Annotated in this window: 48 protein-coding genes, 1 tRNA gene and 2 pseudogenes (1 of these 51 running past the window's edge); 22 read left to right on the forward strand and 29 right to left on the reverse strand. The window is 66.3% G+C overall.

What is annotated here, in order from left to right; translation table 11 throughout:
* Positions 1-95: 95 nt before the first annotated feature.
* Positions 96-356 (reverse strand): annotated as a pseudogene (locus G3N62_RS05105) (DUF4880 domain-containing protein); the annotation flags it as partial.
* Between the two features lie 3 nt (positions 357-359).
* Complete coding sequence (locus G3N62_RS05110) at positions 360-869, reverse strand: sigma-70 family RNA polymerase sigma factor (RefSeq protein WP_034186712.1); 510 nt, start codon at positions 867-869, stop codon at positions 360-362.
* A 488-nt stretch (positions 870-1,357) separates the two neighbouring features.
* Here G3N62_RS05110 and G3N62_RS05115 point away from each other — a divergent pair, with 488 nt between their 5' ends.
* Together G3N62_RS05115 and G3N62_RS05120 are read left to right on the forward strand one after the other, a co-directional pair.
* The gene (locus tag G3N62_RS05115; RefSeq protein ID WP_124669786.1) at positions 1,358-2,518 is read left to right on the forward strand and encodes a porin; all 1,161 of its coding nucleotides are present in this window, start codon (positions 1,358-1,360) and stop codon (positions 2,516-2,518) included.
* 401 nt (positions 2,519-2,919) lie between these two features.
* On the forward strand, positions 2,920-4,116 hold the full coding sequence (locus tag G3N62_RS05120) for a transglycosylase SLT domain-containing protein (RefSeq protein ID WP_124669787.1): 1,197 nt from the start codon (positions 2,920-2,922) through the stop codon (positions 4,114-4,116).
* Positions 4,117-4,162: 46 nt separating this feature from the next.
* On the opposite strand, the gene G3N62_RS05125 is transcribed toward G3N62_RS05120, so the two are convergent.
* Together G3N62_RS05125 and G3N62_RS05130 are read right to left on the reverse strand one after the other, a co-directional pair.
* Entirely contained in the window at positions 4,163-4,477 is a 315-nt protein-coding gene (locus G3N62_RS05125) for a hypothetical protein (RefSeq protein WP_124669788.1), read from the reverse strand.
* A gap of 233 nt (positions 4,478-4,710) precedes the next feature.
* Positions 4,711-5,457, reverse strand: coding sequence for a MipA/OmpV family protein (locus G3N62_RS05130; RefSeq protein WP_034186708.1), 747 nt, complete (start codon positions 5,455-5,457; stop codon positions 4,711-4,713).
* A gap of 245 nt (positions 5,458-5,702) precedes the next feature.
* On the opposite strand from G3N62_RS05130, the gene G3N62_RS05135 reads away from it, so the two are divergent.
* Entirely contained in the window at positions 5,703-6,428 is a 726-nt protein-coding gene (locus G3N62_RS05135; protein WP_059557031.1) for a response regulator, read from the forward strand.
* Complete coding sequence (locus tag G3N62_RS05140) at positions 6,429-7,808, forward strand: ATP-binding protein (RefSeq protein WP_241012853.1); 1,380 nt, start codon at positions 6,429-6,431, stop codon at positions 7,806-7,808. It abuts the gene before it with no gap.
* A gap of 56 nt (positions 7,809-7,864) precedes the next feature.
* Here the strand turns inward: G3N62_RS05140 and G3N62_RS05145 are convergent, their stop codons facing one another.
* From G3N62_RS05145 to G3N62_RS05165, 5 genes are all read right to left on the reverse strand, one after another.
* A complete protein-coding gene (locus tag G3N62_RS05145; RefSeq protein WP_034186705.1) occupies positions 7,865-8,872 on the reverse strand; it encodes an iron ABC transporter permease in 1,008 nt (335 codons plus the stop codon).
* Between the two features lie 2 nt (positions 8,873-8,874).
* On the reverse strand, positions 8,875-9,864 hold the full coding sequence (locus G3N62_RS05150) for an ABC transporter substrate-binding protein (protein ID WP_034186704.1): 990 nt from the start codon (positions 9,862-9,864) through the stop codon (positions 8,875-8,877).
* Entirely contained in the window at positions 9,861-10,646 is a 786-nt protein-coding gene (locus G3N62_RS05155; RefSeq protein ID WP_124669789.1) for an ABC transporter ATP-binding protein, read from the reverse strand. The genes G3N62_RS05150 and G3N62_RS05155 overlap by 4 nt, the downstream gene beginning before the upstream one ends.
* Positions 10,647-10,657: 11 nt before the next feature.
* The gene (locus G3N62_RS05160; RefSeq protein WP_124669868.1) at positions 10,658-12,748 is read right to left on the reverse strand and encodes a TonB-dependent receptor; all 2,091 of its coding nucleotides are present in this window, start codon (positions 12,746-12,748) and stop codon (positions 10,658-10,660) included.
* Between the two features lie 345 nt (positions 12,749-13,093).
* Positions 13,094-14,017 (reverse strand): LysR family transcriptional regulator, encoded by a 924-nt coding sequence (locus tag G3N62_RS05165; RefSeq protein WP_059557035.1) that lies wholly within the window; start codon positions 14,015-14,017, stop codon positions 13,094-13,096.
* A 118-nt stretch (positions 14,018-14,135) separates the two neighbouring features.
* Here G3N62_RS05165 and G3N62_RS05170 point away from each other — a divergent pair, with 118 nt between their 5' ends.
* From G3N62_RS05170 to G3N62_RS05180, 3 genes are read left to right on the forward strand one after another with little or no spacing between them, the layout of a single operon-like run.
* Positions 14,136-15,017, forward strand: coding sequence for an intradiol ring-cleavage dioxygenase (locus G3N62_RS05170; RefSeq protein ID WP_124669790.1), 882 nt, complete (start codon positions 14,136-14,138; stop codon positions 15,015-15,017).
* Positions 15,014-15,316: a Dabb family protein gene (locus tag G3N62_RS05175; protein WP_124669791.1), complete on the forward strand. Its 303-nt coding sequence runs from the start codon at positions 15,014-15,016 to the stop codon at positions 15,314-15,316. The genes G3N62_RS05170 and G3N62_RS05175 overlap by 4 nt, the downstream gene beginning before the upstream one ends.
* A 7-nt stretch (positions 15,317-15,323) precedes the next feature.
* Entirely contained in the window at positions 15,324-16,391 is a 1,068-nt protein-coding gene (locus G3N62_RS05180) for a maleylacetate reductase (RefSeq protein ID WP_124669792.1), read from the forward strand.
* Between the two features lie 109 nt (positions 16,392-16,500).
* Here G3N62_RS05180 and G3N62_RS05185 read toward each other — a convergent pair whose 3' ends face one another.
* A complete protein-coding gene (locus G3N62_RS05185) occupies positions 16,501-16,938 on the reverse strand; it encodes a nuclear transport factor 2 family protein (RefSeq protein WP_124669793.1) in 438 nt (145 codons plus the stop codon).
* A 47-nt stretch (positions 16,939-16,985) separates the two neighbouring features.
* Entirely contained in the window at positions 16,986-19,010 is a 2,025-nt protein-coding gene (locus tag G3N62_RS05190) for an NADPH-dependent 2,4-dienoyl-CoA reductase (protein WP_124669794.1), read from the reverse strand.
* Between the two features lie 151 nt (positions 19,011-19,161).
* On the opposite strand from G3N62_RS05190, the gene G3N62_RS05195 reads away from it, so the two are divergent.
* Positions 19,162-19,698 carry a PadR family transcriptional regulator gene (locus G3N62_RS05195; protein ID WP_049032392.1) on the forward strand — a complete coding sequence of 179 codons (537 nt, stop codon included), beginning with the start codon at positions 19,162-19,164 and terminating at the stop codon, positions 19,696-19,698.
* Positions 19,699-19,860: 162 nt separating this feature from the next.
* On the opposite strand, the gene G3N62_RS05200 is transcribed toward G3N62_RS05195, so the two are convergent.
* The 6 genes from G3N62_RS05200 to wecB form a co-directional block, all read right to left on the reverse strand.
* A complete protein-coding gene (locus G3N62_RS05200) occupies positions 19,861-20,841 on the reverse strand; it encodes an NADPH:quinone oxidoreductase family protein (RefSeq protein ID WP_034186696.1) in 981 nt (326 codons plus the stop codon).
* A 148-nt stretch (positions 20,842-20,989) separates the two neighbouring features.
* Positions 20,990-22,819, reverse strand: coding sequence for an acyl-CoA dehydrogenase (locus G3N62_RS05205; protein ID WP_124669795.1), 1,830 nt, complete (start codon positions 22,817-22,819; stop codon positions 20,990-20,992).
* A gap of 108 nt (positions 22,820-22,927) precedes the next feature.
* Positions 22,928-23,695: a class II aldolase/adducin family protein gene (locus G3N62_RS05210; protein ID WP_049029982.1), complete on the reverse strand. Its 768-nt coding sequence runs from the start codon at positions 23,693-23,695 to the stop codon at positions 22,928-22,930.
* A gap of 72 nt (positions 23,696-23,767) precedes the next feature.
* Positions 23,768-26,092, reverse strand: coding sequence for a xanthine dehydrogenase family protein molybdopterin-binding subunit (locus G3N62_RS05215; protein ID WP_124669796.1), 2,325 nt, complete (start codon positions 26,090-26,092; stop codon positions 23,768-23,770).
* On the reverse strand, positions 26,089-26,550 hold the full coding sequence (locus G3N62_RS05220; protein ID WP_034186692.1) for a (2Fe-2S)-binding protein: 462 nt from the start codon (positions 26,548-26,550) through the stop codon (positions 26,089-26,091). The genes G3N62_RS05215 and G3N62_RS05220 overlap by 4 nt, the downstream gene beginning before the upstream one ends.
* 701 nt (positions 26,551-27,251) lie before the next feature.
* The gene (wecB, locus tag G3N62_RS05225; protein WP_034186691.1) at positions 27,252-28,469 is read right to left on the reverse strand and encodes a UDP-N-acetylglucosamine 2-epimerase (non-hydrolyzing); all 1,218 of its coding nucleotides are present in this window, start codon (positions 28,467-28,469) and stop codon (positions 27,252-27,254) included.
* A 1,193-nt stretch (positions 28,470-29,662) separates the two neighbouring features.
* On the opposite strand from wecB, the gene G3N62_RS05230 reads away from it, so the two are divergent.
* The 7 genes from G3N62_RS05230 (at position 29,663) to glmS (ending at position 39,547) form a co-directional block, all read left to right on the forward strand.
* Positions 29,663-31,207 (forward strand): glycosyltransferase, encoded by a 1,545-nt coding sequence (locus G3N62_RS05230; RefSeq protein WP_124669797.1) that lies wholly within the window; start codon positions 29,663-29,665, stop codon positions 31,205-31,207.
* A gap of 3 nt (positions 31,208-31,210) precedes the next feature.
* Positions 31,211-32,206, forward strand: coding sequence for a polymer-forming cytoskeletal protein (locus G3N62_RS05235; protein WP_034186690.1), 996 nt, complete (start codon positions 31,211-31,213; stop codon positions 32,204-32,206).
* Positions 32,207-32,217: 11 nt separating this feature from the next.
* Positions 32,218-33,231, forward strand: coding sequence for a YaiO family outer membrane beta-barrel protein (locus tag G3N62_RS05240; protein ID WP_034186689.1), 1,014 nt, complete (start codon positions 32,218-32,220; stop codon positions 33,229-33,231).
* 13 nt (positions 33,232-33,244) lie between these two features.
* Positions 33,245-34,015, forward strand: a complete 771-nt coding sequence (locus G3N62_RS05245) for a hypothetical protein (RefSeq protein WP_049035217.1) — start codon at positions 33,245-33,247, stop codon at positions 34,013-34,015.
* 334 nt (positions 34,016-34,349) lie between these two features.
* A complete protein-coding gene (locus G3N62_RS05250) occupies positions 34,350-36,500 on the forward strand; it encodes a polysaccharide deacetylase family protein (RefSeq protein WP_124669798.1) in 2,151 nt (716 codons plus the stop codon).
* 92 nt (positions 36,501-36,592) lie between these two features.
* Positions 36,593-37,681: a hypothetical protein gene (locus tag G3N62_RS05255; RefSeq protein ID WP_069706033.1), complete on the forward strand. Its 1,089-nt coding sequence runs from the start codon at positions 36,593-36,595 to the stop codon at positions 37,679-37,681.
* Between the two features lie 48 nt (positions 37,682-37,729).
* Complete coding sequence (gene glmS / locus G3N62_RS05260) at positions 37,730-39,547, forward strand: glutamine--fructose-6-phosphate transaminase (isomerizing) (RefSeq protein WP_124669799.1); 1,818 nt, start codon at positions 37,730-37,732, stop codon at positions 39,545-39,547.
* 409 nt (positions 39,548-39,956) lie between these two features.
* On the opposite strand, the gene G3N62_RS05265 is transcribed toward glmS, so the two are convergent.
* From G3N62_RS05265 to tssI, 4 genes are read right to left on the reverse strand one after another with little or no spacing between them, the layout of a single operon-like run.
* On the reverse strand, positions 39,957-40,373 hold the full coding sequence (locus G3N62_RS05265; RefSeq protein ID WP_124669800.1) for an Imm70 family immunity protein: 417 nt from the start codon (positions 40,371-40,373) through the stop codon (positions 39,957-39,959).
* A 3-nt stretch (positions 40,374-40,376) separates the two neighbouring features.
* Positions 40,377-42,089, reverse strand: a complete 1,713-nt coding sequence (locus tag G3N62_RS05270; RefSeq protein WP_241012855.1) for a DUF4150 domain-containing protein — start codon at positions 42,087-42,089, stop codon at positions 40,377-40,379.
* Positions 42,082-43,425, reverse strand: coding sequence for a DUF2169 domain-containing protein (locus G3N62_RS05275; protein WP_124669801.1), 1,344 nt, complete (start codon positions 43,423-43,425; stop codon positions 42,082-42,084). The genes G3N62_RS05270 and G3N62_RS05275 overlap by 8 nt, the downstream gene beginning before the upstream one ends.
* 11 nt (positions 43,426-43,436) lie before the next feature.
* Positions 43,437-45,548 carry a type VI secretion system tip protein VgrG gene (gene tssI, locus G3N62_RS05280; protein WP_124669802.1) on the reverse strand — a complete coding sequence of 704 codons (2,112 nt, stop codon included), beginning with the start codon at positions 45,546-45,548 and terminating at the stop codon, positions 43,437-43,439.
* A 139-nt stretch (positions 45,549-45,687) separates the two neighbouring features.
* Here tssI and tssF point away from each other — a divergent pair, with 139 nt between their 5' ends.
* A complete protein-coding gene (gene tssF, locus G3N62_RS05285; RefSeq protein ID WP_124669803.1) occupies positions 45,688-47,565 on the forward strand; it encodes a type VI secretion system baseplate subunit TssF in 1,878 nt (625 codons plus the stop codon).
* 1 nt (position 47,566) lies between these two features.
* Here tssF and G3N62_RS05290 read toward each other — a convergent pair whose 3' ends face one another.
* From G3N62_RS05290 to G3N62_RS05310, 6 genes and pseudogenes are all read right to left on the reverse strand, one after another.
* On the reverse strand, positions 47,567-48,136 hold the full coding sequence (locus G3N62_RS05290) for a hypothetical protein (protein ID WP_124669804.1): 570 nt from the start codon (positions 48,134-48,136) through the stop codon (positions 47,567-47,569).
* Positions 48,137-48,153: 17 nt separating this feature from the next.
* Positions 48,154-48,546, reverse strand: a complete 393-nt coding sequence (locus G3N62_RS05295; protein ID WP_241012856.1) for a DUF3592 domain-containing protein — start codon at positions 48,544-48,546, stop codon at positions 48,154-48,156.
* Positions 48,547-48,670: 124 nt separating this feature from the next.
* Positions 48,671-48,880, reverse strand: a pseudogene (locus G3N62_RS36380) (DUF3592 domain-containing protein); the annotation flags it as partial.
* 12 nt (positions 48,881-48,892) lie between these two features.
* Complete coding sequence (locus tag G3N62_RS35880; protein ID WP_241012858.1) at positions 48,893-49,048, reverse strand: hypothetical protein; 156 nt, start codon at positions 49,046-49,048, stop codon at positions 48,893-48,895.
* Positions 49,049-49,460: 412 nt separating this feature from the next.
* Positions 49,461-49,537, reverse strand: a tRNA-Arg gene (locus tag G3N62_RS05305).
* Positions 49,538-49,713: 176 nt separating this feature from the next.
* On the reverse strand, positions 49,714-50,544 hold the full coding sequence (locus G3N62_RS05310; RefSeq protein WP_021157259.1) for an undecaprenyl-diphosphate phosphatase: 831 nt from the start codon (positions 50,542-50,544) through the stop codon (positions 49,714-49,716).
* Positions 50,545-51,022: 478 nt separating this feature from the next.
* Between G3N62_RS05310 and G3N62_RS05315 the strand changes: the two genes are divergently transcribed.
* From G3N62_RS05315 to G3N62_RS05335, 5 genes are all read left to right on the forward strand, one after another.
* Positions 51,023-51,934 carry an aldose epimerase gene (locus tag G3N62_RS05315; RefSeq protein ID WP_049029343.1) on the forward strand — a complete coding sequence of 304 codons (912 nt, stop codon included), beginning with the start codon at positions 51,023-51,025 and terminating at the stop codon, positions 51,932-51,934.
* Between the two features lie 130 nt (positions 51,935-52,064).
* Positions 52,065-52,766 (forward strand): peptidoglycan DD-metalloendopeptidase family protein, encoded by a 702-nt coding sequence (locus G3N62_RS05320; protein ID WP_034186679.1) that lies wholly within the window; start codon positions 52,065-52,067, stop codon positions 52,764-52,766.
* A 368-nt stretch (positions 52,767-53,134) separates the two neighbouring features.
* Positions 53,135-54,754, forward strand: coding sequence for an acyl-CoA synthetase (locus tag G3N62_RS05325; RefSeq protein ID WP_124669855.1), 1,620 nt, complete (start codon positions 53,135-53,137; stop codon positions 54,752-54,754).
* 73 nt (positions 54,755-54,827) lie between these two features.
* Positions 54,828-55,151: a DUF2288 domain-containing protein gene (locus G3N62_RS05330; protein WP_034186677.1), complete on the forward strand. Its 324-nt coding sequence runs from the start codon at positions 54,828-54,830 to the stop codon at positions 55,149-55,151.
* 10 nt (positions 55,152-55,161) lie between these two features.
* Positions 55,162-56,541 carry an MATE family efflux transporter gene (locus G3N62_RS05335; RefSeq protein ID WP_124669856.1) on the forward strand — a complete coding sequence of 460 codons (1,380 nt, stop codon included), beginning with the start codon at positions 55,162-55,164 and terminating at the stop codon, positions 56,539-56,541.
* Between the two features lie 15 nt (positions 56,542-56,556).
* Here the strand turns inward: G3N62_RS05335 and G3N62_RS05340 are convergent, their stop codons facing one another.
* On the reverse strand, positions 56,557-56,733 hold the full coding sequence (locus G3N62_RS05340; RefSeq protein ID WP_167361866.1) for a hypothetical protein: 177 nt from the start codon (positions 56,731-56,733) through the stop codon (positions 56,557-56,559).
* Between the two features lie 136 nt (positions 56,734-56,869).
* Between G3N62_RS05340 and G3N62_RS05345 the strand changes: the two genes are divergently transcribed.
* Positions 56,870-57,040 carry a hypothetical protein gene (locus G3N62_RS05345; RefSeq protein WP_162840567.1) on the forward strand — a complete coding sequence of 57 codons (171 nt, stop codon included), beginning with the start codon at positions 56,870-56,872 and terminating at the stop codon, positions 57,038-57,040.
* A 192-nt stretch (positions 57,041-57,232) separates the two neighbouring features.
* Here G3N62_RS05345 and G3N62_RS05350 read toward each other — a convergent pair whose 3' ends face one another.
* Positions 57,233-57,671 carry the 3' portion of a GNAT family N-acyltransferase gene (locus tag G3N62_RS05350; protein WP_034186675.1) on the reverse strand. 368 nt of this gene lie beyond the right edge of the window, so the window shows 439 of its 807 coding nt (coding positions 369-807); its start codon lies beyond the right edge, outside the window; it ends in the stop codon at positions 57,233-57,235.

Below are 57,671 nucleotides of genomic sequence, written 5' to 3' on the forward strand. Positions count from 1 at the left end.
TACCACCTCTCTTTTTTTCTTCTTACAGCTCCGGCCACCACCCAAAACTACACTCCCCTTACCACTCTTCCCCTACCCGCCGCCCTTCCGATCTCACGCGGCGGCAGCAGCGCCGCATGCGCGGCCTGCGCGTCGAGCCCGGCCGCGGGGCGGCCGAAACGACCCTGCATCGTCTCGATATGACGCCATGCCGCTTCATGCGCCGGATCCTCGGCGCGCCAGCGCGCGAGCGCGGCGTCAAACGCCTCGTCGGCGCGGCCGGACTGCCGGTCGGCCCACCATTCGACCGCGCGGCGTGCGACGTGCGGCGGCACCGCCGGTGCGCGTGGCACCGCCGGTGCGCGTGGCACGGCCATCGGTCAGGCCGCCATCGCGAAGAAGCACTGCGTGCCGGCCTTCACGAGATGGCGCTTCACCGTCGCGAGCGACACGCCGAGTTCGCGCGCGATCTCGGCCTGGGTAAGGCCGTCGAGTTGCGCGAGCAGAAACGCACGCTTCGCCGCGAGCGGCAGGCCGTCGAGCAGCTGGTCGATTTCGAGCAGCGTCTCGAGCACGACGGCCCGCTCCTCCGGCGACGGCGCATGCGCTTCGGGGCGCTGCGCCAGCACGTCGAGATACGCGCGCTCGATCTGCTCGCGCCGCCAGTGATTGCTCAGCACGCGCTGCGCGACCGTCGTCAGGAACGCGCGCGGCTCGTCGGCGCCGATCGGCTCGTCGCGTGCGAGCAGGCGCATGAACGTGTCGTGCGCCAGATCGGCCGCGCGATGCGCGCAACCGAGCTTCCGGCTCAGCCAGCCGCGCAGCCACGCATGGTGGCCGGCATAAAGGGCGTCGATTTCTCGATGGAGAGACAGCTTGTCAGCGGACATGGCCGGGTTCCGGGGTGCGCGGGCGTCAACGATTCTGTAAATGAGAATGATTATTATATACAAAAGCAAGCCTGCGGCCGCGGTTTCGATGCGCACGGCGGCGATCGGGTCGCGCCAGGTAGCGAAGCCGCGCTGCCGTCGCCGGCCGCGGGCGACTTGTCCTTAACACACGCATTGCGGTCCGGCCCATTCAATTCATTCAATAATTATTTGACGGATCAATAACAATATTCGAATCGCCGCGATTCCCCGTTCGATTGCCCGGCATTGTCGCGGGAGACGCAAAACGCAATGGCGAAATCACGAAACGTCAACGCATTGATACGAGATTCTCAATAATCCAAATCCCTCAACGGTGCATTTCGAAGAACACCCCTGTCTGCGTCAGACCACAACGGAGAATTTCGTTTTTGCCGTTCCATTGCGGCTCGGTAGTCTCCTGCCATTCCGGATCACGAACACAAGCCGCCCATGCGCAAGGAGATGAAATGAAACGCACGACCCTCTCGCTGATTTCCGTCGCGTCGTTCGCGGCGATACCCGTCGCACATGCGCAATCGAGCGTCACGCTGTACGGCGTGATCGACACGTCGATCACCTACGTGAACCACGCGCAGGGCAAGGACAACGCGTGGATGCTCGGCAACAGCAGCGCGGGCAACCTGGCCGGCAGCCGCTTCGGCGTGAAAGGCACCGAGGATCTCGGCGGCGGCCTCAAGGCGCTGTTCCAGCTCGAGAACGGCTTCGACCCGAGCAACGGCCGTCAGGGCCAGGGCGGCCGCATGTTCGGCCGGCAGGCATTCGTCGGCCTGACGAGCGACCGCTACGGCACGCTCACGTTCGGCCGCCAGTACGACCCGCTCGTCGATCTCGTGCAGGGCATCACCGCCGACAACTATCTCGGCAGTGTGTTCGCGACGCCGGGCGACGTCGACAACTACGACAACAGCTTCCGGGTCGACAACGCGGTGAAGTACACGTCCGCCGTCTATGCGGGCCTGCAGTTCGCGGCGATGTACTCGTTCGGCGGCATCGCGGGCAGCACCGGCGCCGCGCAGTCGTATTCGGCCGCCGTGTCGTACAACAACGGACCGTTCAGCGTCGCGGGCGGCTACTTCCACGCGACCAACAGCCCCGCGTCGAACGGCCTGCGCAGCGGCTGGACCAGCTCGTCGGACGGCACCTTCGACGGCCCGATCAACAGCGGCTACGCGAGCGCCCACTCGCTCGGCATCGCGCGCATCGCGGGCCAGTACGTCGCCGGGCCCTTCACGTTCGGCCTCGGCTACAGCAACGCGCAATACCGCCGCGACGCCAGCTCGGTGTTCGGCTCGAACGAGCACTACAACACCGGGCAAGGCTTTGTGAACTACCAGGCGACGAACGCGCTGCTCGTCGGCGTCGGCTACAGCTACACGCGCTCGGGCGGCGACACGTCGGCCACCTATCACCAGGTATCGGCCGGCGCCGACTACAACCTGTCGAAGCGCACCGACGTCTACCTGACCGCCGCCTACCAGCATGCGAGCGGCCAGACCGGCGACGGCCAGGGCGGCTCGATGGCCGCGCAGGCGTCGATCGGTTCGTACGGCTATGCGGGCACCAGCTCGCAGACGATGGTCAACCTCGGCCTGCGTCACCGCTTCTGATGGGAAGCGACCGGTCGCACGCGATGCGGCCGGTCGAAGCCGCGGGACGTGAACGGCGGCTTCGGCCGCCGTTGTTTTTCCGCTTTTATTCGAATTCGAGCCGGACAGGGATGGCCCGGTGAAATCCTTTCACGCAATTCGATACGGCGCACACGAGACGGCTGACGTCGTGCGTCAGGTTTCAATCGCCGCCGTCGCACCGGCATTCACCGGAAATCCGGCCATTTTTACCGGTCGGATGTCGTCGCGCCGCGTGATCCGACGCGATAAAAATGCGTGGCGAACGCGTGCGCAAATGCAAAGGAAAGTTTGACGCGAGCCATTTGCCCGCCCGCTATGGCACACTTCGCGTCTCACGTCATTTCCTTGCACCGGGCGCCCGGATTCCGCCCCAACCTGCCATGCCGCGTCATACCATCCGTCCGATCAGCCGCGAAACGCTGAAAATCGCCTCGACGATCGCGCTGTCGTGCGCGGTGCAGGGTGTCGCGCAGGCCGATTGCCTCGACGATGCGGCCGCGTTCCAGCACGTGAGCGTCAGCCTGATGCGCGGCATCGCGCAGGTAGAATCGGGAATGAATCCGAACGCCGTCAACACCAATACGAACGGCACGGTCGACATCGGGCTGATGCAGATCAACAGCACGTGGCTGCCGACGCTCGCGCGCGAGGGCATCACGCGGGAAAGCCTGTTCGATGCGTGCACGAACGCGTATGTCGGCGCGTGGATCCTGTCGCAGAACATCCGCCAGCTCGGCCCCAACTGGAACGCGATCGGCGCGTACAACTCCGCGTCGCCCGACAAGCGCCTCGCGTATGCGCGCAAGGTCTATGATGCAATCCGAACCATGCCGGATTCGCCGGATACCCCCATGCCTATCCTGCCCCCCTCCTTCACGCCGCCGCAACAGGCACAGGCGTACAACCCGTTCGCGAGCCTGAGCGTGTCGGCGCCGCCGGTCACGCGCCCGCGCACGGTCTCGCCGGCTCCGCCGCCGCCGCAGGGCGGCCCCGCCGGCCCGGCCGGCCCGGCCGGCACGTACAACTTCGGCTGGACGGTCACGGGCGCGGACCAGGCCAAGCCGACCCAGGTATTCGACGACGGCGCGCGGATCTACGTGCAGTTCAGCGACATGAAGCACGTGCCGGCGATCTTCACCGAGACGTCGAGCGGGCGCGTGCTGATGTCGTGGGAGCTGCAGTTTCCGTATGCCGTCCTGACCCGTCCCGCGCAAACGTTAATCTTCCAGCTCGGGCCGTTCGAGGCGCGTGCGCAGCGTGGGGCAGCCGGGAGCGCGGCCATGACCGCGCAGGCCGGTACGGCGGGCGCGGCCGCCGCTTCGAAGAAGTCCGCCGGTACCGCCACGAATCCGGCAGCGGGAGCGGCGTCGAAACGCACGGCTTCGGCCGATGCGCTGTGGTATCTGGATACGCCGTCGACGTCGGGATCGACGGCCGCCTCGCCATCGACGGCGAACCTTCCCGCCACGCTGCCGACGGCCATCACGTCGAACACGCCGCCGCCCGCGCCGGCCCAGGCACCGGCCGCCCAGCCTTCGCGCGTCAGTACGGATGCGCTGTGGTACATCTCGAAGTGACGCGCCCCCGATCGCACGGGTAGCGCGTCACGCCGGCACCGTCACATCACCCGCGCCGGACCCAGATCACTTTCCCGTCGCGAATGCCGAGATTGCGGCGCTCCTGCCGGTAATCCATCGTGCCCGGCAGCGACTTGCCGTCGCGCTCGAGCACGCGCCACAGGCAGCCGTCCAGTTGCGCCGCCGCATCGGCCTCGGTCTTGCCGACCAGCGCGTCGTCCTGCCCCGCGTCCGCCTTGCATGCCTGCTGCGCACCGGCCGGCGCGCCGCTTGCGCTCGAGACCTTCGTGTTCATGTCCGCACATCCCGCAAACGTTGCGCCCGCAACCAGCGCCGTCATCATCGCGATCGTCTTCTTCATCGGTTTCTCCCTTTCGCGCCCGGCGAAACATGGGCGGCGTTCGTCGCCGGCCGGGCGTTGCATGCTTGACCGGTCCCGCGCCCAACCGGCCGCGCCGATGCGGCGCGCCGGTATCGCGGCTTCGGCGGCTTCGGCCCGGTGCCGAAGCCGCCTGCATGTTACCGCACGCTGACCGGCGCGAAGGCGCGCGCATCCGGGATGCGCGCCCGGTCGCGCATGTCGCGCCGGCCCGATCAGAACGTGTAGGTCACGCCCGCCATCCCGTAGTAGTTGCTGCGCGACTGGACGATCGGACTGTCGCCGTAGCGGCCGAGCAGCCGCGTCACGCCGCCGGTCGCGAGCACCGACCAGTGCCGCGACAGCGTCCAGTTCCACGCGAGCGCCATCGACGCGCTGTCGATCCCGCCGCTCGTCGAATACGGCCGGAACCGGCTCGTCATCGACTGGGCATCGGTCACGCCGTAGAACGTCTGCATGTAACGTCCCGAGCCCGCGTGCACGGTGCCCGTCACGATGATCTCGTGCTGCGACGTCTTGAGCACCGGCACCGCGAGATCCACGTGCCCCGACACGCCGCGCGACGTGTGCGTCACCGGTGTATCGATCGCGACGCTCAGTTCGGCCGCGTCGAAGAGCGTCACGCCCGCGCGCACGCCGACGAGCACCGAGCCCGGAATCCGGCCCATGCCCTTCAGGTAGTCGGAGCCCGGCAGGTCGAAGCGGTTCTCGTCCGCGCGGCCCGCGTCGTAGCTCACGGCCGCCGACACGAACACGCCGTGCGGCAGGTTCAGCTTGTAGCCCGCGCCCTCGGTGCTGTCGATAAAGAAGCCGTTGCCGAACGTCGCGGAGAACGACGGTGCGACGACGCCGCGATACTGGTTGCTGCCCGCGTAGCGTGGCGCGAAGCCGCCGCCGAGCGACAGCGAATACTGGTTTTCCGCGTGGGCGGCGGCGGCGAGGGTCAGGCCGGCGAGCGGCATGCAATAACGATAGCGGCGGAGTAGGGGGCGCACAATATTGAGATAAGAGTGACGGAGCCCGAAGTCTAGGTGCGGCCTTGCGCCGCGACTGTCCTGAATGTGCGGAGAATCTGTGCTCAATTGTGTTCGATTGTTCGAGATTGTCGCCCCGCTCCCCCGCCCTCCCGTACGCCGGATAGAATTCGCGTGCCGCGCCGCCCATCAGCCTGCCGGGTGCGAGATGGCGCGCGCATCCCGAGGAGACCATGAACGAAGACCCGCTCAAATACCGTGTGCTGCTGATCGAGGACGACGACCGTCTCGCGCAGCTCGTCCGCGAATACCTCGACGGCTACGAATTCGCGGTGACGGTCGTGCGGCGCGGCGACCTTGCCGTCGCGGCCGTGCGCGAGCACCAGCCGGCCCTCGTGATCCTCGACCTGATGCTGCCGAACCTCGACGGGATGGAAGTCTGCCGGCGCATCCGCGCGTTCACCAACGTCCCCGTGCTGATCCTGACCGCGCGCGCCGACGTCTACGACCAGGTTGCGGGCCTTGAGACCGGCGCCGACGACTACGTGACGAAGCCGATCGAGCCGCGCGTGCTCGTCGCGCGCGCCCGTGCGCTGCTGCGCCGCGCGCAAACGGCCGCGGCCGAAGCGCCCGTCGCCGCGCCGGAGGCGATCGTGTTCGGCGAACTGACGATCTCGCCGCCGAACCGCACCGTCACGTGGCGCGGCGAGCCGGTCGACCTGAAGACGGCCGAATTCAACCTGCTGCTGATCCTCGCGCGCGCGGCCGGCACCGTGCTGAGCCGCGACGACATCCTGAAGCAGTTGCGCGGGATCGAATTCGACGGGCTCGACCGCTCGGTCGACTCGGGTATCTCGAAGCTGCGCCGCCGCTTCGAGGATGCGTCATCGGAGCCGCACAAGATCAAGACGATCTGGGGTCGCGGTTATCTGTTCAGCCCTTCCGCGTGGGACGAATAAATGCTGCGCCCGTTGATCAGGCTGTACCTCATCGTGATCGTGTGCGTCGCCGCGTCGATCATGTTCATCCAGCTGGCGTTCGACCGGATCTTCTACGAGCGCGTCGCGCAGGCGCAGCGCGATTCGCTGACGACCTATTCGTTCGTGCTGAACGACTACCTGGAGCGCCATCCGGGCGCGCAGCGCGAGCTTGCACTGCGCGAACTCGCGCTGCACGGCAACGAAGGGTTCGGCTTCATGTCGATGGCCGACGCGCGCGCGCAACTGAGCGGCGCACCGCTGCGCGATCTCGATGCCGGCAGGATCGCGATCAGCTACAACGGCAAGGATTACTACATGCCGCTCGCGGATGGCTCGGTGCTGCATGCGCGCCCGATCGAGCCGCCGGATCTCGACATCCGGATCTATGCGTACCTGCTGCTCGCGCTCGCGGCGCTGTTTGCGGTCGTGCTGTGGATTCACTATCACTGGCGCGACATTCGGCGGCTGCAGGATGCCGCGCGCGCGTTCGGCGCCGGCAAGCTGTCGACGCGCGTGAAGCTGGCGGGCAAGAAGTCGAACATCTACGAGCTGTCGCGGCAGTTCAACGACATGGCCGAGCGCATCGAGGCGTCGATCAAGCAGCAGCGCGAAATGATGCATGGCATCTCGCATGAACTGAAGACGCCGCTCGCGCGGCTCGAATTCGGGCTCGCCCTGCTCGCCGAACCCGACGAGAGCGGACGGATGCGCGAGCGCCGCGATGCGCTGCGGCGCGACGTGCGCGAACTCGACGAGCTCGTCACCGAGCTGCTGACGATCGGCCGCCTCGAACAGGGGGCGAGCGAACTCGCGCCGATGGAGATCGTCGTCGACGCGCTGATCGACAGCGTCGCCGGGAACGTCGCGAACGACGTCGCCGATCGCGGGATCACGCTCGACGTATCGGCGTTCGGTGCGCCCGCGACTCACGTGTGCGATCCGAAGCTCGTCGCCCGCGCGCTGCTGAACCTGATCCGCAACGGCGCGCGTTATGCGTCGCGCAAGGTCCTGCTGGCCGCGGCCGGCGACGCGAGCGGCGCACTCGTGCTCAGCGTCGACGACGACGGCCCCGGCATTCCGGTCGCCGAACGCGCGCGCGTGTTCGAACCGTTCCAGCGGCTCGACTCCAGCCGCGACCGACAGACCGGCGGTTTCGGGCTCGGGCTCGCGATCGTGCGGCGCGTCGCGCAGGTGCACGGCGGCGACGTGCGGCTCGAGGATTCGCCGCTCGGCGGCGCACGCTTCGTGATCACGCTGCCCGCGCTGACACTGGCGAACAGCCTTTTCGACATGACGGGCACCGATACACGCGCCGACACGCCCGGCGACGTCAAGCGCACGGCCACGCCGTCGCGATGACAGGCACGGCGGGCCGCCGCCCCGCCGCCACCCGACCGGATCCGATTGCTCGCCGCTCAGCGGCGGCGCAGCAGCGCGACGAAGAACAGGCTGCCGAACAGCGCCGTCACGATGCCGATCGGCAAATCCTCCGGCGCGGCCAGCGTGCGGGCCGCGACGTCGGCCCACACGAGCAGGATCGCGCCCGTCAGCGCGGCGACCGGCAGCAGCCGACCGTGCTCGGCGCCGACGACGCGCCGGCACAGATGCGGCGTGACGAGCCCGACGAAGCCGATCGCACCGCTCACCGCGACCATCGCGCCCGTCGCGAACGATGCGACGACGAACACCTCGCGCCGCATCCGCGCGCTCGGCACGCCGAGCGACGCCGCGGCGACATCCCCCGACATCAGCGCGTTCAGTTCGCGCCGTCGCGCGTACAGCGCGCCGCCGGCAAGCACCGCACACACGGCCGGCACCGGCAACAGGTCCCAGCGTGCGAGCCCCACGCCGCCGAGCATCCAGAACAGCACCGACGATGCGGCGCGCTGGTCGCCGAGATACAGCAGCAGATTGCCGAATGCGGCCATCATGAACGACACCGACACGCCCGCGAGCAACAGCCGGTCCGATTCGAGCCGGCCGGCCCGGTGCGCGAGCGCGACGACGCATGCGGTTGCCGCGAGCGCGCCAGCGAACGCCGCGGCCGACAACGTGAACGGGCCGAACGCCGCACCGGCGACCACCGTGACCGCGACGGCGCCGAGCATCGCGCCCGCGCTCACGCCGAGCAGATGCGGATCGGCCAGACGATTCGCGGTCGCCGCCTGCAACGCGACGCCGACCGCCGCCAGCGTCGCCCCGACGGTCGCGGCCAGCAGCGCGCGCGGCATCCGGATCAGCCACACGATGCTGTCGTCGCCCGCGCTCGCCGCGAACGCGCCAGTCTCGCCGAACGCCGAGGCGAGGTGCGCGGCCACGATCCGCACCGCGGCCGCCATCGCGATCGGCGCCGGACCGAATGCGGCCGACACGACGATCGACACGATCAGCAGCACGGCCAGCGCCGGCAGCACGACGCGCATGCTCATCGCGCCGGCCCGGCGAACGCGGCCGGATACAGCGCACGCGCCAGCGTCTCGACGGCCGCGACGTTCTCGGGGCCCGGTGTCGCCGCATCGTACGGAATCACGACGAAGCGCCGGTCGCGGATCGCCGCCACGCGCGCGAGCGCCGGCTGGCTCAGCAGGAACTGCTGCTTCTGCGCGGCCGTCACCGCCGAGTAGTCGACGATCACGATCGCCTGCGGATCGCGCGCGACCACACTCTCCCAGCTCACCTGCGTCCAGCTGCGCGGCAGGTCGTCCATCACGTTGCGCGCACCGGCCGCCGCCAGCAACGCGGTCGGCATCGCGAGCCCGCCCGCCGTCATCGGCTTGTCGGTCCCGCTGTCGTAGACGAACACGCGCAGCGGCGCCGGCTTCCCGAGCGTGCGCGCCACCGCCGCGAGACGCGCACGCATCGCGGCGACGACTTGCGCGGCACGCGCGTCGACGCCGAAGATCCGGCCGAGATTGTTCAGGTCGCGGAACACGTCCTCGAACGACGCGGCCGATTGCTTCATCACGTGCGAGCACGACTCGGTCAGTTCGTAGGTGCGAATGCCGAACGGTGCGAGCGTCGCGGGCGTCACGGCGCCGCCGACATGCATCCCGTAGTTCCAGCCCGCAAGATAGAAGTCGGCGCGCGCGGCGGCCAGCACCTCGAGCGACGGATACTGGCTCGCCAGCTCGGGCACGCCGCGCAACGCGTCGCGCACGCGGGCGGTGCCCGTCTTCCAGCCGCCGATGCCCGTATAACCGACGAGCCGGTCCTTCAGGCCGAGCACGAGCATCATCTCGGTCAGGTTGACGTCGTTGCTGACCGCGCGCGTCGGGGCACGCTCGAACGTCACGTCGCGCTCGCAACTGCGCACGGTGACGGGATAGGCGCCCGCGTGAGCGGCGGCGCAGCCGAGCGCGGCGGCGGCAACCAGCCGGCGTGCGACGGAGGACAAAGGAAACGGCATGGCGGTCATTCCGGATGAAGCGGCGTGATGCGCGGCCGGCCCGACACAGGATGCCGATCGACGAGCGCGGCGACGCCGAATACGTCGCGCAGCAGCGCATCGGTCAGCACGTCGCCCGGCGTGCCGGACGCGACGACCCGGCCATGCGCGAGCACGTGGAGCCGGTCGCAGTACGCGGCCGCGAGATTGAGGTCGTGAATCGTCGCGAGCGTCGCGATGCCGAGGCGGCGCACGCGTGCGAGCAGTTCGAGCTGGTGACGCAAGTCGAGATGGTTGGTCGGTTCGTCGAGCAGCAGCAATTCGGGCTGCTGCGCGAGCGCGCGGGCCAGCAGCGCACGCTGCTTCTCGCCGCCCGACAGCGAGGCGAAGCGTTGCGCGCGGCGCGCGACGAGGCCGACGTCGCGGAGCGCGGATGCGACGATCCGGCGATCGTCGGCCGACTCCGCGTCGAACGCCCGCTGGTGCGGCGCACGGCCCATGCCGACCAGTTCGTCGACCGTCAGCCCGAAATCGTCCGGCGTCTCCTGCTGCAGCACCGCGATGCGCTGCGCGACCGCGCGCGGCCGCATGCGCCAGACGTCCTGCGCCTCGAGCGCAACGCGGCCCGCATCGGGCCGCGCGTAACGGAATATGCAGCGCAGCAGGCTCGTCTTGCCGCTGCCGTTCGGGCCGACCAGCCCGACGAATTCGCCTTCGGCGACCGTCAGCGTCACCGAATCGAGCACGTCGATCGCGCCGCCGGGAGACCAGCTCACGCGTTCGATGTCGAGCATGTGGGTGACGGGACGCATGTCGCGCCGCACTAGAAACGCATCGTCGCGACGAGCTCCGCCGAGCGCGACGGGCCGAGCAGCCATTGCTCGCCGCCGTTCGACGTCGTCACCGCGTACGTGCGGTTCGCGAGATTGCGCAGATACAGCGCGAGCTCGGTGCGCGACGTCGGCCGCCAGCGCAACGATGCATCGAACACCGTGTACGACGGCACCTGCAGGCGGTTCGCATCGTCGCCGTAGGTCGCGCCGACGTAGCGCACGCCTGCATTCGCCTGCCAGCGTTCGGCGAACGCCCAGCCAAGCCACAGGTTCGCGGTCTGCTGCGGCACGTTGGACGGCACGTTGCCGGCCCGCGATACCGTCGCGCCGCCGTCAGTCTGGTTGAATTCGTCGTAACGCGCGCGCAGCAGCGCGACGTTCGCGTCGATCGTCCAGCCCTGCGGCAGCCGCGCACCGCCCGTCAACTCGATGCCGCGCGACGATTGCCGGCCAACCTGCCGGCGCAGCGCCGGATGGAACGGATCGCTGCTGAGCAGGTTGCGCTTCGTGATGTCGTACACGGCGAACGTCCAGTATGCGCGGCCGTCGAGCAGCGTCTGCTTGAGCCCGGCCTCCCACTGCTCGCCGGTCGCGAGCCGGTAGTTCGCCTGTGACGCGGACAACGTCACGAGCGAGCCGAGCCCCTCCGCGCCCGTCGTGTATTGCGCATACGCGCTGAGGGTCGGGGCGACTTCGAACACGAAACCGGTGCGCCAGCCGACGTTCGCGAAGCGCTTGTCGAAGCCCGCGCCGGTCGCCGCCTGTTCGCGGCTGAAGGCGATGTGGTCGTAGCGCACGCCGCTCAGCCAAGCGAGCCGCGGCAGCACTTCGAGCCGGTTCTCGGCGAACACCGCGGCCTGCCGCGCCCGCGTGCTGAATTGCGGCACGATCGGATCGGGGCTCGTGAAGATGCCGGGGTCGAAGCCGTGCACGGGCACCGTCGATTCGCCCCCGTACGGCGAGTTGTTGATGCCGCTGAACGTGATCCGGCTGAACTCCGTGCCGACGACGAAGCGGTTCGCACGGCCGAACAGCGTGCCGTCGACGCGCGCGCTCAGGCGGTCGCCGATCTGCCGCTGGTGGTGGCCGATGTCGAGATAGTCGCCGCGCGTGACGCGCCCCGCCGCGGGATCGAGCGCGTACGATTCGGCGTTGCGCCAGTGGCGGTTCGACGTCAGGTAGTAGAGCTGGTTGTCGATCGTCACGCCGGCCGCGGGCCGGTAACTGGCCGACAGGCGCGTCCACTGGTCGTAGTACGAAATCGTCGCATCGCCGACGGTGTAGTTGAGCTTGCGCAGCGATGGATCGAGCACGCCGTTCGGCGCCGGCACGCCGTAGTACGTTGCCGGCATCTGGCGGCCGTAGTCGTAGTCGAGCGTCAGCGTGAGCCGCGGGCTCATGTCGAGCTTCAGTGCGCCGCCGAGCGCCGTCGTATGCGTATCGGCCCGCTCGGCGAGGCCGTTCGCGCGCGCGTCGCTCGCATAGAAGCGGTAAGACAGCCGCGCGCCGAGCGCACCCGTCGTATCGAACGCGACGCGCTTCGCGCCGTCGAGGCCGATGCCCGCCTGCAGCGTCGTCTCGCGCGTGCGCTGCGGCCGCTTCGGCACGACGTTCACGACGCCGCCGATCGCGCCCTCGCCGTACAGCACCGACGCGGGGCCGCGCAGCACCTCGATGCGCTCGGCCGACCACGTATCGAACGGAAACGTGATCGTGCCGGCCGCCGGCATCAGCCGCACGCCGTCGAGCAGCGTCATCACCGATTCCTGCCCGCTGAAACCGCGCACGCTCAACGCGGTACCGCCGTTGCCGGGCGCCATCGCGCTCGCGAAGCCGGCCGCGCGCGTGACCGCGTCGAGCACCGTGCGATCGCCGCGAGCGTCGATCGTGGCGGCCGTGACCGTCTCGACGCTCGCGGGCGTATCGAGGCTCGCGAGCCCGAGCCGCGAGCCTGTTTCGAGCGGTTGTGCCAGCGGGTCGGTCGCTACGGGTTGCGCACTGACGTTGATCGCCGGCAGCACATGCCGCTCGTCCGGTGCGGATGCGGCCGCTTCGGCGGCCAACGCGCCGGAGGTCGCCATCGCGCAGCCCAGCAGGGTCGTGCAGCCGCGCGCCGCGCATGTGCGCCAGGCGCCCGCGTTCCGGCGCTGCGCGGCATGGTGCCGCTCCCCGCGCGCCAGATGGTTTCCGGATTTCGTCACGTCGTATCGATCTGGGTGGAATGTCGTCGCCGGCCACCGGCGACGAAAACGTCGGATGATACAATATATCAACTCGATCCGTCAGGAATTTGTCAGCCTTTCTGCCCTTCCCGGTGCCGTTACAGCGGGAAACTGAACCGCACCCACAGCGTGTCGCCCTGCGGCCGGTTGCGCATCGCGAACTCGCGCCGGGACTTCACGACCCCGCCCGACGCCGGGCCGCGATCAGCGGCCGACTTCCTTCCACTTGCGTGCGAGCCCGAGGCGTTCGAAACGCTCGATCAGGAACTCGGTGAACACGCGGATCTTCGCCGGCTGGTGCCGGCGGCTCTGGTACGCGATGTTGACGGTGAGCGCGGGCAGCTGCCAGTCGGTGAGCACCGGCACCAGCTTCCCCGCGACGATATCGTCGTGGATGATGTAGAGCGGCTGGATCAGGATGCCGAACCCGGCGAGCGCCGCCGCGCGGATCACCTGTCCCTCGTTCGCATCGAGCACGCTCTTGATCGTGACCGACTGCGTCTTCGCGCGATGGCGGAAATGCAGCACGTATGGATCGTTCGCGAGGTTGTAGACCAGCAGCCGATGGTCGCACAGCGCGTCGGGCGTCGCCGGCGCGCCATGCTTCGCCAGGTACCCGGGCGACGCGGCCAGCACGCGCCGCGTCTCGGCGAGCTTGCGCACGGTGATGCCCGAATCGGCTTCGTGCTCGCGCGTGCGGATCGCCACGTCGATGCCGGCCTCGATGAAATCCGGGTAACGGTTCGCCGCGACGATCTGTACGTTCAGGTTCGGGTACCGCCGGTGAAACTCCGGCAGCGCGGGCGCGATATAGATCGACGCGAACGACACCGACGCGGTCACGCGCAGCGTGCCGGCCGGATTGACGCTCGCTGCGTTGACGGCCGCATCGGCCTCCGACAGCTCCGTCAGGATCGCGACGCAACGGCGGTGGTACTCGTGCCCCGCGTCGGTCAACCACAGGCGGCGCGTGGTGCGCTCGACGAGCCGCGCGCCCAGCCGCTCCTCCAGCGCATTCAGGCAGCGGCTCGCCGCCGCGCTCGACATGCCGAGCCGTTCGGCGGCCTTCGTCAGGCTGCCCAGCTCGGCCACCTGCACGAAAAATTCGATCTGCGTCCACTTGTCCATGCGTTCGATTCTTCCACCTGTCGGAGAACAAAACTCCTCCAAACCCGCTTTTTTACGTTTCCGGGAGGAATTAATGTTACGTCAGCGCGCCATCGAACGACATCAGGAGACAACCCCTATGCGCAATCTCAACGAAGACACCATCACGCAAGCCGTGATCGCGTCGCTCGCCGGCTGTCGCGACGAGCGGCTGCGTACGGTGATGACGAGCCTCGTCCAGCACCTGCATTCGTTCGCCCGCGAAACGAAACTCACCGAGGCCGAATGGCAAGTCGCGATCGGCTTCCTGACGGCCGTCGGCCACATCACCGACGAAAAGCGCCAGGAGTTCATCCTGCTGTCCGACGTGCTCGGGTTGTCCACGCTCGTCACCGCGCAAAACCATGCGAAGCCGGCCGGCTGCACCGAGGCGACCGTGTTCGGCCCGTTCTACGTCGACGGCAGCCCCGAGTTCGCGATGTTCGACGACATCGCGAACGGCGCATGCGGCGCGCCCTGCTTCGTGTCCGGCCAGGTGCGAGGCATCGACGGCACGCCCGTCGCGAACGCGTCGCTGGAAGTCTGGCAAGCCGACGAAGACGGCCACTACGACGTGCAGCAGCCGGCCGACGACGGGTCCGTCACGCATCGCGCACGCGGCCGGCTGCGCAGCGGCGCCGACGGCCGTTACGCATTCCGCTCGATCCTCGCGGAGCCGTATCCGATTCCGCACGACGGCCCCGTCGGGGCGATGCTCGATGCGCTCGGCCGCCACCCTTGGCGCCCCGCCCACCTGCACTTCATGATCGCAGCGCGCGGCTACGAAACGCTGATCACGCACGTGTTCCGCGACGGCGACCGCTATCTCGACTCCGACGCGGTATTCGGCGTGCGCTCGACGCTCGTCGCCGACTGGGTGCGGCATGCGCCCGGGCTCGCGCCCGACGGGTCGCGAATGGACACGCCGTTCTACACGCTCGACTACGACTTCGTGCTGAATCCCGCGGAGCGGGTCGCATGATCCGGCGCGTCGTGATGCGGAACGTTGCGGGCGCAACCGACCACGAGCGCGCGACGGCGCGCGCCAGCGTCAAGACGGCTTTCGAGAGCCTGCGCGGCAGGGTTCCGGGCATGACGCACCTCGAGGTCGGCACGGACCTCGGTGCAGCCGACCACGCATGCGACCTGATTCTCGTCGCCGAATTCGAATCGCGCGAAGCGCTCGACGGCTACGCGACGCATCCCGAACACGCACGCGTATACGACGCACTGACCGGCCTGCGCACTGCGCGCCATCAGGTCGACTACGCGACGGAGTGAGCAAGGCATGAACTTCATCTATCAGGCGCGGCCGGCCCGCGTCGTCTTCGGCGCAGGCAGCCTGCACCATCTCGAACGCGAAGTACTGGAGCTCGGCGCGCAGCGCGCGATCGTGCTCTGCACGCCGGAGCAGCGCGACCTCGCGCAACGCATCGTCGACCGGCTCGGCGCACGTGCCGCCGGGCTGTACGACCGCGCGACGATGCACGTGCCGATCGAGATCGCCCGCGATGCGCAGGCGTTCGCGACATCCTGCGCCGCCGATTGCGCGATCGCGATCGGCGGCGGCTCGACGATCGGCCTGGGCAAGGCGATCGCGCTCGAAAGCTGCCTGCCGATCCTTGCGATACCGACCACGTACGCCGGCAGCGAAATGACGCCGATCTACGGCCTGACCGAAGGCGGCCTCAAGCGCACCGGCACGGATGCACGCGTGCTGCCGAAGACGGTGATCTACGATCCCGAACTCACCGTGACGCTGCCGGTCGAGCTGTCGGTGACGAGCGGCCTCAATGCGATCGCACACGCGGCGGAGGGCCTGTACGCGGACAACGCGAATCCGGTGATGGGCCTCGTCGCCGAGGAAGGCATTCGCGCGCTGGCGCGCGGCCTGCCGGGCGTGCGGCGCGATCCCGCCGATCTCGCCGCGCGCGGCGATGCCCTCTACGGCGCGTGGCTGTGCGGCATGGTGCTCGGCAACGTCGGCATGGCGCTGCACCACAAGCTCTGCCACACGCTCGGCGGCAGCTTCAACCTGCCGCACGCACCGACCCACACGGTCGTGCTGCCGCATGCGCTCGCGTACAACGCGGCGCACGCGCCCGAGGCGATGCAGCGGATCGCCCGCGCGCTCGGGACCAACGACGCCGCGCGCGGCCTCTACGCGCTGGCGCGCGACAACGGCGCGCCGGTGTCGTTGAAGGCGATCGGCATGCAGGCGGCCGATCTCGATCGCGCGGCCGACCTCGCGGCGGCCAACCCGTACTGGAACCCTCGCCCGATCGAACGCGACGGCCTGCGCGCGCTGCTGCAGGACGCCTTCGACGGCAACCTGCCCGGCTCGACCGCGTACTGAGCCGCACATGCGACAAACCCACCAACGAGCCCCGGCGAGACAACCCGCACGAATACCGAACGACGCCATGCGGCGGCGGGCAGGGACCATGCGGCAGCCACGCCTGCGCTCACCCGCCGATCTTGAACGTCGGCATCTGCTGCCCGAGCCGCGCGCCCATTTCCGCACCGAGCGCCTGCAGCGCATTGAACGGCCGGATCATCACCTCGAACTCGACGATCCGGCCGTCGTCGTCGAAGCGGATCATGTCGATTCCCTTCAGCGCCTTGTCGCCGACGCGCGCGCTGAACTCGAGCACGACGCTCCGGCCGTCGTCGCTGACGAACTGGCGGTGATACGCGAAATCTTCGAGGATCGTGATCACCGTACGCAGCGCGATCAACAGCGCAGGCGCCGGCCCGTACGGCTTGAACGCCATCGGTGAACGGAACACGGCATCCGGGTGGACGATCGCCTCCAGCGGCCCGAAGTCCTTGTTCTCGACCATCACGTGCCACGCGTCGAGCGACTTCGCGACAGCGGGATGAACCTGCGTCGTTGCATTCATCTTCGTAGACTCCTGAATCGTCGAACGGAAAGAAAAGCGAATCGGCGTCAAAGCGTCGCGGCCAGCGTCGTACCCTGGTGAATCGCGCGCTTCGCATCGAGCTCGGCGGCTTCGTGCGCGCCGCCGATCACATGAACCTTGCACCCGGCCGCCTCGAGCTGCACGGCGAGTTCGCGCAACGGCTCCTGCCCCGCGCAGATGATCACGTTGTCCACCGGCAGCGTCCGCTCGACGCCGTCGATCGTCACGTGCAGTCCCTCGTCGTCGATGCGCCGGTACGTCACCGCCGACGACATCCCGACGCCGCGCGCCTTCAGCGCCGTGCGATGAATCCAGCCGGTGGTCTTGCCGAGCCCGTCGCCAACCTTCGACGCCTTGCGCTGCAGCAAGTGGACATGACGTGCCGCCGGTTCGGGCCGCGCATGGCCGAGACCGCCCGCGTTCGCATACGTCCGGTCGACACCCCACTCGGCAAAGAACCGCGCCGCGTCGACACGTTCACCGTCGCCGCGATGCACGAGATATTCGGCGACGTCGAAGCCGATGCCGCCGGCGCCGACAATCACCACGTCGCGGCCGACGACCTTGCCGTCGCGCAACACGTCGAGATAACCGAGCACCTTCGGATGGCCGACGCCGTCGATCGGCGGCGTGCGCGGCACGATGCCGGTCGCGATCACCACTTCGTCGAATTCGCCCTGCAGCAGCATCTCGGCGGTCGCGCGCGTATTGACGTGCAGCGTCACGCCGCGCAGTTCGATCTGCCGGCGGAAATAGCGCAGCGTTTCGTTGAACTCTTCCTTGCCGGGCACCTTCTTCGCGATGTTGAACTGACCGCCGATCTCGGCGCCGGCTTCGTACAGCGTCACCGCGTGACCGCGTTCGGCCGCCGTGACCGCGAAGCCGAGGCCCGCCGGCCCGGCGCCGACCACCGCGATCCGCTTGCGCTGCCCGGCGGGTCGGATCACGAGTTCGGTTTCATGGCAGGCGCGCGGATTGACGAGGCAGGACGTGATCCTGCCGCTGAAGGTATGGTCGAGGCACGCCTGGTTGCAGCCGATGCACGTGTTGATTTCGTCCGCGCGCCCTTCCCGCGCCTTGCGAACGAATTCGGCATCGGCAAGGAACGGCCGCGCCATCGACACCATGTCGCAATAACCGTCGGCGAGCAGTTGCTCGGCCACTTCCGGCGTGTTGATCCGGTTGGTCGCGACGAGCGGGATGCCGACCTTGCCCATCAGCTGCCGCGTCACCCACGCATACGCGGCGCGCGGCACCTTGGTCGCGATGGTCGGAATGCGCGCCTCGTGCCAGCCGATGCCGGTATTGAGGATCGTCGCGCCGGCCGCCTCGATCGCCTGCGCGAGGCGGATCACCTCGTCGAGCGTCGAGCCGCCTTCGACGAGATCGAGCATCGACAGCCGGTAGATGACGATGAAGTTCGTGCCGACGCGCTCGCGCACGCGCCGCACGATCTCGACCGCGAAACGGATGCGGTTCTCGTACGCGCCGCCCCATGCGTCGTCGCGATGGTTCGTGCGCGCGGCGATGAATTCGTTGATCAGGTAACCTTCGGACCCCATGATTTCGACGCCGTCGTAGCCCGCATGCTGCGCGAGCGCCGCGCAACGCACGAAATCGGCGATCGTCTCGTCGACTTCGTCGCTGCTCAACGCATGCGGCGTGAACGGGTTGATCGGCGCCTTCAGCGCGCTGGGCGCCGCGAGCGCCGGGTGATACGCGTAGCGTCCGAAATGCAGGATCTGCAGCGCGATCTTGCCGCCCGCCGCGTGCACCGCGCGCGTCACGACACGATGGCGTTCGGCTTCCGCCTCGGTCGTCAGCATCGCGCCGCCCGGCGCCGGACGGCCGCGCTCGTTCGGTGCGAATCCGCCCGTGACGATCAGGCCGGCCTCGCCTCGCGCGCGCTCCGCGTAGAACGCCGCCATCCGCTCGAAACCGTTCGGCGCTTCCTCGAGTCCCACATGCATCGACCCCATCAGCACGCGGTTCCTGAGCGACGTGAAGCCCAGGTCGAGCGGGGTCGTCAAATGCGGATAACGGGATGTCATCGGGGCGTCTCCATTTTTATGCAACAAGTTGCACAGATGGTAGTTCACCGCATCCGTTTATGCAACATGTTGCATAAACAGGATCCCTGGCTTGTACTGTGGCCCCGATATGGCAAGATGCGATTCATTCCGCGGCCTCCTCCGATCCGACATGTCCTTGCCTCACGCCCTCCTCACCGCGCTCGCCGAACGTCCCGGTTCGGGGTCCGAGCTTGCCGACCGCTTCGATCGCTCGATCGGTTATTTCTGGCAGGCGACGCATCAGCAGATCTATCGCGAACTGGGGCGCCTCGAGGAAACGGGCTGGATCGAATCGCTGCCCGCCGAATCGGGCCGTGGCCGCAAGCGTGCCTATCGGATCCTGCCGGCCGGCAAGAAGGAACTGCGACGCTGGATCGCCGAACAGGAAGATCCGACGCCGCTGCGCGAAGCGTTGATGGTGCGCCTGCGTGCGGAAGCGGTGCTCGGCCCGTCGGGCCTCGAGGACGAAATCCGGCGGCGGATCGCGCTTCACCAGGAGAAGCTCGACCTGTACCTGAAGATCGAGGCGCGCGATTTTCCGGAAGGCGCCGACTCGCGCGCGAAACGCTTGCAGCATCTGGTGCTGCAGGCCGGCATCGCGAACGAGCGGTTCTGGGTCGAGTTTTCGCAGGACGCGCTCGACACGCTGCGCTTGCCGAAGGATTGATCCGCTGACGGAACATGGGCGGCGTTCGTCTCGGCGCCGATCGGCATCGCGCTCGCGCAGCGCTTGCGCGGTAACGATGAGCCTGCCGCGGTTCACGCGGCCCCGCTGCCGCAGGCAATCGGCCGCGCGGCCGACGTTGAATCACCGCGCGGCGAATCAGGATCACGCGCCGGGCAGGATCACCACCTTGCCCTTCACCTGCCGGTTCGCCATCCGTGCGATCGCGTCGGCCGCGCCGGCCAGCGACACGCGCTCGGTGATCGCCGGCCGCACCTTGCCGGCCGCGAACCATTCGGCCAGCAGCCGCATGTTCGCGACATGCTGCGCCGGGTCGCGGCGCACCGCATCGCCCCAGAACACGCCGAGAATGTCACGCTCCTTGAGCAGCGCGAGGTTCAGCGCGATCTTCGGAATCTCGCCGGCCGCGAAGCCGACCACGAGGAACCGGCCGCGCCAGGCGGTCGCGCGCAGCGCCGCTTCGCTGTACGCGCCGCCCACCGGATCGTAGACGACGTCGGCACCGCGCCCGCCGGTCAATGCGTCGACGCGCCGACGCAGGTCTTCGGTCGCATAGTCGATCGTCTCGTCGGCCCCCGCTTCACGGCACAACGCGAGCTTGTCCGCGCTCGACGCCGCCGCGATCACGCGCGCGCCGAGCGCCTTCGCGATCTCGATCGCCGCGAGCCCGACCCCGCCCGCCGCGCCCAGCACGAGCAGCGTCTCGCCTGCCTGGAGCCGCGCGCGCTGCTGCAACGCGTGCAGCGACGTGCCGTAGGCGAGCACGAGCGCCGCCCCCTGCTCGAACGCCATGCCCGGCGGCAGCGCGGCGATCTGGTGCACGTCGGCCACGCACTGCTCCGCGAACCCGCCATGCCCGGTGAACGCCACCACCGAATCGCCCGGCCGATACGCGCTCACGCCGTCGCCGACCGCGTCGATCACGCCGGCAAACTCGGCGCCCGGCGAGAACGGCAGCGCCGGCTTCACCTGATACAAGCCCTGGACGATCAACGCGTCGGGAAAATTGAGCGACGCCGCCTTCACCTGGATCCGCACCTGGCCGGCGGCCGGTTCGGGAATCGCGACGTCCTCGATACGCAAACTGTCGATCGGGCCGAATGCGGTACACAACAGGGCTTTCATGCGCTTCTCACTCCTTGCGCGGCGCGGCCGCGCATCGGTACGGTCGGCGGAATGCTCCCGCCCGGCCGGCTTGCGACGAACCGGCGACGGCCGGCAGCACCCGCCCCCGCGATATCGTCCGCATGCCGGAATGTCGGTGACGCAACGTTCAGAACCACGTGTCCCGCATGTCGAGCGTCGTCGTGTCGACGCTCGACAGCAGATCGAGCTGCGCATCCACCTTCGGCAACTCCCAGCGGAAAAAGTATCGGGCCGCCGCACGCTTGCCGTCGTGGAAATCGCCGTCGTGCCCGTGCGCGGCAAGCGTCACGTCGAGCCACAGCCATGCGACGACGAGGTGGCCGAACGCTTCGAGATAGACGCTCGCGTTCGCCAGCCGTGTCCGCGGATCGCCGATCGCGCCGAGCTGCCGCGTGACGTCGCACAGTCGCGTCCAGCGCCGCGCCAGCGCATCGGCCTGCTCGCGCGTGCCGGCATCCAGCGCTCGCGCGCGCTCGACCGTCGCGCCGATCCGCGCATCGAGCGCATGCAGCAGCGCGCCGTCGTCCTGCGCGACCTTGCGGCCCAGCAGGTCGAGCGCCTGGATCCCGTGCGTGCCTTCGTGAATCGGATTCAGCCGGTTGTCCCGGTAGAGCCGCTCGACCGCGTAGTCGCGCGTGTAGCCGTAGCCGCCGTGCACCTGGATCGCGAGGTCGTTCGCGGCGAGACACCACTGCGACGGCCAGCTTTTCGCGATCGGCGTGAGGATGTCGAGCAGGCCCGCGGCCTGGGCGCGCGCGTCCGCGTCGCCGTGCGCGCGTGCTTCATCGACCAGCTTCGCGCAGTACAGGATCAGCGCGAGACCGCCTTCGACATAGGCCTTCTGCGCGAGCAGCATGCGCCGCACGTCCGGATGCTCGACGATTGGCGCCTGCGGCGCGACCGCGTCCTTGCCGGCCGGCCCGAGCGGACGCCCCTGCGGCCGGTTGCGCGCATAGTCGAGCGCGCGCAGATAACCGGTATAGCCGAGCGCCACCGCACCCGCGCCGACGCCGATGCGCGCCTCGTTCATCATGTGGAACATGTAGGCGAGGCCATGGTTCGGCTTGCCGACCAGGTAGCCGATCGCGCCCGCACGCCCTTCCGGACGATAGCGCGTGCCTTCGCCGAAATTCAGCAGGCAGTTGGTCGTGCCGCGATAGCCCATCTTGTGGTTCAGCCCGGCGAGCACGACGTCGTTGTGCTCGCCCCGCGCACGGCCGTCGGCGCCCGGCAGGTACTTCGGCACGATGAACAGCGAGATGCCGCGCGTGCCGGGCTGCAGCCGGCCGTGTTCGTCGGGAATCTTCGCGAGCACGAGGTGCACGATGTTCTCCGCCAGCTCGTGTTCGCCGCCGGAGATCCACATCTTGTTGCCGGTCAGCCGGTAGCGCGGGCCGAGCGGCGAGTCGCCCTCGAAATCCGCCCGCGTCGCGATGTCGGACAACGACGAGCCGGCTTGCGGTTCGGACAGGCACATCGTGCCGAGGAAGCGCCCTTCCAGTTCCGGGCGCGCGAACGCGTCGATCTGCGCGGGGCTGCCGTGCGCGACGAGCAGGTTCGCGTTGGCGACGGTCAGGAACGGATAGGCGGCCGTCGCGATGTTCGCGGCCTGGAAGAACAGGAACGATGCGGCTTCGACCAGCTTCGGCAACCGCATGCCGCCGAGCGCGTCGTCATGCCCCGCGGCGATCAGCCCGGCGTCCGCGAACGCGCGCACGGCCGGCTCGACCTCGGGGATCAGCGTCACGCGCTCGCCGTCGAACTGCGGTTCCTCGCGATCGCCGCGCGCCGCATGCGGCGCGAACAGGTTCTCTGCGATCCGCTCGCTGGTGTCGAGCACCGCGTCGAAGGTCTCGCGACTGTGCTCCGCGAAGCGCGGCAGCGCGGCGAGCGCTTCGGCGTCGAGCCAGTCGTACAGCAGGAACGCGAGATCGCGTCGCGACATCAACAGGCTCATCGTGCTGCCTCCCGGGCGCCGGCTTCGTCAGCCGAATGAAGGGTTCGTGACCGCAAGTTGCTGGCAGGAATTTAGCACGATCGTTCGCAAACGACAACGACGGGCGAGCTAGTCCGCGTACCCGGGATTAAGTCGATCGAGCCGGCGCAGCAATCCCGGCCAGACGAGCGCCCCGGCGCCCATCCCGCGCGTGACCGCGGCGATCTGCTGCCTGATACCGTCGAGAATCGGTTGCGCGATCGGCCGCAGCGCCGCGCCGCCGGCCTGCGCGCGGACCTGGATCATGCACGCGGCCTCGAAGAAGTACATCGCGACGAACGCGTCGGCCGGCGTCGCGCCGACCGTCAAGAGCCCATGATTGCGCAGCATCAGGTTCGTGTTGCCGCCGAGGTCCCGCACAAGGCGCGCCTTCTCGCCCTCGTCGAGCGCAATGCCTTCGTAATCGTGATACCCGAGCGACGCCAGCACGCCGAGCGACTGCTGCGACAGCGGCAGCAAGCCGGCTTCCTGCGCCGATACGGCGACACCGTTGATCGAGTGCGTGTGCATCACGCACAGCGCGTCGTCACGGGCCGCATGCACCGCGCTGTGAATCGTGAAGCCGGCCGGGTTGATCTCGTACGGCGATTCGGACACCTTGCGACCGTCGAGATCGATCTTGACCAGCGACGACGCCGTGATCTCGTCGAACATCATCCCGTACGGGTTGATCAGGACATGATGTTCCGGGCCGGGCACACGCGCCGAGATATGGGTGAACACGAGATCGTCCCAGCCGAACAGCGCGGTCAGGCGATAGGCCGCCGCCAGGTTGACTCGCGCATCCCATTCGGCGGGAGAAACCGCCTGCTGCACACTGACATCGGATGAGGCCACGTCACACTCCTTGTTCAAGGATCGATGCGAACCGGGCCGCGCGAAGCGGCCCGGCGTCGGAGGAATTGTGCGTCAACCCGCCTGCGGCTTCGCGAGCTGATCGGCAATCGGCAGGCTGCGGATGCGCATGCCGGTCGCCGCGAAGATCGCGTTGGTCAGCGCCGGTGCGACGGGCGGCAGGCCCGGCTCGCCGACGCCGCCGAGCGGTGCCGTGAAGTCGTCCGGGGCGACGAGATGCACGCGGATCTCGCGCGGCGCCTCGTTCATTCTCAGCACCTGGAAGCCGTTGAAGTTGCTCTGTTCCGGATGGCCGTCCTTGAACGTGATCTCGCCATGCAGCGCGATGCCGAGCCCCATCACCACCGCCCCCTCGAGCTGCGAGCGCACGCGCTCCGGATTGACCTGAGGCCCGCAGTCGATCGCGATGTCGACGCGCGGCACCGTGATCCTGCCGTCCGCGCCGACCTGCACCTCGCAGACCGCCGCCGTGTACGACACGAAACTGCGATGCGCGGCGATCCCGAGCCCGTGCCCCTTCGGCAGCTTGCGCCCCCAGCCGGCTTCGCGCGCGACCGTCTCGACCACGCGCCGCAGCCGCCCCGTATCGACCGGGTACAGCGCGGGATCCTCGCCGTAGTTCACGTTCTTCACCGTGATGTGCGGCTCGAAGCGCCGCGCGGGCCCGATCAGCGCGAGCAGGAAATCCTTCGGGTCGCGGCCGGCCGCGTGCGCGAGCTCCGACACGAAGCTCTGGATGCCGAACGCATGCGGGATGTTGTAGACCGAGCGAAACCAGCCGATCCGCGTGTGCCCTTCGGCAGCCGGATTCTCGATCCGCACGTTCGGGATCGCGAACGGCAGGTCCGCGATCCCCTGAGCCAGTTCGCCCGGCTGCTCGTGCACGATGTCCGGCTTGAAGGTCGACTGGATCGACGGCGCGACCGTGCGATGCTGCCACGCGACCACCTTCCCCGACGCGTCGATCCCGCCGTCGAACGCTTCGAGCGACACCGCGTGGAAATAGTCGTGCGCGATGTCGTCCTCGCGCGTGAACGTCAGCTTCACGGGCGCGCCGACCGCCTTCGACAGCAGCGCGGCTTCCACCACGTAATCGGGTTTCGACTTGCGGCCGAATCCGCCGCCGAGCAGCGTCACGTTGACCGTCACGCGCTCGGTCGGCAACGCAAGCGCCTTCGCGACCTCGTCGCGGGTGGTCTGCGGCGCCTGCGTGCAGGTCCACACCTCGCAGCGGCCGTCGGCCACGCACGCGACGGCCGCGGGCGGCTCCATCGTCGCGTGGGCGAGATGCGGGATGTAGTACGTCGCACGGACGCGTTTCGCGGCGCCGGCGAGCGCCGCGGCCGCATCGCCGTCGTTGCGGATCACGTCGCCCGGCTGCGCGGCGGCCGCCTCGAGCGCCTTGCGATAGTCGGCCGAGTCGTAGCCCGCGTGGGGCCCGCGCTTCCAGTCGATCTTCAGTTGCGCGCGCGCCTGGATGGCCGTCCACGTGTCGCGTGCGACGACGGCCACGCCGCCGAGCGGCTGGAAGCCGGACGGCAGCGGCGCCGACGCAAGCTGCACGACCTTGACGACGCCCGGCAGTTTCTCGGCCGCCGACGCATCGAATGACGCGACCGTGTCGCCGTAGGCCGGCGGCCGCGCAACGACCGCATACAGCATGCCGTCGAGCCGCGTGTCGATCCCATAGTGCGCACGGCCGCCGACGATGTCGCGCCCGTCGATCAGCGCGGTCTTGCCCTTGCCGATATAGCGGAATTCGGCCGGTGCCTTCAACGCGAGCGTCTTCGTGTCGGGCACCGGCAACGCGGCCGCTTTCGCGGCGAGTTCGCCGAAACCGAGCTTGCGCCCGCCCTTCGTGTCGACGACCTCGTGCACCGATGCCTTGACCTGGCCCACCTCGACGCCCCACTCGGTCGCGGCCGCCTGCTCGAGCATCGTGCGCGCGGCGGCCCCTGCCCGACGCAGCGCGGCGAAACTCTGGCGCAGGCTGCGCGAGCCGTCGGTGTTCTGGTTGCCGTAGCGCGGCTCGTCGCCGACGGCCTGCGCGACCTTCACGCGCGCCCAGTCGGCACCCAGCTCGTCGGCGACCACGAGCGCGACGCTCGTGCGCACGCCCTGTCCCATCTCGGAGCGGATGCAGGTGACGGTCACGGTGCCGTCCGGGGCGATCGCGACGAACAGGTGCGGATCGTCGCGCAGCCCGTGCGGCATCCCGGCGCCGCCGTATTGCGGGTTCGTGCTGACGGGCGGCTGCACCGGTGCCGCGGCCTGCGCGAGCGACGGCACGCCGAACGCGAGCAGCAGCCCGCCGGACGCGAAGCCCAGCAGCAGCGCGCGGCGGCTTTCGTTGTGGACGGAGAGTTCGGGCGCGCTCATGCGGCACCTCCGCGGCGCACGGCCAGGCGGATCGCCGCGCGAATGCGCGTGTAGGTGCCGCAGCGGCAGATGTTGCCGGACATCGCATCGTCGATGTCGGCATCGGTCGGATGGGGATTCGTCTTCAGCAGCGATGCGGCCTGCATGATCTGCCCGGACTGGCAGTAGCCGCATTGCGCGACGTTCAGTTCCTGCCATGCCTGCTGCAGCGGGTGGGTCAGGTCGGTCGACAGTCCCTCGATCGTCGTCACGCGCTTGCCGGAAGCCGCCGCAACGGGCGTGATGCACGACCGGATCGCGACGCCGTCGAGATGAACGGTACACGCGCCGCACAGCGCCATCCCGCAGCCGAACTTGGTGCCGGTGTGGCCGAGCACGTCGCGCAGATACCAGAGCAACGGCATGTCGGGATTGCCGTCGAAGTGTTGCTCGCTACCGTTGACGGTCAGCGTGATCATCGTTCACCTCCTGGTCGAGGCGCCCGCGTCGCACCACGGGTGCCGTGTGGGGATTCGAACGGTGCCGGCCCGGCACCGCCTGGCGGACTGCTTCGCCGGAAGCACCAGCGGCCGACGGGCTATCGGTGCCGATGACGACCGGGTGTTCGACTCCGAGCGAAAGCGGGCGCCCGCGGGTCCCGATTCTGCCCCATGCAAACCGTCACTCAGGCGACGCGACCCTGTCGGGGCTGCCAGAAACGGTGCCCGGGATCGCCGCTGCCCCCGCGCGCGACGTCCGGCCCGGAGGGCTTCGACATGCCCGGGCAGGCGGATTCGTATGGGGATTGAGCCGCGCTCCAACTTTAACCGATGTGCGGCAGCTTCGCGCCGCCGGGCGCTTTCCAGCCGACCGGGTCGAGACCGAACTCGTGCCGCATGGGTTGCGACGGATGACCGGGGATCGGATGCATCGGATCCCCGCATCTGAAACCGGGAGTTTGCCGTGCATTCCGGCCGATGCGGGGCGGGTATCCGCGGAAGTATCCATGCGCGGCGCCGCACCGAGAACGGAGCAGTCCGCTAAGACAGTCTTGAAGAACGCGGCGGGAAAATTCGTTCGGGGTCGCGCAAATGCGAGGATCCGGCCGGCCTGGCGGCCGAACCGGATTCTCGCGCGACGGCAACGAACGGTACGGAAGTACGCTATCGCGCGATCCGGCTCACGGCGAGCGCAACGCCTGCAAGCCCAGCGTGAGCGCGTTGAACGGCATCTCCGTTGCCCCCATCGAAAAACTCGTCGTTTTCGTGGTCACGCCCGGCGTGCGCATCAGCGCGTGAACGATCCGCTCGCTCGCATGGCCGTCGCCATACGGATTGCTCGCGCGCGACATTTCCTCGTAGGCGCTTTCGCTGTCGAACAGGCGCGACGCCTCCCACACGATCCGCTCCTGGTCCGTACCGACGAGCCGTGCGGTGCCGGCCTGGATCGCCTCGGGCCGCTCGGTCGTCTCGCGCGTGACGAGCACCGGCTTGCCGAGCGCCGGCCCTTCTTCCTGAATGCCGCCCGAATCGGTAATGATGAAATGCGCGCGGGACATCAGGAATACGAACGACAGGTATTCCTGCGGTTCGATCAGGTAGATGTTCGGCACGCCGCCGAGCCGCGCTCGCGCCGGCTCCCGCACGTTCGGATTCATGTGCAGCGGATAGACGAACTGCGCGTCGCGATAGCGGCCCGCGAGCGTACAGAGCGCCTCGCAAAAATGCTGGAACGGTTCGCCGAAACTCTCGCGGCGATGCCCCGTGATCAGCACGACGCGCCGCGACGGTTCGAGAAACGGAAAATACGCGGCGACCTTGTCAGACAACGCAGAGGTGCGGTCCAGCATGCGTTTGACCTCGTGCAACGCATCGATCACGGTATTGCCGGTCAGCGAGACGCCGCTGCCCGGCACGCCCTCGCTGAGCAGGTTGTCGCGCGCCTGCCCGGTCGGCGCGAAATGCCACGACGACACCGCATCGGTCACGCGGCGATTCAGCTCCTCCGGCCACGGCGACCAGATGTCGCCGCTGCGCAGCCCGGCCTCCACGTGCCCGACCGGCAGATAGCGGTAGAACGCCGCCAGGCTGACCGCCAGCGTGGTCGTCGTATCGCCGTGCACCAGCACGACGTCCGGACGCAGGTCGTCGAAGACCATGCCGATCGCCTGAAGAATGCCGGTCGTCACGTCGGTCAGCGTCTGGCTTTGCCGCATCAGGTTGAGATCGTAGTCGGGCTTGATGTCGAACAGCGTCAGCACCTGGTCGAGCATTTCCCGATGCTGCGCGGTCACGCATACCCGGGCGTCGACCTCCGCTTGCGCCTTCAGCGCACGCACCAGCGGCGCCATCTTGATGGCCTCCGGCCGAGTCCCGAACACAAGCAAGATCTTCTTCATCGTTATCCTCGTTTAGCCACTTCGCGCGGATGATCCTGCACGTGGCGCGAAGCATGTATTCAGGCGGCACTGCCCATACTCGCGCGGTCGGCACGTAACCGTGCTGCGAGGCAGGCGCGCCGTCCTGTCCGCGCGGTCCCGGCCACGCGAATCGTCGTACTACCGGCGTCCCGTTGCACTGATCAGTCACGTCATGAGTCGTTCCTCGCTGTGTCGAGCGTCACGTCGGTCCGTCACGTCGCTTCCACACCAGCAATATTCAAACCAGCCGCCCCCGCAGCCGCAGCCGGCTCGCGCGACGCACACCGCACATGCGCGGTGCGTTACGGAATGTTTCACAACTGCTACGGGCGTCTCATCGACGAGCCGGCACGACAACGATAAACAGCCGGCCGATCGCGCGATCCGTCTGACGACGTCGTCCGATGAATCGAGAACGCAGGTCGGACGCCCGTCACGCATCGCACCGCGTGCATCTTTCGAAGCGCGTTGCGTCGTCTCGATTCGGCACTTTTGTCTGTGCAGCGCGCGGCGCGCACGCGACCTCCGGCCACGACCATGTGCGCGCGAATTCCCCGACACGCGGCGCGGCTTGCGTCGCACGAATGCATGCGCGGGAAATGTTGCGAATGTGTAACGCAGAGCCGATCGGGAAGATACATCGGAGTCCGGTCTATTCCGCGCGCACGACGGCGGCAACCGTTTCGTCCATCGGGGCAACGCGCGCGCGGCGAGCGACACGCCGCTGCACGTCTCGCAAGGCCACATCGAACAAGGCGGCGACGACTCGTTAGACAAACCGCCCGCCGTGCGAGGTCGGCGAGATGTGTCGCAGGCTGCGTGGCGTCGCATGTCGCGCGACGGCGCTGATTCGTCAGTGAATCAAAACACGTCGCCACGCGCCCGACCCTACGCGCGCCTCGCGCCCGCCTCCTTGCTGCACGGGGCATCGCGGCCCATGGCTCACGCCTTGCTTAATGTCAGACAGGTGCGTCCCGAAGCACTCGCACGGCAGCAGCAGACGGACGGGGACGCCAAAGCAACGAAGCCGGGAAGCGACGCGACGCGTGCGCGGGGGCGAACGACATCCGCCCCGCGCGACGAACGTGCGGCCGCGTCCCATTGACATCCGCGCGATCCACGGGCGCCTTCCGCTCTCATCGGTCGTCGTCGCGGACACCGGGGACCAGGACATGAATAATCCGCGGATGGCGTCACTCTGCGAGCAAGGCGTTCTGCTGCTGATCGTGCTTGCCTTTTCGCTGAGCGTGCGCGACACCGCATCGCAGGCGATCGCCGAGCCGGCGCGGATCATCCTGCCTGCCGCAAACGCCGCGGTCGCGGTTGAACGCGCGGCCCTCGACGGCGCGCGGTTCGCGATCGCCGCGCAGGCTTCGCCCGATGCGAACGCGTCGCTCGAGCCGCCGCCGGCCAGCGCGCCGGGTATCACGCTCGACCCCGACCTGCTGCTGATGCCCTGCGTCGCGTACCTGTGGCTGTTCACGGTGTTGACGTGCATCTACGCCGGACGGCATTACGTGTTCAGCCTCGACCGCCTGTTCAAGCCGCAATGCGCGCCCTACCGGACGATTACCCACGGCGACTGGCCGAGGCTCACGGTGTTCGTCGCCGCCCACAACGAGGAAGCCGTCGTCGTCGATTGCCTGATGGCACTGCTGGCGACGACCTACCCGCGCGACAGGCTGACGATCATTCCGGTCAACGACCGCTCGACCGACAACACCCGTGCGCTGATCGACGAGGTCCGGGCGCTCGCGCCCGACCTCATCCAGCCGTTTCACCGCGAGACCGGCAAACCGGGCAAGGCGGCCGCGCTGAAGGATGCGCTGCGCTACATTCGCGGCGACATCATGGTGGTGTTCGACGCCGACTACCTGCCGCGCCCGGGGCTGCTGAAGGAACTCGTCGCGCCGTTCTTCGATCCGGAAGTCGGCGCGGTGATGGGCCGCGTCGTGCCGCAGAACGCCGACAGCAACCTGCTCGCGCGGCTGCTCGACCTCGAGCGCGCGGGCGGCTACCAGGTCAACCAGCAAGCCCGCAACAACCTCAACCTGGTGCCGCAGTACGGCGGCACGGTCGGCGGCATCCGCAAGGGCGCGCTCGACGCGGTGGGCGGCTGGCGCGACGACACGCTGGCCGAGGACACCGACATGACCTATCGCCTGCTGCTGAGCGACTGGCGCACGGTCTACCTGAATCACGCCGAATGCTATGAGGAAGTGCCGGAACGCTGGGCCGTGCGTGCCCGGCAGTTGACGCGCTGGGCGAAAGGCCACAACCAGACGCTGCTGCGCTATCTGGTTCCGGTACTGCGCAACCCGCTGATCTCGCGGCGCTGCCGGCTGGACGGCGCGTTGCTGCTCGGCGTGTTCGTGATGCCCGCGCTGCTCGCGGTCGCATGGATCGCCGCGCTCACGCTCTACCTGTTCAACGGGGTCAACTCGACGGCGCTCGGCCTGATCGTGTCGCTGTTCGCGCTGTTCTCGTTCAGCACCTTCGGCAACTTCGGCGTGTTCTTCGAGATCGTCGTCGCCGCCCGGCTCGACGGCCGCGCGACGCGGCTGCGGCTCGTACCGGTCAACGTCGTCGGCTTCTGCGTGACGATCGCGGCCGTCGTCTCCGCGTTGTGGGGACTCACGCTCGACGCCGCATTCCGTCGCGAACTGAAGTGGGACAAGACCGAGCGCTTTCGCCGGCAACTGAAACCGGAGCGATGATCGATGACGACCTTCAATGTGTTGGTGCCGGTGGCCGGCGTGCTCAGCCTGCCGTTCCTGCCGATGCTGCATGAGTTGATCCGGCGCAGCGACGTCGCGGCGCTGCCGATCGGCGACGGTCCGTTCGTCGATCAGGCGTTGCTCGCCACGCAATGGCACGACGCGCTGCGCGCGCACGCGGCCGGCGAACCGGCGGCCGATCCGTCCGCCGCACCGCCCTGGCAAGCGCTTGGACTGGCCGTGCAGCACGCCGGCACGATCCACGTCGCGCACGACGAGCATCGCGACGACGTGCTCCATGCCGATCATGCGATCACGCTCGACGGCGGCGCCCGCGCGGCGTACGCGTTCGCCGGCGAACGCATCGACATTCGCGCCGGCGCGACCATCGGCGCGCTTGCGCACGCGCCGCGGATCGACGTCGACGGCGCGGTGCTGCGTGGCGTCGTGGTCGGCGGCACGGTACACCTGCGCGGCGCCGGCGGCTTCGCGTGCCTGTACGGCGAGCCGATCGTCTTCGGCGCGGCACCGAGCGCGCGACCGGTCGGCACGCCAGCCGCGCCGCGCCGCGCGATCTCGCTCGCCCGCCACTTCGCATCGCTCCCGCATCGCTTCCTGCACGGCCGCTACCTGGTGCATTGCGACGTTCGCCTGCCCGCGCACACGGTCGTGCAAGGCAACCTCATCGTCGACGGCACGCTCGTGCTCGGCGAAGGCTGCGTGCTGCGCGGCAGCGTCAAGGCGCATCGCGTCGAACTCGAACGTCATGCGTTGCTGCACGGCGCCGTGTTCGCGCGCGACGACGTGCTGCTCGCGAATGCGAGCTGCATCGACGGGATCGTGTCGGCCGGCGGCCTGCTGCGGCTGACCGGTGCACGCATCGGTGTCGCCGGCCACCCTGTCAGCGCATGTGCGCGCGATGTCTCGGTCGTCGGTCATGCCTGCGTGCATGGCGACCTCGTCGCGTGGCGCAGCGGCTGGTTCCATGCATCCCGTTAAGGAGCGCCTTCATGTCCGATCGCCCTTGCCATCGCGGTCCGCGCGTGCCGGTTGCCACCCTCGCGGTGCTGTGCGGCGTCGCCTTCGGTACGCCACCGGCGCTCGCGGCACTGCCGGACGATGCCGCCGCCGCGCCGCCCGCGCCGTCGCCCGACGTCCCGACCGTCATCACGCCGCGGCCGCGCGACGAATCCACGTTCGTCCGCGTCAGCGCCGACGGCCTGCCGGACGGCGTGCCGCTCGCCGAGTTCACGCCTGACGATACGAACCGGCCGGCCCTGCCCGACGCAATCGTCACACATGTCCAGGCGCCGCAAGAATCGCATACCGAACTGTCGCTCGGCTATTCGAGCGCACACCTGACGCACGGCTACGGCGACTGGTACGGCGTGCATCTGCGTGGCGTCTATCAGGATGGCGGGCGCACCGTGCTCGGCGAACTCGCGCAACTGCACCGCTTCGGCGAGAACACGCAGCTCGGCGCCCTGACCTACGTGCAGGATCTCGGCCCCGACTGGTTCGGCGGCATCGGCTTCGCGGGCACCACGTCGGGGACGATCCTGCCGAGCGCACGCGTCGACCTGTCGATCAATCGCAAGCTATTGTCGGATCGTTCGCTGGTCGTGTCGCTGGGCGCCGGCTACGCATGGAACCGCAGCGGCCATCGCGACCAGCTCTATCACGCCGGCGTGATCTGGTACGCCCTGCCGAAGTGGATCTTCGAGGCAGGCACGAACTACACCGTCGATTCGCCCGGATCGGTAAAGGCGCCGGCCTATTATGGCGCCGTCACCTACGGCGAAGTCGGCAAGAGCGTGATCGTGCTGCGCGGCGGGTTCGGGCGCGAGGCCTACCAGGTCACGGGCTCCGGCTCGCAGATCGCCGATTTCCGCAGCCACGAGATCGACGCGAAATGGCGTTACTGGTTCACGCGCAAGTGGGGCACGCAGCTCGAATTCAATTATTACCACAACCCTTACTACTCGCGGATCGGCGGCGAGCTCAGCGTGTTTTATCGCTGGTAGCCGGGCGGGCGCCATGCAGACGCACCCCGTCCGCCCTCCCGCCGACCGTTCGCTGCGGATTCACGCCCATCCGCAGCGCTGGCTGCTGTCGATCGCCCTGCTGACGCCCTCGCTGTATGCGTTGCTGTGGGTCGGCTTGCCGCTCGCCTGGCGCTACTGGCGCGCGGTGATGGTGTGGGGTGCGCACCAGATCGATCCGGCGCTCCACGTGATCGTGCTCGGCTATCCGCCCGATGCGCCGCGCGTACCGCTGCTGTCGATCGACGTCGCCGCGCGCATGCCGGGCGGCGTGCTGCTGGCCGCCACCGCGGCGCTCTGCGCGATCGGCTTCGCCGCATCCTTCATACGGCACAGGAACTGGCTGCCTGTTGCATATCTGTTACGTATCGCGAGCTTCACCCAGTTGCTGATTTGCGTGTACTTCTGGCTCGCGCCCGGCACGTTTCCGTATGGCCCGTTGCTGCATCTGCGCGACATGTTCGTGCTGCACGGCGCGGCGATCGCGATGATCCCGCTGGTGATGGCGGCGCTGTACTACCCGCTCGATTTCTCGCTGCCACAGAAGGCCGTCGCGTCGATGCTGGTGCTCGGCTACTTCATCGTCGCGCTGCCGTTCGTGATGCTGCTGCACGCGACGATCATTCATCACGGCTCGCTGCTGTTCCTGCCGTTCTGCTATTTCCTGCTTGGCGGACCGCTGCTGATCGGCCTGCTGGTCACGCTCTACACCTACTGCGCAAGCTGGCCCGGCGCGCTGACGAACGGCTCCGATTCCGTCTGCTGATTTCGCCCGCTAATGCGCCGTATCAGCGATGAAACGAATCCATTGCGTTTGCTCCCGTGCCGCACGGTCCATGTCACATGAAGCCAGCAGGACCGGGCCTCCGGGGCGAATGGCACGTTGTTCGCTTCGTTCGATACGTCGCATCGAGTCCTCTCGTCGACGACGACAGCGCGGCATACCGACGTATCTCGTCGGTCCGGCTGCCGTCGACAGGTGCCGCTCGATATCCGACGCACCGGACAGCCGCACACACCTACGGGGCAGGATTGGTCGACCTGGCGGCACGCGCATCACGGCGGCCGCGCGCCCCCATTCCTTGAGCGAGGAGTACACCATGTTGGCAAAGTCAGGCAAGTTCTTGCGGATCCTGTTCGCGTTGTTCGCGCTCGCGTTCGCATTCAGTCCGGGCGGGGTTCAGGCGGCCACCAACCAGCTCATCCTGCTGGTGCCGAATACGCTGACATTGCCCGATCCGCGCGTGTCCGCATGGCTGGACACCGCGCAAGAGGAAGGGCTGCAGATCACGGTGATGACCGACAGCCAGTTCATGGCGGCCGGCGCGTCGCTGTCGCAGTATCCCGGCCTGATCCTGCCCGATCAGGTGCATACGACGGCCGACGACACGCTCGTCACGGCGATCCAGAACTATGCGCTGAACGGCGGCAAGGTGATGCTCGTCTACGATTTCGGCGTGCTGAATTCGGCCGGCTTCTACGTGAGCCCCAAATCCCGTTTCAGCAACATGGTCGGTGTGGACTACGTACTGTATGACCAATTGGGCGGCAACATGATCGGTCTCGGCAACGTAACCGGCATGAGCAGCTGGCTTCGCACGCTCCAGGTGCCTCCCGGCAAGTCGATGACGTGGACCACGACCGCGTCGACCACGACGACCGCCAGCGTCATGGCCGCGGCGAGCACGAACAACACGAAGACGAACAATTCGTCGAAGCAGACGTCCGGCAGCGCGCTCTATCTGTCCGCCAGCCCGTCGAACCCGGGCGGCCTCGCCAACTACAACCACGGTGCGTGGTTCCAGTACGACACGCCGTCCGCAGGCAGCGGCGTACTGAACCAGACGGCCCCGAAGCTGACCGGCGTTGCGAACGGCAAGCTCGTGAAGTCCGGCACCTATAGCGCCAACTCGCTCGTCAGCACGACGGCCGGCACGGCGACCACCGCGCTCGCGTCGACCGCGGCGACGACCACCGACACGCTCGAAGGCATCTCCGGCTACGTGTACGGCTTCCTCACCTATCCGAGCTTCGTCACGCAGGGCACGTACACCGGCACGACGATCCTGACCTCGCCGACGTTCGGGCTGGTATCCGGCTACAACACGTACGGCAACGGCGGCGTGCTGTTCGTCAACCTGCCGCTCGCCTACCTCGACGGCCAGACCGACGGCATGCTGATCCACGGGTACCTGCACTATTTCGGCACGCAGATGCTGAACCTGCCGTCGCTGTCGCCGCTGCCGAAGGCGATGGCCGGGCTGGTGTTCAACTGGCACTTCTGCGCCGGCGACCAGATCCAGCCAGCACTCCAACTGAAGAACCTCGGCGTGTGGAACAACGGCCCGTTCTCGCTCGTGATCACGGCCGGCCCCGACGAAGCGGCCTTCGGCGATGGCAACGGCATCAACCTCGCCAACAACCCGACCGCGCAGAGTCTCGTGAGGTATTTCGTGAGCAAGGGCCATCGCGTCGGCAGCCACGGCGGCTGGATCCATGACTACTGGGGGGCGAACGCCAGCGAAACGAACGCAAGCACGTTCACGCAGTACCTCGTGATGAACCATCAGGCCGTCCAGGCCGCGTCGGGCCAGCCGGATGTCGAATATGCGGCACCGGAAGGCAACACGCCGACCTGGTCGGTCAACTGGCTCGAGAGCAACGGCTTCAACGGGTACTACTTCACCGGCCACACCGGCTCGGCGCCGACCCGCGCATACCGCAACGGCGCGCTGCTGAACCCGGGCCTGTGGGCGTACCCCGTGATGCCGTTCGGCAAGTACGCGACGTTCGAGGAATTCCAGCAGTATGCGGTGCCCACGAGCGACGTGAACAACTGGTACGCAGCCCTGATGAACTTCGTCGTCGCGAACCGTACGAGCCGGCTGATCTACGCGCACCCGCTCGGCGCGTCGTCCTACACGTCGACGCTGTCCGCGATCTTCTCGCAAGCCAATACGCTGAAACTGGCGGGTCAGTTCAAGTGGTACACGATGAGCGACATCACGATCTTCGATCGCGCACGCCTGAACGTCACGTGGTCGGCCACCGACACGGGCAGCGGCTGGGCGTTCGCCGCCAGCCACCCGACCAGCCTCGCGAACATGACCTGGCTGCTGCCCAAGAAGGGCTTCGCACTGCCGGTCATCACGCAAGGCCTCGGCAGCGTCGTCATTACCGACTCGACGTACTGGCTCGTGACCGCGATCAGCGGCACCAGCCTCAAGTTCACCAGCGCCAAGGTGCACTGAGCCGCAACATCGACCTACCCGCCGGCGCGCGACGCGGCCAACGCCGCGCCCGGCGGGATTTGCGCAGGACCACCGCGCAGGAGCCCCCGATCATGAACCGGCCCGCGCTGTTCCCGGCCGCACGCGCACGCGTGGCGGCCGTCGCCCGGCTATGCCGCCTGTGGTGCGTTGCCAGCTGCCTTTCGGCATTCGGCTTCGCGCCGCACGCGAGTGCCGCCGAACTCCAGCTCAACGGACTGTACCAACGCCCCGACGGCGCGATCACCGTGCGCCTGAACGGCGCCGGCATCGATCCTTACTTCGCGGCGAAGGCGCTGCTCGGCGCCGCCGACGCCGGGCTCGATGCCCGTCAGGCCGCACTCGCGTGGATCGCGTGGCTGTTGCCGCGCCAGCGTCCGGACGGCGGCTTCGATCGTTACTGCATGAAGAGCGGCCAGTACAGTCCATGCGCGGAAGCCGACGCCGACGACTCGATGATGGCGACGTGGATCGAATTGCTCTCCCGCTTCGCGCCGCCCGACGGCATGCCCGCCGCCTGGGAACTCAGCCTGAACCGCGCGGGCGCGCATCTGGACACGCTGCTCAGCAAGCCCGCCGGCGTCTATCAGATCTCGTCGACGCTGCACGTCGCGCTGCTGATGGACAACGTCGAGGTACACAGCGCGTTCCAGGCACTCGCCGCGTACTACATGCGGCATGCCGACTACGCGCATGCGGGCCCGTGGAGCCAGCGCGCCGACCGGCTCTCGTCGGCGATCCTGAAGGTGTTCTGGCGCGGCACGCAGTCCGGCTTTCGGGCAAGCACGCAGCGCATCAGCGACACGACTTTCTATCCGGCGAAAGTCGCGCAGATCTTCCCGCTCCTGTCGGGGATTCAAGTTCCCGCCCAATCGAACGAGACGATCTACGCGCAATGGATGCAGAAATACGGCAAGACCTGGCTGCAGCTGGCCGGCAGCGACTATCCATGGGGCTTGATCGCGCTGGTCGCATTCAAGATGAACGACTGGAGCACGGTCGCCTGCTGGCATGCGCGATCGGGCCCGTACCGGCACGGCGCGCACTGGAACGTACTGGAGGAATCCCTTTATCTCGCATTCGAAAGCAGGATGGCCGACCCCGTCGCGCCCGCTCAGTGCGGCTTCACGACGGCAGAGGCAACGGCGACCGCGTCGCGCTGACACAGCGTGCATGCGGTCCAGGAGAATTGACAGGGAAGGAGACGTGTCATGTGTGGCATCGTCGGCGCGGTCGCGCAACGGGACATCGTCCCGATTCTGATCGAAGGTTTGCGCCGCCTTGAATATCGCGGCTACGATTCATGCGGGGTGGCGACGGTCGTCAACGGCCAGGCGCGCCGCGAACGCAGCATGTCGCGCGTCGCCGATCTCGACGCGCACGTGCGCAGCGCCGGCCTGACCGGCAGCACGGGCATCGCCCACACGCGCTGGGCGACCCATGGCGCGCCCGCAACCTGCAACGCGCACCCGATCTTCTCGCGCGACGAGATCGCGCTCGTACACAACGGCATCATCGAGAACCATGAAACGTTGCGCAAGCAACTTTCAGACAAGCACTACGAATTCGACGGTCAGACCGATACCGAGGTCGTCGCCCACCTGATCCACAGCAAGTATCGCGGCGACCTGCTCGCCGCCGTACGCGATGCGACGGCGCAGCTGCACGGCGCCTACGCGATCGCGGTGTTCAGCAAACACGAACCGCAGCGACTCATCGGCGCGCGGGCCGGCTCGCCGCTCGTCGTCGGCGTGAAGGACGGCGAATGCTTTCTTGCGTCCGATGCGCTCGCGCTCGCCGGTATCACCGACCGCTTCATCTTTCTCGAGGAAGGCGACATCGTCGAGTTGACGCCAGGCGGCGTACGCGTGCTCGATCGCACCGGCGCACCGGTCGAACGCGCGATACAAACCGTTTCGTCCGCGCAGGGTGCGGTCGAACTCGGGCCGTACCGGCATTTCATGCAGAAGGAAATTTTCGAGCAACCGCAGGCGGTGGCCGCGACCATCCCGGACGCGGGGTTGTTCGATCCGGCCGTGTTCGGCCCGGATGCCGCGCGAGCGTTCGAGCAGATCGACAACGTGCTGATTCTCGCGTGCGGCACGAGTCACTATTCCGGCCTGACCGCGCGCCGCTGGCTCGAAACGATCGCGCGCATACCCGCACAGGTCGAGATCGCGAGCGAATACCGTTACAGCGACGCGCTCGCGATGCCGAATACCCTGGTGGTCAGCGTGTCGCAGTCCGGCGAGACCGCCGACACGCTCGCCGCGCTCAAGTACGCGCAGGCGCTCGGCCATATCGACACGCTGGCGATCTGCAACGTGCCGACCAGCGCGATGATGCGTCAAACCGGCCTGCGCTTCCTGACGCGGGCCGGCCCGGAAATCGGCGTCGCGTCGACCAAGGCGTTCACGACGCAGCTCGTCGCGCTGTTCATTCTTGCCGTGACGCTCGGGCGGTTGCGCGGCTACGTCGACGACGCGCAGCTCGCGCGGTACACGATGCAGTTGCGACGGCTACCCGGTGCGCTCGAAGACGTGCTCGGACTGGAGCCGCAGATCGAGCGCTGGGCGGCGGAATTCTCGCAGCACGAAAACGCGCTGTTTCTCGGGCGCGGATTGCACTATCCGATCGCGCTCGAAGGGGCGCTGAAGCTGAAGGAGATTTCGTATATCCACGCGGAGGCGTATCCCGCGGGTGAGCTGAAACACGGGCCGCTTGCGCTCGTGACGCACACGATGCCCGTCGCGACGATTGCACCGAACGACGCGCTGCTCGAAAAGCTCAAGTCGAACATGCAGGAAGTGCGGGCGCGTGGCGGGCAGCTTTACGTATTCGCAGACGCCGATACGCGGATCGACAACGGCGAAGGCGTGTCGGTGCTGCGGATGCCGGATTACTACGGGCTGTTGTCGCCGATCCTGCACGTCGTGCCGTTACAGTTGCTCGCGTATCACGCGGCGTGCTTGCGCGGCGCGGATATCGACAAGCCGAGGAATCTGGCGAAATCGGTGACGGTGGAGTGATGGGGGCTGGATTCGGACAATATGCATGAGCCGGCGCGCGAGCATATCTGACGCCCGATCAATCATGGAAGGCGCGGCGCATTCGCGTGGCAACCGGACGGCACATGTGATTGAAATGCAAGGGGAGTTTCTGGGCCACCCTACACGATTCGAATGCGTGACCGACGGCTTAGAAGGCCGCAGTCTATTCTCTTTCGACTTCTAGACTCCGGAGACAGTTGCATCCCGCAGTTCAGGTGATGGAATGAAAAGCCCTAGGCTTCTCCAGCAAAGCTTCCGCCCCGCTGCAGCACCTCTGTCGCACGCAAAAAAGCCCGCGCTCAGCGGGCTTCATCACGACTCGCAGTTCCAAAAGAATCTTCAGTGGCCTGATGTGCAGGCTCCCACTAAACGCCTGCAATGAGAAAAGTCAGATCTCTTCGATCGTAACCTCAGACTTATTCTTCACCGCATCATCAAACGCTTCGACCAGAAGCTCAAACAGATCACGGCCGGTACTAGACACAAAGTAATTACTCATCGAAGTGATATCGGAACTAATATCCTTACCCCAAGGAGGCTGCTTGGATCGATCGTCGTAATCCCATATCACTGCAGTCGGCGGAAATTTCTCCAACTCATTGCGAATTTCCTTCAACTCTTCCAGTGCCTTTTCCACGTGCTCCGGGGGTATACGCCCCTCATAAAACTCCCTCGATACTATGGGATACTTCGTTCCGGGACCGTTAGGCTCCAGCAGTCCCCAGATCGTGGCGAAGAACGAATTGAAGAAGCTCGAAGCACCGACCTCATCGACTATCGACCCTACTCGAACGCCAACTGACATGCGCTACCTCAATATCGTAATATTGCTTGGCTGAATTATACCGTTGCTGCGCGTGGAAATTGACTGAATGACGTTTTGCAACGCGCCACGACTGACTTCCTGACCTCGGATGTCGACGTACAGCGACTGTACCGTATTCTGCGGCAGTTGTTGAGCCCGATAGATCGCCTGATTTGACACGTTATCGATCAGCCTCTCCTGACCGGCCGGCGTCTCAATATTGTAGTTCTTAACTTCCACGCTCGAACCATCCTTGTACCAATCAGGACGTGTACTTCCCTTAGTTCCGTACGGAACCTCCTTCCCGTCCTTGAAGGACCTTTGTTCTTTGTACCCCTCACCCAGCTTCTTGCCAACGTCCTTTTCACTCTGTCTCCATGACGGTCTCTTGGGTTTGGCCGGGACTTTGAGCCCATCACCAGCCGGCTCTGCTTCGGCTGGCTTAACGACCTTTGATCCGTCAGCAACACCTTCAGCGACTTCGGCCCCCTTGGCCGTCGCAGCCCCCGCCTCTGCCACTTCCCCCGTTTTCCCCGCCGCGCTCGCAATCTCTCCCGTTTTCCCGGCGGCATTGGCAACATCAGCGACCTCGCCAGCCTTGCCGGCAACGTTCACTGCCTCTCCAACCTTGCCTGCCACATTTCCGACTTCGCCGACCTTGCCTGCAGCGCCAACCCCGCCGACAAACAAGCCCCCAATGTCGACCGCGCCACGCCCAAGCGCCTCACCGTAGTTGCCTTGGCTCCACGCTTCCATGTATGGTTTCGTAATGCCGTCGACAATCGCTCCCGGATGCTCGTAGATCGCTTGCGCGGTCTTTCCGGCTGAATCCAACGTCTGCGAGTACCCGTGATAGTTGTATAACCCGGTCAGATCAGACAGCCCCTCGGCAGCCTGCGACACTGGTGATAACTTGGCTGCCCCGACTCCTAACCCGACCAAGCCCTTACCCATGTCCCACACCGCGCCGCCGGCTCCCTTAAAGAACCCGCCGACCTGATGCATGACGCCCTTCTCGGGAGGCGGATTAGCATCCCCCACGACGTTCCCGCTCGCATCCACCGAGCTTCCCGGCGCGGGAGCGGTTACGTAAGTGCCTGTACAGTTGCCGGAGTTCATCGTGCACGGGTCACCATCGCGAATAACCGGATGACCGCCCGCGCGAACCGTCGTGCTTCCCTTCGTCGGCTTGGTCTCGCCCCCCACCGTTCCGGAGCGTACCCCGTCGGCTGAACCTGCTTCGTCGCCAGTACACGTCGGAACCACACTCTGATCGAGGACGTACGCCGGCTTCCCGTTGAATCGCACGCTCGGCACGATTCCCGATGACCCGCTCAGATCCGAGATGACCTGATAGGGCACCGGCGGCGTCGAACTGCCCATCGGCGTCTTGCAGACATCAGGCGTGCTACTGACGGCCTTGAAGCTACCGTCCTGTCTCGACGCAATCCGATTGCCCTTGGAGAAATGATCGGACGGTTGCGCCTGATCCTGCGGCTTATAAACGCCAGTTTCAAAGCGCCTTTGAACTGACTTCCCCGCCTCGTCAAATATATCCCGCAGATCGGGACGGTCGCTCCACGGATTCGGGGTATTCCACAGCGCATCCAGATTCTTCACCGCGTCACGGGCCTGCTCGACACTCTGGATGTTGAAGTGCTCGCGGAAAACATCGCCCGCGTCACCGGTAACGGTAATCTCCAACGGTTCAGCCATCTTGCGCTCCCGTCGATCCGACCGAAGTTGCCGGCGAACCTGCAGCAAGTCGCTCCAAGTCGGCATGATTCACAAACCTTGCCTCGAAACGCTGCGCACGCATGGACTTCATCAGCGTCGCGCGCCATACCAACGTCACCATAGGCTTCGCAGCATCCGACACGTCGACAGACAACGTATCGAGCAGCAACGGCGCAAACTTGAGCGACTGGTCGGTGTAGACCCATCCCATCGGTAGATGTCCTGGCAAGGCGATGCGCAGGATCGTATTGCCACGCTCGTCGACGGTCGACCCGGGCGTGCCGGCGGGAACAAGATTCGTCAGCACGATCATCTCGTTACCCTTCAGGTACGGCACCTGCATCAGCGGATGCGCGCCGTTCCAGTACCTGAACCGAAAATCGTCTGGCAAGCCCGGATGGCGCTCAGCGAGCCACTGGTCATCGTAGGTGCCGGCAAGCTCACGCCTCGATCGCCACGCTTTCCCGACGATACCGAAGCCAGCCGGACGCAGTGACGGGTGCGCCTGCCCATTCGAAGATGCTAGCCATGCTTGTATCGAGACAGGTTCACTGCCGGCTTCAATCTGCGGAGCAGCGACCTTCTGCTGCTTCGTCGCAGTAAGGAACCAACGCTCGGCAAACCCCAGACCGATCGGATTGTCTTCGCAGACCGTATGCGCCGCCGGAACGTTATCTTGATCGGGATGTGCAGCCTGCTGTTTGTCATCGAGCCGAGATGACTTCGGCACACGTTTTGAAGCCGGATCCTGCGCGTCGACCCGACACTGGCCGCCCCACGCGTATTCGTAGCGTACAGGCAGCGCTGCGATTGGCTCGGGCGGCGTCAGCCACCAGTCGACGGGACGTACGATGCCGAACGAAGCGATCTTCACGAGTCGATTCATGCCTCGACCAAGCATCGATCGTCGAGCAAAGTACCTTGGGCCGGTCACGGACAGCCTGCGATCCAGCAGGACTTGCGCCGTTGGCACACCCGCGTCGTCGTCGGATCGCATGGGTACCGACACTATTCGAACGCCTGCCACGAAGCGCGGCAACGATCGCCCCTGCGGCGCATGGGCCGTCCCGTTGATCAGTACGTCGCAAAGCGGTTTATATGGCGCGAGATCGCTTTCCTCCGCCACGCTGGACTGATTCGGCTCGCCGTGGAAACGATCTGATGTCGCGAGCGGCATCTGCTCCTGTGCCAGCACCAGCGAGCCATTGCGCAGCTCAAAAGTCTGGCGCAATACAACGGTATGGAACGACGCACCTTCCGGAGCAAACGATTCGAACGCCAATGCCGGGAAAGGCGTGTAATTGGAGAATTCCATCCCCGCTCCCGTCAGTTGACGTCGACATCCTTGCCGTTGATCTGCACCGGCCCCGAGCCCTCGATCAGCAACTGCGTGCCACGTAGCGTGATGTGCCCGTTGGATTCCATGATGAGAACGGCGCTACCGGTCTTCAGCTCGATCCGGTCGCCCGCCGTGATCGTGTACGTCTTGCCAACCATCGAGGTCTTCGACAACCCGACTTCTTCCGCACTGGCAAGCCCCGCCGACGTGTTAACTGCGCCGGCCACCGTCACCTGATAGCCGCCGCCCACTGTCAGCGCTTTTGCGAGCCCCACCGTCTCCGTCGACGTCAGTGCAATCAGGAGATTCTCCATCCCCTCGATCGTCTCGTTCCGGTTGCCGCCGACCGTCAGCGTCTCGTTGTTGCCAACGGTTTCGGTACGATCCACGCCAACGTGAATTGTCTCGTTGTTGTCGACCGTTTCCGTACGATCGTGGCCGACGTGCACCGTCTCATCGTGATCGATGTTCTTGGTGCGGTCGTTACCAACCCAGTGCGACTCGTCGTGCTCGACCTCGATGCGCTGATCCTTCTCGGCGTGAAGCCACACCTCTTCCTCACCCTTCTTGTCCTCGAAGCGGATCGCATTGGCGGTATTGACGTTACCGGTCTTGGTCGAACGCGTCAGAATCCCGCTCTGTGTCGCGTTGGCCGGCAATGCCCACGGTGGCATGTTCTGCGAGTTGTAAACGCGCGACGTCACGAGGGGACGGTCCGGATTTCCATCCAGGAAACTCACGACCACCTCATCCCCGATTCGCGGAATCTGAATCATCCCGAAACCGCTACCCGCCCACGGCTGGCTCACGCGCACCCAGCAGGAGCTGCCTTGGTCGCGTTTGCCGAGACGATCCCAGTGAAACTGCACCTTCACCCGGCCGAGACTATCCGTATAAATCTCCTCGCCCTTCGGACCTACGACGATCGCCGTCTGCGGCCCGACGATCGTCGGACGCTCGCCCTCGAACGCCGGACGGTACGGAATTTTCTTGCGAATGCAGGTGAAGCTGCACGAGTACGCCGAACTCCCCTCACCGGGCTCATAGTTGTTCGTGCCGGTGTGTGACACAGTCAGCAACAGGAATTGCCGGTCTTCCTGTTTGGTGCTGGCGTGATCGTAGTGGTCGTCCAGCTCGAAGTATCGGCACGGCATCATCCGCCGCCCCGTCGTCACCCCGACGAACGTTTTGCTGTGTGCAGCCAGCGCCTCCGTCCTGAAGCGCGTAAGCTCTTCCCCGCGATCGCTGTCAGCGAAACCATGCTCGCCGAGATAGTCGTAGATCTCGTAGGACGGTACGTCGCCTTGATTGACTTCGGTGCCGCCCGACACGAATCGCCGGGCATGGGGAATTTTGTAGTCGAAAGTTTTCAGTCCGACCGTGTCTGGTGCAAGCTGACGCTGCGCTTGAAATGACGTGATGACGGCAAGATTGTCCATCGCCTCGCCCTGGTTGTATTGCAGCGACGGACTGCGCCCGTCGATCGGCTTTGCGGTCACCGAGTTATCGGCAATGATCAGCTTGTGTCCATCCTTCGCATGCTCGAAGTAATAGAACAGGCCATCCTCCCGCATCAGCCGTTCGACAAAGGCGAGATCGGTTTCTCTGTACTGGGTGCAATAGCTGCGATTCCGTGTTCCCTTCGAGAGCCGGAACTCGAACGATGCGAGCTTGCCGTATTCGCGGAACACGCGTGAGAGGATCTCCTCGGTGTTCTCTTCCTGGAAAATTCGAATGTCCTGTCGGCGAGAGAGCATCCAGAGCCACGGCAGAATCGTTGCGCTATACATCGCAAAGCCACCATCCGTATCCAGATGCGAAAACGCTGCGACGTATCCGTGGAAGTAACGTTCTTCAGAGCTGGCGAGTGCATCGGTCAACTGTAACGTGATTGTCACCGGTTGGCCGATCAGTTTCTTCAACTCGATATTTTTGTCCTGTGACGCGAGCCGGACATGCATCTCGAAATTTTGAGATAACCCCTCGGTACAATGGAAATCGACGAGTACGAGATCCGATCGACCTTTCAGCGGGGTTTCGATCGTAAACAGGCGATTGCTCTGGAGCTGGAAGAAGCTCGCAATTTCTGACATTTGCATATGTAGCCTCGGAATCTCTCGGCGGAGGGGCATTTTTTGTCTGCGCGGCCATTCTAATATGTCTGCGCGTCATTTGGACTAGATGCCGCCCCCGAAAAACGGGGACCGATTATCTCGGACTGTTGACTATCTGCAGCGAATGGACCACTTGCTGTCACATTACGAACGTGAAGTCGGACTGCTTGCGCGCAGTCTGGCAGATTTCGCTCGACGCTTTCCGAAGATTGCAGCACGCCTCGGCATGACTGGCGGTCACGTCGAAGACCTGCACGTCGATAGAATGGTACAGACGTTCGCACTACTAGCCGCTCGTGTTGACGCGAAGCTTGACGACGATTACCCGCAATTCACCGAGGCCATTCTCGAAATTGCCTATCCGCAGTATCTGCGCCCGGTCCCGTCATGCGCGGTTGCGTCGTTCAACCCGTCGGTTCTGTTCGGCCAGCTTACCGAACCGCTGACGATTGCGCGCGGCACGATGCTGGACGCCAACGCCGCACCATGTCGCTTCCGTACCGTCTACGACGTCACGTTGTCGCCATTGCGCATTCACTCGGCTCGCTATTCACCTGCGACACTTGCACCGGCAGCGGCGCGCATCCCGGCGGATGTGACGGGGATCATTTCGATTACCTTTGCAAGCGAATCCGCGTCGCAAGCATTCGACGATACCATTCCGTCCGCCCCGGTTAGGGTGCATTTGACCGGAGAGCGACCGCTCGTCGCCGCGCTTTTCGATACGCTGTTGCTTCGCGCATCGAGCGGCTATGTGGAAGTGGATGAAAGTGGACGCTGGATCAGCTTGTCGAAAGTGCCGATCGAGCCAGCCGGTTTCGCCGATGACGAGCGATTGTTACCCAGCCCAGACGACACGAGCGCGCGATCGTTCCGGGATCTGGTCGAGTATTTCGCCTTCCCCGAGAAGTTCGATTTCATCGACATCGACCTGGATCGCATTCATCGCACCGCACGTTCCGCTGCAGCGCGACGGCTGACGCTTCACATCGCCGTGCGAGGCACGGCGGCCGATTCCGCTACCGCTCAGATCCTGGCGACGCTGAACACCAGCACATTCCGTTTGTTTTGCACGCCGATCGTCAACTTGTTCGAACGAGCCGCAACGCCTATCCAGCTTACCAGCAGCAATGACGCATATCCGATCACCCCGATCCCGTTGGCAACCGGCGTCCCGCTGAGCTTTTACTCGGTTGAAGCCGTTTATCTGGGTGAGCGCACGAAATCGGAGGAAGGCAAGGCACCCGTCGCTTCACACGCCCCACCGCGTACACAGGTGCGGCCGTATCGTGCATTCAGTCATGCGCGGCCGACGGATTCGTCCGCCGTCTATTGGTTGGCCTGCGAAGATCAGGAAGCCACACGGGACAGCGCGCTTACGGCACCGCTACTGGCATTGGTCGACTTGAAGGGCCAAACCGCCTATCCACGATATCCTCAGGTCGATATCGATGTGCTGGCGACAAACGGAGAGATGCCGTCCCGGTTGCCAATCGGCGCCCCGGATAGCGATCTTTTGTACGAGGGTTCGGCACTGGCGTGCCCGATCGCGCTACTCTCTCGCCCCACCTTGCCGGCTGCCTTGCCGCGTGGCGGTGCACTTTGGCGCGTCCTGTCGGCATTGACGCCGCATCCGCTCGACCTGACGCAAACCGGACTACCCGCGCTGAAGGCGCTTCTCCGTTTCCATGCCCCGCGTTCCAGCGTGGTTGCTCAACGTTGCATCGACGCGATCGTCTCCCTCGACTACAAACCGACGATCAAGTGGATGTCTCTCGACAACCCGTTCCCGTCATTTGTTCGCGGTGTGGAGATCCTGCTTTCGTTCTCCGAGGCCGCGACACGTGATGTCAGCCTGTATCGATTCTCGGCTGTGATGGACCGGTTCTTCGGGCCGTACGCGCAGTCAAACAGCTACGTTCAACTTGTCGTGTTATCCGCCGAGAACGGCAACGAGCTTTTGCGGTGCGCTCCACGCCCCGGGACGCAACCGCTGATATAGATCAGTGGACGTAGCCAGCGAGAATTCCAACCCCACCGCCGAAGCCTTTACCGTCCGGGTTCAGTCCGGCATTGACACCCGCCATGATCAAGAGCGCCTTTGCCCGTTGTATCACCCATTCGAACAGCATGGGGTTAATCGTAAGCTGGCTTATGGCGAGCGATAGCAATGCCGGATTGATGCCAAGCAACATGACCGACCCACCGCCGCCAGCCAGTAGGATTTCAGCACTTCCGTCAAGATAAACGGCACCACCCTGAAAATCGGAATGCTCGAGTTCCGCCCCGGAGAAGGCCGATGTCATGTAGATCCAGCCGATGCTAGGAAACGCCTCTGCCGAACCACTTCCGCCGACAGATTTCCCCTTGATTGCGAACTTAGGCAACCGAACTTTCGGAATCTTGACGCCGACACCCCAACCGACACCAAGGCCCCCATACCAGAATCGCTGAAACTGTCCCGCTGGATTCTTCAACAAAATTTCACCGCCCGAACCCGTAACGAATTCGATACTCGCACCGAACGTCGAGCCAGTCTGGTACTCCCATTGACTACGTCGCAAGAAAGACATGGACTTATTCCAGAAGGTCAAGGCCGAGGGAAACTGAAGAAACCGCCTATCACTGCACTGACACCAAAGAAACCCAGGAAGATCGGTACCGTCCAGATCGCCAGGAATCGATCCAGGGTCGCAGACGTCTTGGGCGAAGACGCGAGATAGCGCACTTGCACAGCGTCACCCACTTTCATGCCGAACACGAGACCGCCTTGAGCGTATGAGATGTGCTCGCCGACGGAGGTCACAAACGCAATTTCCGGATGACTACTGCCGGCATTTAACGCAACGACCTCCCCATTCGCAACTTCAGATTTCCTGAGAAAGGCCCGCGTATCAACGATCGAATAGGCCATGCCTGCGAGTAGGGCCACACCAAGCAGGCAGAAGAACACCGCTTTCATCGCATCAGCTGACTTCGTCATGTTCGTTTATTTACCTCGATTCATGGCTGACGTCTCATCCACCGGGATGACTGATTTTACAGCCCGAGTCTATCGAATCACACAACCGGCATGCCCGACAAAAATGACCTTGCGCATTCTCGTATCATGTACGCGACGGCAAATTCATGAACCCGCACACGATGGCGAACACACCCATGGTGGTAAAAACGATCGACGAATTCCAAATTGCAACAAAAACGTTCATCGTTGCACTGCCACCGGGATCGTCGGCCTGGTATCGCACTTCGACTCGCTGCCCCAGCTCCGCTTTCGTGACAATCCCGCCCTGCGGATACGAAATCTGCTGCCCTGTCTTGGTGGTGAATTAAATCTCGGGATGGTATCCGCCGGCATTGAGCTTAACAACGAGGCCCGGCACCACAATCGATGTTCGAAGAAACTCTCTAGTCGACTGTGCGCTGATTACAGCGGCGACAAGAAAGCCCACCCCAATCACCATGGCGCTGATGCCCTTAAACATGACGCTCTCGCTTACATTTCTGACGATTGTTCGGGTGCTCAATGCTGACCGTGTCAGCTGTTCAAATTGAACCGGCCAGCCTTCCGTAGACAGCGAGCGAGGTTCGATAAGCCGGCTGTCGTGCGGCAAGTGGAATTGGACCAGAGTGCCGAGGTGCGGCTCTTCGCATCTATGGTCACATCGATAGGTATTAGAAGTCAGGCGACCAGGCATCCACGCCTCGATCACGTCGTGCGACCCGCTCGGCATTTCAGCCTACGGCGCCATCAAAGTGAGCGTTTGTCAGTGAGGGCAGCTGGTCCACCTGGATTGGTTGCGATCCGGGTTGACTACAAACACCTGCATGCTGCCACACAAGCAGGCCGACAGAGGACGGCGAAGTTGGAAATATCCGCTAACGCGATAACTTGACTGGCCCGCCCTACACGATTCGAACGTGTGACCTACGGCTTAGAAGGCCGTTGCTCTATCCAACTGAGCTAAGGGCGGTCGGGGAGAAAAGACACGGCCTGCCACGGACCGCATTCCGCGCCGGGCTTTCGAGCAGCTGCGACAACCGCGCCGCCAGACTCAAAGCCCCGAAACAAAACGGGCCCGGTACGAAACCGAGCCCGAAATTATACCCGATCATCGCGCCACATCACGCGAAGCGAGCCATCACCGCGTCAAACCGGCTGCGGATGCAGCATGAACCAGCCGAGACAGAACACGCCGGCGATCACGCAATACACGCCGAACGACGCGAGCCGGCCGCGCCCTTCGAAATAGCGCATCAGGAATCGCACGCTCAGGTACGCGGCGATCGCCGTCAGCACGCCGCCGAGCAGCGCGTCGGCGAGCTGGTCGCGCGCATGGAACAGCTTCGGCAGCTCGAGCACGCCCGCCGCGAAGATGATCGGCGTGCCGAGCAGGAACGAGAATTCCGCCGCCTTCTCGGCCGTCAACCCGGCCGCATTGCCGGCGATCATCGTCAGCCCGCTGCGCGAGAAACCCGGAATCAGCGCGCCGATCTGCGCGAGACCCACGAAGAACGCCTGCTTGAACGTCATCTTCTCGGGCGCCTGGTGCGCGCGGCTGCGCTGGATGCGATCGCCGAGCCACAGCAGCACGCCGTTCACGATCAGCGCGATCGCCACGATCCGCAGGTCATGAAACACGCGTTCGATACGCTTCTCGAGCAGCAGCCCGACGATGCCGGTCGGGATCGTCCCGATGATGAGCGCCCACATCAGGTGGCCGTCGTCGTTCTTGCGGCCGCCGAGCTGCGCGAAGAAGCCGCCGATCAGCGCGATCCAGCGCGCGCGGAAGTACCACAGCAGCGCGAGCGCGGTGCCGAGGTGCAGCGCCACGAGGAACGGCAGCAGTTGCGGCGCGTGCTTGTCGATATGCATGCCGAACAGCGCCGGCACGAGCAACGTATGGCCGAGGCTGCTGACGGGGAAGAGTTCGGTGACGCCCTGCAGGACGCTCAGGAATACCAGAAACCAGAGGCTCACGCGTCGGTCCTTTTAGTCGAGATTAAGCGGGGAGAAAGACGGACGACGCGATGCGCGTCCGAAAAACGCGCCCCGATTATGCCGAGCCAGGATTACCGCGCCAAGGCATTTGGCAGGTTATTGCGGCAATGCACACAAACGCTTGCAATTTGTAAGGGCCCAGAAAGCAAAAAGCCCGCCATTTGCATGGCGGGCCTGTCGACTTCGGCAGGAATTGCCGTCAGCGGCCGAGCTGATAGAAAAATAATACCGTGCTGCCAGTGAACATGCCGAACAGTGCGATACCCATTGCCATTGCCAGATCCATGGCCCCCTCCACGAAGTGTCATGACCCGGCAACATCACCGGTTTAGAGGCATTATCCCGACCGTTGACAATGTTAAAAACTCGCAATTTCCCGAGAAGGGTTTTCCCCGAGCAGCCGCGGCCCGATAATGGAACGCGCGTTGCTCCGTCCACCCGCCCAACCCGATTCGCCATGCCGATCTTCCAGCAACACGATATCCACGAACTTCACGCCGGCCCGTCGCTCGTCCGGGTCGCTCCGCAATTCGGCGGCCGCCTGCTGTCCTGGCACGTCGACGGCGAACCGGTCATCTTCTGGCCGGAAACGGCCGACTGGAGCAACCTCGCACGCGTGCGCGGCGGCAATCCGCTGCTGTTTCCGTTCCTCGGCCGCCACCGCGTCGACGGGGAACTCGGCCGCTGGCGCGACGCCGCCGGCGTGGTCCGCGATCTGCCGATGCACGGCTTCGCGCGCGACCTGCCGTTCGACGCGCATCCGTCCGCCGACGGTGCCGCGCTGTCGATGACGCTCGACGCGAACGACGCCCTGCACGCGAGCTACCCGTTCGACTTCCGGTTCGAGACGACCTACCGGCTGGCCGACGCGCATACGCTCGACGTCGCGCTGACGACGACCAACCGCGGCGACACGCCGCTGCCCTACTACGCCGGCCATCATTTCTATTTCGCGCTGCCGCATGGCGAACGCGCGGAAACCACCCTCGAACTGCCGCCGACCCGCAGCTGCCAGCAGCGTCCGGACGGCTCGATCAGCCCGCTCGAACCCGGCGAAGCCCGCTACCGCCTCGACAATCCGGACATCCTCGACCGCTTCCACTGCCTCGACGGCGAACCGTCCGCGCCGGTGCGCATCGTGATGCCGGGCCGCGGCCGCACGATCGAGATCGCGCTCGACGCGCCGGGCTCGATCCCCTGGTACGCAGTCACGACCTGGACCGAAAAGCCGGATTCCGACTTCTACTGCGTGGAGCCGTGGCTCGGCCTGCCCGATGCGATCCACAACGGCCTCGGGCTGCGCATGCTTGCGCCGGGCGCGACCGAAACGGCCGCGCTGCGCATTCGCGTGCGGCCGCTCGCCGGCTGATCGGCGCGCCGAACGGGCGCGCAAGGGCCCCGGCAGCGGCACGAAACTGCGGTGCTCGGGTCGAACCCGTTAAAATCGGACGTTTTGTGTTGCCTGCCGCGTCACGCGCGGCGGGGTTTTGCGAGGTTCAATGTTCGGAACAACAACGAAGCGACTCTTCGCGGCCGCCTGCGCGGCCCTGCTCGTCGCGTGCGGCTCCGCGCCCGTCGGCCCCGGGTTCTATCGCGTCGAGCGTGGCGACACGCTCTACAAGATCGCGCGCGACAACCGCACGTCGGTACAAAACATCGTGCGCTGGAACCAGATGGCGAACCCCGATGCGATCGAAGTCGGTCAAGTGCTGCGCGTCGCGCCGCCGCCCGGCACGGCCACCGCATCGACGCCGTCGACCACCGGCACCGGCAGCGCGGGACGCGCCCGCCCGGCCCCTTCCGCGCCGGTCGAATCGGCCGTGAAACCGGCCACGAGCATCGCGCTGGTCTGGCCGGCGGCCGGCAACGTGGTGCGCACGTTCGACGGCTCGAAATCGAAGGGGATCGACATCGCGAACGCGCCGGGCACGCCGGTGGTCGCGGCCGCGCCGGGTGTCGTGGTCTATGCCGGCAACGGGCTGCGCGGCTACGGCAACCTGATCATCCTGAAGCACAACGCCGACTACCTGACCGCCTACGCGCACAACCGCGCGCTGCTGGTGAAGGAAGGCCAGTCGGTCACGCAGGGGCAGTCGATCGCGGAGATGGGCAACAGCGACAGCGATCGCGTCGCGCTGCATTTCGAGCTGCGCTACGGCGGCCGGTCGATCGACCCGTCTCGTTACCTGCCGGCCCGCTGAGCGACCAACGGACGACACGCGATGCCGGCGCGCATCGCGTGCCGTCGCGGCGAAAAACGGGAATGGTCGAGTCAGCGCTTGCGCAGACGTCCGGTGAAACGGCCGGACAACGGATCGACGTGACTGGCAAACGCCACCAGCGCACCGATTCCGATCAGGCTGAACCCCGCAGCTATCAGAAGCAAATCCATGGTCACATCACTGTTTTGTCGTGATCTTATGCGTCATTCCGGAATCGTGCACCGAGCGTCGGCCGTTGGACGAGCCCGAGCATTCCCTATCAGCAGACCCCATTGTGGATTCGTCTGCGTGAAAACCTGATGTAAGCCGTGCGCCCGACGCCACGATCGACACCCAGGAGACAATCGATGCTGCCCGCCGCCGACCGCTACGACGACCTGCTCTCCCGCTTCCAGTGGAACATTCCGGCGCGCTACAACATCGGCGTGGACGTCTGCGACAAATGGGCCGACGGCAGCGGACGCCTCGCGCTGATCTACGAAACGGCGCAAGGCGACGTGTTTCGGATGACGTTCGACGATCTGAAGAATGCCTCTAACCGTTTCGCGAACAGCCTCGCGCGTGCGGGCCTGCAACGCGGCGACCGGATCGGCATCTTTCTCGCGCAGGGTCCCGAAACGGCTGTCGCGCATCTCGCGGCGTACAAGCTCGGCGCGATCGCGGTGCCGCTCTTCACGCTGTTCGGCGTCGATGCACTCGAATACCGGCTCGCGAACAGCGGGGCCGCCGCGCTCGTCACCGACGCGGCCGGCTACGCGAAAATCGCGCCGCTGCGCGCGCAGCTGCCCACGCTGCGTACCGTCTACTGCGTCGGCGACGATGCGCCCGACGCGCCGGGCGTGCTGCGTTACGACGCGGCGCTCGCCGCCGAAACGCCGGAGTTCGTGCCGGCCGATACGGCCGCCGACGATCCGGCGGTGATCATCTACACATCCGGCACGACGGGCAAACCGAAAGGCGCGCTGCACGCCCATCGCGTGCTGCTCGGCCACCTGCCCGGTGTCGAGATGTCGCAGCAATGCTTCCCGCGCGATGCACGCCTGTTCTGGACGCCGGCCGACTGGGCATGGATCGGCGGCCTGCTCGACGTGCTGCTGCCGTCGTGGCATCACGGCGTGCCGGTGCTCGCGCGCCGCTTCGAGAAGTTCGACGGCGACGCGGCGTTTGCGTTGATGGCGCGGCACGGCGTCACGCACGCATTCCTGCCGCCCACCGCGCTGAAGCTGATGCGCACCGTAGCGGCTCCGCGCGAACGCCATGCGCTGTCGCTGAAATCGGTCGCGAGCGGCGGCGAATCGCTCGGCACCGAACTGACGACCTGGGGGCGCGACGCGCTCGGCGTGACGATCAACGAGTTCTACGGGCAAACCGAGTGCAACATGGTGCTGTCGTCCTGCGCGGCGCTGTTCGACGCGCGGCCCGGCGCCATCGGCAAGGCGGTACCCGGTCATGCGGTCGCGATCGTCGACGCGGACGGCACGCCGCTGCCGCCGGGCGTCGAAGGTCGCATCGCGGTACGCCGCCCCGACCCGGTGATGCTCCTCGAATACTGGCGCAACCCGGATGCGACGCGCGACAAGTTCGCGGGCGACTACCTGCTGACCGGCGATACGGGCACGCTCGACGCCGACGGTTTCGTGCGCTTCGTCGGCCGCGACGACGACGTCATCACGAGCGCCGGCTACCGGATCGGCCCGGGGCCGATCGAGGACTGCCTGCTCACGCATCCGGCGGTGCGAATGGCGGCCGTCGTCGGCGTGCCCGACGCGACGCGCACCGAGATCGTCAAGGCGTTCGTCGTGCTGAACCCCGGTCACGTCGGTGACGACACGCTCGTCCTCGCGCTGCAGGCCCACGTGCGCACGCGGCTCGCCGCACACGAATACCCGCGCGCGATCGCGTTCGTCGACAGCCTGCCGATGACCGCGACCGGCAAGATCGTGCGCCGCGCGTTGCGCGACGCATAGGCCGCTCACCTCCGGCTCGGCCCGTGCGGCCGGATGGTTTATAGTGGCGCCACGCAGTTTTTCCAAGAAAACGATGTCCTCAGATCAGCCATCCGCCGCGGGCGCGTCGCACAGCCCGCTCTACGCCAAACTCCTCGGCGAAACCGCGAAGATCGACTGGTGCGATCTCGAACGCTTCTTCGCGCAGGGCAAGCTGCTGTCCGTCGCGCGCGACCTCGATCTCGTCAGCGTCGCGGAAGCCGTCGCCAGCGACGATGCCGAACAGGTCACGCGCTGGCTGTCGGCCGGTCTCGTCGCGCGCATGCCCGCCGAGACCGCCGCCGACTACGCGGCGCGCAACCCGGAGCTGTGGGCGGTCGTCGTCTCGCCGTGGGTCTGCGTGCAGGAACGCGCCTGACGCGTTCGCCATGTCCGAATCCGCGTTAGCGCACGGAGCCGGCGCCGGTTCGGCCACCGTCACGCATCGGCGCGTCCTCGCGCTCGCCTTCCCGATCGTCCTGGCGAACCTGACCCAGCCGATCCTCGGCGCCGTCGACACGGCCGTCGCCGGCCACCTCGACGGCGCGCAGTATCTCGGCGGCGTCGCACTCGGCGGGCTGTTCTTCAATTTCGTGTTCTGGGGTTTCGGCTTCCTGCGGATGGGGACGACCGGCCTCGTCGCACAGGCGCATGGCGCCGGGGACACCGCCGGTATTCGCCTGAACCTGCTGCGCGCGCTGATCGTCGCGTTCGCGCTCGGTGGCACCGTGCTCGCGCTGCAGGTGCCGCTGCTGTCGTTCGCACTGTCCGCGCTCGGCGGCAGCGACGCCGTCCGCGCGACGGCGCTCGCGTACAGTCATGCGCGGATCTGGAGCGCGCCATTCGCGCTCGCGAACTACGTCGTGCTCGGCTATCTGCTCGGCGTACAGCGTGTGCGGCTGGCGCTGGTCGCGCAGGTGTTCATCAACGCGGTGAACATCGGTGCCGTCCTGCTCTATGTGTACGGCTTCGGTTGGGGCATCGCCGGCATCGGCGCCGCGACCGCCACCGCGGACGCTTGCGGCTTCGCGCTCGGTGCGTGGATGCTGTGGCGGTTGCGCCCACGCGGCCTTGCGCCGATCGCGGTACGCGCACTTGCCGAGCGCGCCGCGCTCAAGCGCCTGGTTGCGCTCAATCGCGACATCTTCCTGCGTACGCTGTGCCTGCTCGGCGCGTTCGGCTGGTTCGCGCACCTCGGCGCAAGACAAGGCGACGCGACGCTCGCGGCAAACGCGCTGCTGCTGAATTTCCAGACCTTCATGGCTTATGGCCTCGACGGCTTCGCGCATGCGGCCGAGGCGCTCGTCGGTGCGGCCGCCGGGGCGCGCGACCGCCGCGCCTTTCGGCAGGCCGTGCGCGTCACGCTGCTCTGGTCGGCGCTCGGCGCGCTGCTGTTCGCGCTCGCCTACTGGGCGGCGGGCGGCTGGATCGTCGCGCGCCTAACCGACCAGGCCGAGATCCGCGCCGTCGCGTTGCGCTATCTGCCGTGGGCTGCGATCTCGCCGATCGTGTCGGTCTGGGGCTTCCTGCTCGATGGCGTCTTCATCGGCGCGACGCAAACGCGATCGCTGATGCGCGCGATGGTCGTGTCGCTCTCGATCTTCATTGTTGCCACGTTCGCGGCCGTCGGCACGTTCGGCAATCACGGTCTGTGGTTCGCGCTGCTGCTGTTCATGGCCGCGCGCGGCGCGACGCTCGCGCGTTACCTGCCCGGGCTGCTGCGGCGCATCGGCGCCGACGCGCACGCCGCGTCCGCCGCCCGCGCGTGACGGCGAACCCTGTCGTTACTGCGTCGGTTTCGGCGGCGGCGCGTCGAGCATCGACGGCGGCGTCATGTCGGTCGGCACGCCGTGATAGTCGGCCGGGTCTTCCGGCGGGTGGCCGCGACGGGCCTGGCGAGGATCGCTGGTGCAGGCGGCAAGCAGGGATGCGGCCAGCACGGCCAGCATGAAACGGGTCATCGGGTGTGGCTCCGGAAAACGGTGCGCCCATCGCGCGCCGGGACCGCGCCGAGTCTAGCGGAAATCCGGTTTCAGGGTCGTGCCGCGCATGTCCTACTATGTACGCATGGCGCTGTGCCGTGGAAAGGAGGCTGCCATGTCGTCTGAAGAAATTGCGGGCCTGATCGGCCTGTTCATTGGCCTGATGGTGCTGGTCGCGCTGTCGTACTTCGAGTCGCGCGAATACAAGCGCAGCCATGGCGGCGAAGGGATGATCCACCATTGGATGGCGGAACATCACCTGCTCGACTGGCGGCGCAAGCACTGAGCGAGCCGCCCCGCAGTCCGGCCCGTATCGACGATCCGGGCCGTCCTGAAACGTGCCATCCCGTGGCACGCCGGCAATCGCATACCGCGGAAATTATCAGGGCCGAATGCACGAACGCCGTCGCCTGACCAATGGCGCGCGACGGCGTTCGCTTGCGTGCATCCGGAGCGGGCGCGCCACGGTTCGGACGGTTCAGCCCAGGAAGTGGCGGGCGTAGCGCGAGTTGATGTCGGACAGGCGGAACAGCGTCAGGAAATCCGCGCAGTTGAAGTCGGGATCCCAGGCCGGGGCGCCGCAAATCTTCGCGCCGAGACGCAGGTAGCCCTTGATCAGCGGCGGCGGTGCGACCACGGTGCCCGTCTGCAGTTCGTCGACCGGCAGCGCCGTGTGCGGGAACGCGCGGTACTCGGGCGCCGTCAGCGATCCTGCCGACAGCGACTGGTACAGGTTCGCCGCATAGTGGCCGCCATCGGCCATCGACACGCTCGCGCAGCCGAGCATCGTCTCGTAGCCGTTCTGCATCATGTACGCGCCGAGACCGCCCCACAGCGCCATGATGACTGCGCCGCTGCGGTAGTCGCTGTGCACGCACGAGCGGCCGACCTCGACCATCTTGCCGCGCAGGTGCGTG

It is taken from the genome of Burkholderia sp. Tr-20355 (assembly GCF_017104685.1).
Classification (GTDB): domain Bacteria; phylum Pseudomonadota; class Gammaproteobacteria; order Burkholderiales; family Burkholderiaceae; genus Burkholderia; species Burkholderia seminalis.

Bases quoted from the DNA above. Each gene is read 5' to 3' on its own strand.
- G3N62_RS05250 (WP_124669798.1), top strand. From the start codon at position 34,350: ATGTTGGCAAAGTCAGGCAAGTTCTTGCGGATCCTGTTCGCGTTGTTC.
- G3N62_RS05195 (WP_049032392.1), top strand. From the start codon at position 19,162: ATGTCCTTGCCTCACGCCCTCCTCACCGCGCTCGCCGAACGTCCCGGT.
- G3N62_RS05330 (WP_034186677.1), top strand. From the start codon at position 54,828: ATGTCCTCAGATCAGCCATCCGCCGCGGGCGCGTCGCACAGCCCGCTC.
- G3N62_RS05150 (WP_034186704.1), bottom strand. From the start codon at position 9,864: ATGACCGCCATGCCGTTTCCTTTGTCCTCCGTCGCACGCCGGCTGGTT.
- G3N62_RS05325 (WP_124669855.1), top strand. From the start codon at position 53,135: ATGCTGCCCGCCGCCGACCGCTACGACGACCTGCTCTCCCGCTTCCAG.
- G3N62_RS05295 (WP_241012856.1), bottom strand. From the start codon at position 48,546: ATGACGAAGTCAGCTGATGCGATGAAAGCGGTGTTCTTCTGCCTGCTT.
- G3N62_RS05265 (WP_124669800.1), bottom strand. From the start codon at position 40,373: ATGTCAGTTGGCGTTCGAGTAGGGTCGATAGTCGATGAGGTCGGTGCT.
- G3N62_RS05320 (WP_034186679.1), top strand. From the start codon at position 52,065: ATGTTCGGAACAACAACGAAGCGACTCTTCGCGGCCGCCTGCGCGGCC.
- G3N62_RS05180 (WP_124669792.1), top strand. From the start codon at position 15,324: ATGAACTTCATCTATCAGGCGCGGCCGGCCCGCGTCGTCTTCGGCGCA.
- G3N62_RS05165 (WP_059557035.1), bottom strand. From the start codon at position 14,017: ATGGACAAGTGGACGCAGATCGAATTTTTCGTGCAGGTGGCCGAGCTG.
- wecB (WP_034186691.1), bottom strand. From the start codon at position 28,469: ATGAAGAAGATCTTGCTTGTGTTCGGGACTCGGCCGGAGGCCATCAAG.
- G3N62_RS05135 (WP_059557031.1), top strand. From the start codon at position 5,703: ATGAACGAAGACCCGCTCAAATACCGTGTGCTGCTGATCGAGGACGAC.
- G3N62_RS05315 (WP_049029343.1), top strand. From the start codon at position 51,023: ATGCCGATCTTCCAGCAACACGATATCCACGAACTTCACGCCGGCCCG.
- G3N62_RS05245 (WP_049035217.1), top strand. From the start codon at position 33,245: ATGCAGACGCACCCCGTCCGCCCTCCCGCCGACCGTTCGCTGCGGATT.
- G3N62_RS05340 (WP_167361866.1), bottom strand. From the start codon at position 56,733: ATGACCCGTTTCATGCTGGCCGTGCTGGCCGCATCCCTGCTTGCCGCC.
- G3N62_RS05140 (WP_241012853.1), top strand. From the start codon at position 6,429: ATGCTGCGCCCGTTGATCAGGCTGTACCTCATCGTGATCGTGTGCGTC.
- G3N62_RS05185 (WP_124669793.1), bottom strand. From the start codon at position 16,938: ATGAATGCAACGACGCAGGTTCATCCCGCTGTCGCGAAGTCGCTCGAC.
- G3N62_RS05145 (WP_034186705.1), bottom strand. From the start codon at position 8,872: ATGCGCGTCGTGCTGCCGGCGCTGGCCGTGCTGCTGATCGTGTCGATC.
- G3N62_RS05130 (WP_034186708.1), bottom strand. From the start codon at position 5,457: ATGCCGCTCGCCGGCCTGACCCTCGCCGCCGCCGCCCACGCGGAAAAC.
- G3N62_RS05335 (WP_124669856.1), top strand. From the start codon at position 55,162: ATGTCCGAATCCGCGTTAGCGCACGGAGCCGGCGCCGGTTCGGCCACC.
- tssF (WP_124669803.1), top strand. From the start codon at position 45,688: ATGGACCACTTGCTGTCACATTACGAACGTGAAGTCGGACTGCTTGCG.
- G3N62_RS05110 (WP_034186712.1), bottom strand. From the start codon at position 869: ATGTCCGCTGACAAGCTGTCTCTCCATCGAGAAATCGACGCCCTTTAT.
- G3N62_RS05270 (WP_241012855.1), bottom strand. From the start codon at position 42,089: ATGGCTGAACCGTTGGAGATTACCGTTACCGGTGACGCGGGCGATGTT.
- G3N62_RS05155 (WP_124669789.1), bottom strand. From the start codon at position 10,646: ATGCGTCCCGTCACCCACATGCTCGACATCGAACGCGTGAGCTGGTCT.
- tssI (WP_124669802.1), bottom strand. From the start codon at position 45,548: ATGCAAATGTCAGAAATTGCGAGCTTCTTCCAGCTCCAGAGCAATCGC.
- G3N62_RS05240 (WP_034186689.1), top strand. From the start codon at position 32,218: ATGTCCGATCGCCCTTGCCATCGCGGTCCGCGCGTGCCGGTTGCCACC.
- G3N62_RS05345 (WP_162840567.1), top strand. From the start codon at position 56,870: ATGTCGTCTGAAGAAATTGCGGGCCTGATCGGCCTGTTCATTGGCCTG.
- G3N62_RS05170 (WP_124669790.1), top strand. From the start codon at position 14,136: ATGCGCAATCTCAACGAAGACACCATCACGCAAGCCGTGATCGCGTCG.
- glmS (WP_124669799.1), top strand. From the start codon at position 37,730: ATGTGTGGCATCGTCGGCGCGGTCGCGCAACGGGACATCGTCCCGATT.
- G3N62_RS05235 (WP_034186690.1), top strand. From the start codon at position 31,211: ATGACGACCTTCAATGTGTTGGTGCCGGTGGCCGGCGTGCTCAGCCTG.
- G3N62_RS05230 (WP_124669797.1), top strand. From the start codon at position 29,663: ATGAATAATCCGCGGATGGCGTCACTCTGCGAGCAAGGCGTTCTGCTG.
- G3N62_RS05175 (WP_124669791.1), top strand. From the start codon at position 15,014: ATGATCCGGCGCGTCGTGATGCGGAACGTTGCGGGCGCAACCGACCAC.
- G3N62_RS05205 (WP_124669795.1), bottom strand. From the start codon at position 22,819: ATGAGCCTGTTGATGTCGCGACGCGATCTCGCGTTCCTGCTGTACGAC.
- G3N62_RS05190 (WP_124669794.1), bottom strand. From the start codon at position 19,010: ATGACATCCCGTTATCCGCATTTGACGACCCCGCTCGACCTGGGCTTC.
- G3N62_RS05115 (WP_124669786.1), top strand. From the start codon at position 1,358: ATGAAACGCACGACCCTCTCGCTGATTTCCGTCGCGTCGTTCGCGGCG.
- G3N62_RS35880 (WP_241012858.1), bottom strand. From the start codon at position 49,048: ATGTTTAAGGGCATCAGCGCCATGGTGATTGGGGTGGGCTTTCTTGTC.
- G3N62_RS05290 (WP_124669804.1), bottom strand. From the start codon at position 48,136: ATGTCTTTCTTGCGACGTAGTCAATGGGAGTACCAGACTGGCTCGACG.
- G3N62_RS05215 (WP_124669796.1), bottom strand. From the start codon at position 26,092: ATGAGCGCGCCCGAACTCTCCGTCCACAACGAAAGCCGCCGCGCGCTG.
- G3N62_RS05255 (WP_069706033.1), top strand. From the start codon at position 36,593: ATGAACCGGCCCGCGCTGTTCCCGGCCGCACGCGCACGCGTGGCGGCC.
- G3N62_RS05125 (WP_124669788.1), bottom strand. From the start codon at position 4,477: ATGAAGAAGACGATCGCGATGATGACGGCGCTGGTTGCGGGCGCAACG.
- G3N62_RS05160 (WP_124669868.1), bottom strand. From the start codon at position 12,748: ATGGCGACCTCCGGCGCGTTGGCCGCCGAAGCGGCCGCATCCGCACCG.
- G3N62_RS05275 (WP_124669801.1), bottom strand. From the start codon at position 43,425: ATGGAATTCTCCAATTACACGCCTTTCCCGGCATTGGCGTTCGAATCG.
- G3N62_RS05220 (WP_034186692.1), bottom strand. From the start codon at position 26,550: ATGATCACGCTGACCGTCAACGGTAGCGAGCAACACTTCGACGGCAAT.
- G3N62_RS05200 (WP_034186696.1), bottom strand. From the start codon at position 20,841: ATGAAAGCCCTGTTGTGTACCGCATTCGGCCCGATCGACAGTTTGCGT.
- G3N62_RS05120 (WP_124669787.1), top strand. From the start codon at position 2,920: ATGCCGCGTCATACCATCCGTCCGATCAGCCGCGAAACGCTGAAAATC.